This window comes from Pseudomonas sp. B424, assembly GCF_055408345.1.
Map to the genome: position 1 here is coordinate 57,672 of NZ_JBUZTL010000015.1, position 57,671 is coordinate 115,342.

Genomic DNA, 57,671 nt, shown 5'->3' on the forward strand with positions numbered 1-57,671 from the left:
AGCACTCTGGCTGCGGCACTGGCGCTGCCCGCCAGGGCGATGTTTTGCGCAAGGTCGAACAAATGCTCCAGCGCAGCGGCCCGGTCGTCGCGTTGCCAGGCTTCAATACCCTCATACACGTCAACGCCCAATTGAATCACACTGGTTAGCAGCAAGATCTCGCCCAACACAGGTACGAACCCCAGTGCCAGCGCCATCACGCTCAACCCCAGGTTCAGAAATGATGCCTGCCGGGCCAATCGACTTTTTGAATCTTCGTCCTGGGTAGGCACTATCAACAGCCGGGCATCGTCCTTTATTTGTGCCAGTTGCAGTCGCCAGGCCACGTCGAACGGGTCCTCGGACTGGAGGATATGCCTGGACTCCGACATCAGGGCCGGCTCGTTGATGATCGGCGACCGCCGCAATAACAGAGAGTCCCATGCCATGTTTTTTGCATCCGTGCGGCGCATAAATTCGGCACGGTAGCGCAGGGGCACCAACTGGAAAAAGTAGCGGGTAAATACAGCGTCTTTTAACCAGACGCGCAGCGTTGCTTTAAATAAATCAAAGCTCTCGAAGTGGTGGAATGCTTTATGGGGGCTACGCGGAAAATACAGGACACACGACTGCGCCTGGTTCACGGGTTTGTTTTCAGGCCACAAGATAATAACCCCTGGCACTTCAAAACCCATGATATGGAAGGTGCTATGGACACTCTGCATACCTGCCAACCGTGCGGTTGAGGCCGATAACAGATTGACGATGAACCCATAGTTCGTCGAATTAATTTCCTGTTTCAGATAGGCCATGTGCAAGGCCACCTCAAACTCATGCCGCAAGTTTTGGCTAAACACACGTTTCAACTGATAGGCTTTGGATCGGGCATCCTCAGGCGCCAAATTATCATCGGCCGGTTCGAATACATTATTAAGGTGCCATTGGTATTGTTCGCCCAGATTAAAATCCCGGCATATTTGTGCAAAACGTTCGGGTTTGAGTTCGGGCTGTTCAACCCGCTGCGTGCCATTGACCGAATAAATAGCCGTGCCGCGATCGAACCCTCCGGCTGCCGTCTCGGCGGCTTCAAAGTTCTGCAGGGCCGCCTGAAGCAAGCTGTGGTGCGTAATGCTGGATACCAGATCAAGTTCCAGGGTTTCTGGGGTCAGGATATCGGGGACTACCAGCTGGACCAATGTATCCGCCAGGGTGACCTGTTGCTGGGCAAAGAACAGCAGCAAGTTGCTCAACAGGCGAACGTGTTTAAGCCCATGGGTCCTGGGGTTCACCTCGGACCACCCATGGAAGGTCAACGCTGTTTTCAGCAAGGGCTCGGCAAACACCTCCACCGGTTTAAGCTGGGCTAAAACAGCTGTCACTGCTCGCTGAGTATCGTGGCTGCGTTTAAAACTACTGCGTAGCGCCTCGCGCACCGTTGGCGGTGCAACTATGAACCAGGGTGCCAGATGCTCTGACAGCAGGACTTCATGTAGATTTACAACCCGTGTATTAGCCAGTTCACTGGCGCGGTCGACAACGGTTTGTTCCGGGCCTGATAAATCAGGCGTTATTGTAGGGGGCATGGCTCAAGCCTGGTGTTTCGTTCGAGGCTTTAGCTTATAGATAACCGTGAGGATTGATCCGCTAATTACTTGATCAATTAACAAGCGACGCATTTGAATATGAAGTTTGAATGCTACATAACTACCGCACTTAAACTTGGTCTTAGAGGCCACTGCAGCACTGTTGCAATCACTCGATCACAACAGTGCCTGCGGCTTTACCAAAAGCGTGACTGGGTCAAACGCTCCCACAGTGAATCAATAACACCGGCCGCCGAGGTGCTGGCCGCCAGCCCCACACGCTCTTGCAAACTCTTGCGCTGTGCGTAGTGCAAGTGATAGAGCTGGGCATCCTTGGCCCGCTCGGACAAGTACTCATCGCTGGTTTTAAGTTCATCGACCAGTTGTTTTTCGACAGCAGCCACACCCAGCCAGACTTCACCGGTGGCCACTTCATCAATCGCCAGTTGCGGGCGGTACTTGGCCACGAAGTTTTTGAACAGCTGATGGGTAATGTCCAGATCCTGCTGAAACTTCTCACGGCCCTTTTCGGTGTTTTCACCAAAAACCGTCAGCGTGCGCTTGTACTCGCCTGCGGTCAGGACTTCATAGTCGATATCGTGTTTTTTCAGCAGTCGGTTAACGTTGGGCAACTGCGCCACAACGCCGATGGAGCCCAAGATCGCAAAGGGCGCGCTGATAATCTTCTGCCCGATACACGCCATCATGTACCCGCCACTGGCCGCGACCTTGTCGATGCAGATGGTCAGCGGAATGCCCGCCTGACGAATCCGCGCCAGTTGCGACGAGGCCAGGCCGTAGCTGTGGACCATCCCGCCGCCGCTTTCAAGGCGCAGCACCACTTCGTCTGCCGGCTTTGCCAGGGCCAGCAACGCGGTGATTTCGTGACGCAGGCTTTCAGTGGCAGAGGCTTTGATGTCACCTACAAAGTCCAGGACAAAGACCCGCGGCTTGTCATCCGGTTGTTTTTTCAGTTTTTTGTCGGTTTTAGCGGTCTGCTTGTGCAGGGCCTTGAGCTGACTTTTGGACAACAGCGTCTGCTCCAGACGCTCGCGCAGGCCCTTGTAAAAGTCATTGAGTTTGATGACCTGCAATTGCCCGGTAGCACGACGCCCTTTGCCACGCAATGCGGCGAGGGTCACCAGGACCACCACAATGGCGATCACCAGGGTCACGGTTTTAGCCAAAAAACTGGCGTACTCGGCAAGAAATTCCACAGCCTCTCCTTAAAACGTCTGCAACCCTCGGGTCAGGGCTGCGCAATGACGTCCAGCATACCGGCGCCAACCGGGGCCTGCCACCCGGGAAGCACCTTGCCTTTGGACGTCAGAAGGAATTCAAACAAGCGTATGTTTTTTCATTGACAGCCACTTGCCATCCTCCTAACCTCGCCTGACTTTGAAAGCACCGGGATGACGCGCACGTGGGCAGCATCTATTTAATCAGACATGGCCAGGCCTCCTTCGGAGCAGACGACTACGACGTACTGTCGCCGCTGGGCGTCAGGCAGGCACAAGTCGTGGGTCAGCATCTGGTTGATCTGGACCTGCGCTTTGATCGCTGCGTGTCGGGCGAATTGTTGCGTCAGCAAGACACCGCGCGCCATGCCCTGGAGCAGTTTCGCGCTGTCGGGCTGCCCGTGCCGGCCCTGGAAACAGACGCTGCGTTCGACGAGTTCGATGCGTTCGCCGTACTGGGTGCCCTGTTGCCGGGCCTGCTGCCGGACGAACCCGACGCCATTGCCGCCATGCACAATGCGGCCCACAACCCGGCGGAGTTCCAGCGCATCTTTGAGCTGATCATCGCCCGCTGGCTCAGTGGCACCTATGACACCCCGCAGCTGGAAACCTGGCTGGGTTTTGTCGAACGGGTCCAGGCGGGTCTTAACCGCCTGCTCGACCTGGCGCGCAACCAGCAGACGATCGCCGTGTTCACCTCCGGCGGCACCATCACTGCCCTGCTCCACATCCTGACCCAGATTCCAGCCAGCGATGCCTTCAAGCTGACCTGGCACATTGCTAACACCTCGCTCAGCCTGCTCAAGTTCCAAGGCCGCGAGGTCACCCTGGCTTCCTTCAACAGTCATGCGCATTTGCAACTGTTGAAGACGCCGTCACTCATCACTTATCGTTGAGCGTCGGCAACCGCGGCCTCCGGGTCGCCGTAACCCACCACAAAAGGATCGAACCATGACTTCTGTAGCTGATGCCGTTCAAGCAATGAAAGCCAAATTCAACCCAGCCGCTGCTGCTGGCCTGGACCTGGTTTTCGGTTTCCGCATTGATGACGACAAAAACTTCTCGCTGATCGTCAAAGACAGCACCTGCGAACTGAAGGAAGGCGAAAACCCGGACGCTCAAGTGACTCTGGTCATGGACGGCGAAACCCTGGAAGGCATCGTCAGCGGCGAAACCGACGGCATGCAAGCATTCATGGGCGGCAAACTGCGCGCTGAAGGCGACATGATGCTGGCCATGAAGCTCAGCGAACTGTTCCCGGCTTAAGCCACACGCTTCACAAAAAAACCGGAGCCCACGCACTCCGGTTTTTTTTCGTCTGTGCTTCACTCAAAGGCTATCAAGCGCGCTGATTACCCGCTAACACCCCTACCTATTAAGGCCCTGCTTGCCTTGTCGGCAATGCGTCAGCCCATTAGATTGGCGAATGTTGTCAGGCCTAAAATATAAGCAGAAGAGATAGACATGGCGCTTACCGACTCGTCCACCCGCATCCGCTCTGGCGAAGAACTCGACGCCGGCCACATTGATCCCTGGCTCAAGGCCCATATTGCCGGGCTCACCGGGCAGCCCGCGATCAGCCAGTTCCCCGGCGGCGCGTCGAACCTTACCTACCTCATCGAATACCCCGGCGTTGAGCTGGTTCTGCGCCGCCCGCCGTTTGGCCACAAGGCCAAGTCGGCCCACGACATGGGCCGCGAGTTCCGCATCCTCAATCAACTCAAGGATGCCTTCCCCTACTGCCCGAAAGCCTATGCCCACTGCACCGATGAGTCCGTGATCGGCAGCGAGTTTTATGTGATGGAGAGGCTCAAGGGCATCATCCTGCGCGCCGACCTGCCGCCAGAACTTGGCCTCACGCCCGACCACACGCGCACCTTGTGCCAAAGCTTCATCGACAAGCTGGTGGAACTGCACAAGGTTGATTACACCGCCTGTGGCCTGAGCGATCTGGGCAAACCCGAAGGCTATGTGCAACGCCAGATTGGCGGCTGGTGCGAGCGCTACGAAAAAGCCCTGACCCCGGATGCACCGCGCTGGGAAGCGGTCAAGGACTGGCTAAAAGCCAATATGCCCGCTGACCACCCCTCGCCTGCCATCGTTCACAACGACTACCGCTTCGACAACGTGATCCTCGCCCCGCACAACCCGATGCAGATCATCGGCGTGCTGGACTGGGAGCTGACCACCCTGGGCGACCCGCTTATGGATCTGGGCAACACACTCGCCTACTGGATTGAAGCCGACGACCCGGCCCCGGTGCAGTTGATGCGCCGCCAGCCAAGCCATGCGCCCGGCATGCTGACCCGTCGCGAATTCGTCGACTACTACGCCGAACGTTCAGGGACTCAGATAGATAATTACGACTTTTACTACACTTATGGCCTGTTCCGTCTGGCCGGTATCGTTCAGCAAATCTACTACCGCTACTACCACGGCCAGACCCAGGACCAACGCTTTGCTCAATTTGTGCAGATGAACGCCTTGCTTGAGCAGATGAGTCTCAAGGTCATCGCCCCCAAAACTCGCACTCGCTAAGGAATCCGCATGCCCAGGACTCAACTGTTCGACCTCGATGGCAGAATCGCCTTTGTTTCCGGTGCCAGCCGCGGTATCGGCGAGGCCATCGCCAGACTGTTGGCCCAGCAAGGCGCCCATGTGATTGTGTCCAGCCGCAAGCTCGAAGGCTGCCAGCCGGTGGCCGATGCGATCATCGCCGAAGGCGGCCAGGCCACCGCCATCGCCTGCCATATCGGCGAATTGGAGCAGATCACCCAGACCTTCGCGCGGATTCGCCAGGACTTCGGGCGCCTCGACATTCTGGTCAACAACGCCGCGACCAACCCGCAGTTCTGCAATGTGCTGGACACCGACCCGGGGGCCTTCCAGAAAACCGTCGACGTGAATATTCGCGGTTATTTCTTTATGTCGGTTGAGGCCGGCAAGCTGATGCGAGAACACGGGGGTGGCAGCATCATCAACGTGGCCTCGATCAACGGCGTATCGCCCGGCGTGTTCCAGGGCGTGTACTCCATGACCAAAGCCGCGGTGATCAACATGACCAAGGTGTTTGCCAAGGAATGTGCCGCCTTCGGCATCCGCTGCAACGCCCTGTTGCCGGGGCTGACCGACACCAGATTCGCCTCGGCCCTGGTCAGCAACGACGCCATCCTCAAGACCGCGCTGCAACAGATCCCGCTCAAGCGCGTGGCCGCCCCCGGCGAGATGGCCGGTGCCGTGCTGTATCTGGCCAGCGATGCGTCGAGCTACACCACCGGTGTATCGCTGAATGTGGATGGCGGGTTCTTGTCATAGCCTGAGGCGCCCCTCACCCCGGCCCTCTCCCGGAGGGACAGCGTTGGGGTGAGGAGTCCCGGGCACAAACAAATATTAAGTTCCACTCATTGCAATTACAGAATATTTATTCCATAAAGAGCCCTTCTGAAAACAATAATTCAAAGGGTTCAGGCTATGCGTCGTCTTGGAATTGGTTTGATTGGCACCGGGTTTATGGGCCGGGCCCATGCACTGGCGTTTCGTAACGTCAGCGCAGCGTTTGAACTGCCGGTGCAGTTGCACCTCGCCGCGCTGGCCGACGCCGACGCCGAGCGCGCTCAGCATTGCGCCAGCGCCTGGGGTTTTGAGCGCGCCCATGGCGACTGGCAACAGCTGATTGCCGACCCCGGGGTCGATCTGATCGCCATCACCACCCCCAACCACTTGCACTTCCCCATGGCCATGGCCGCCATCGCGGCGGGCAAAGCCGTGTACTGCGAAAAACCACTGGCCGTGAGCCTTGAACAAGCCGATGAAATGCGCCTGGCGGCCAAGGCGGCGGGAGTGGTTACGCGGGTGGGCTACAACTACCAGCACAACCCGATGCTGGTACTGGCGCGCGAGATGATTGAACGCGGCGAACTGGGCCGCCTGATCAGCTTTCAGGGGGAATTCAGCGAAGACTTCATGGCCGATCCGGCCTTGCCCTGGTCATGGCGCTGCGAACCGAGCCACGCCGGTGGCGCGCTGGCGGACCTGGGCAGTCACCTGCTGGCGATGGCACGGTATCTGGTGGGCGACATTGAAGCGGTGTGTGCAGACAGCCAGACCGTCCACCCGCAACGCCCGGCCAGCCACAACAACAGCGAGCAGCGCAGCATCCTGGTGGATGACCAGACCCACGCCCTGCTGCGGTTCAGCAATGGCGCGCGCGGCACCTTCAGCAGCAGCTGGCTCAAGCACGGCTACAAAAACCACCTGAGTTTTGAAATCAGCGGCACCCTGGGCACCCTGAAATTCGATCAGGAGCGCCTCAATGAGCTGCAACTGTGCAAGCGCGGTCAGGGGGGATTCGAGCGACTGCTGGCCGGGCCGGCGTTGCCCGGGTATGCCGCGTTCAGCCCGGCGGCAGGCCATCAGCTGGGATACAACGAACTCAAGACCCTGGAAGTGCACGCCGTGATCCAGGCCTGCGCCGGCCAACCCGCACCCGGCCCCGACTTTGAAGAAGCCTGGCAAGTAGAGCGCCTGGCTGCCGCCATCCGCGTGGCAGCCCAGGAGCAGCGTTGGGTCGTGCTTTAAAGCTCTCACCCGCAGTGCATAGGCATCTAGTCCTGTAGATACTCTGTACCCGGTCAAGCACTAGCGAAGTGTTTCTCGCTAAACAGCTCGCCGGGTGGTTTTGCGTCAGCTTCTCAGCCTGACGCGGTATCGTTCTACTCGTTCGGTGCTACGAGATCACATGATCACTAAGAAGGCTCTCCCACCCTTTAACCCAGCTCATTAACACCATAAATAGAGGTGTATTTGTATGAAATACCCCTCGATTCAAATAGAAAATGGATCAACAGCATAAGACCTGTCTGACTTATCATGCCCACTGCCGTAGGTAATAGTCGCTATCGCCACTTAGAAATTTAAATGTGCGGACCACTACCATGAATCGGAACAGACCGCTTACACTAAAATACCTCCCGACTAAAACAACGCCTGAACATGAGGCGCTTGAAGCCTTATGGGCAAGATGCCTTAATACAATAACCGACATGAAATTCGAATACTTTTCATATCACTTCCAACTCCCAACACCCTTTACCAACCCCAAAAATTATATTTATGAAAACTACCCATTTGAGAATACTCTCTGCACAGCCAAAAAAACCTCCTCTGTAACCGTCGGAAAACTCAAGATAAAACCAGACCACTCAACAGTTTTACCCCGTGAAAAAGAGCACACAAACATACAACCTGAAAACGCATCCGACTCACTATTTTTTATTGCCTACTCACGCCCTAAGCCAGAAGGAGCTACAGAACGATTAATACTGGCAAGAAGGCATTTAAAAATAAACCATAACGAGTCAAAAACACTGAAAAAAATCCTAAAAATACTCGCCAATAACATCCATGACAAATTACTTGAGCTGAACAAAATCCCCTCCCGCACAGCTACCCTTTCACGCAGAGAACAAGAAGTATTACGCTGGGGCGCCGACGGTAAAACATCGGAAGAAACTGCAAAGATTCTGGGGATTTCTCTGGACACGATAAATTATCACTATAAAACAATCAAAGACAAAACACACACAACCAACAAAGCTCAAGCTATCGCTCACGCAATAATAAAAGGCCACATATAAACAATAAACGACCCGTGTTTAATCAGCTGACTGCACCTCAACAAGACTCTCAGGATGAGATCAATTTAATCCAAGAGTATTGAAAAATTTTCGGCTCATCGAAGTGAACCCTTCGCCTGTAACTGCCTAGCCCCTCACCCGAACAATAAGTGCATACATCGACCATATTAATGTGCTCGCTTTCCAGCCCGACGAATTCAAGCAGATATTTGCAGTACAGCGGAAGATTAAGCCAAGCCGTTGCATGAGCGCAACAGGATGGCTCTGAAGTTGCCAATTGAGTGACTGTCCAAGGGGGCTGACTCCCACGCCACACATGCCCATGCACTAACTCTATATGACTAATTAATGACTGACTGACTTCATAACAACAAGGCTGTATTGCGGGCCCTATCCCAACGTGCAAATATTCAAGTGATATACCCGATTGCCGGAACGTATTAAAAGCGTTTTCTATTATTCCGCCAACCAACCCTTTCCATCCGCCATGAATAGCCGCAACAAACTCATCACGGCTCGACCCAACGAGAATAGGCAGGCAATCCGCCGTCACGACAGCTATGGGTCGGGTCGTACGAGTAAAAACCGCATCTGCGCAAATGATCCCTGCTGGTTGGCCCGCATCTGCTTGTACGACATCAGTTCCGTGTTGCTGAGCACAATAGAAAAGATCCTGAGGCAAATCAGCTTTCCCTGCCACTCCAAAAGAGTGGGCAATATTGGGAATAAGGCATAAATTTTCAGACACGAACCCTGCCATAAACACCCCCCATCAAGATTTACCCACAACACCACACCTTTCTAGAAACAACTCAACGACCTCACGACACGCGGCGTTCAATACAGTGACTGGTTTTTCCGGCGTGCTCATATTTTTATTCAGCACGCACTTCACATCTGAGCAGGCGTTACGAAATGTATTTTTCTACGAAGCACTCATCGTAGCAGCTGTTACTCTGGCCTTCATAATATCAACGCACCATAAAAAGAATTAAGTTACTGCCGGCAAGTGCTAACAAGCACGCAAATTCCACGCCTTTCACGAACAGCACAGCTGCCTTGCCGACGATGCAAGTATCTCGATTTCACAGACCAACCAGCGCCAGCAAACCGACTCCCACAATGAGCCCTCCCTACTGCTTGCAAATCGCCCGCAAACACCTATCAGCCTCTTGCACCATCTCGTCGATCAGCGCCTGGCAGGTCTTCAACTCGCCGATCGCTGCCGCCACCTGCCCGCACGGCAAGATCCCTTCATCCGGCACGCCATCCACCATGGAGCGCTGCAACAGCACCGGCTGGTTGGCGGCCATGACCGTTTGCGACAAGGCGCCCGGGTCTTCCTTCACCGACTGGGCAAACACGCTGAGCATATGCCCCAGGCTCATGCCGGTCTGTTGCTTCCACTGCCAGGCGCTGCCCAGGGCAATGCGCAAACGGCCAAAGGCACTGGCCTTTTCCAGACGATTGATAAACGCGTTTTCAATCATCCGGTGGCGCATGCCGTCCACCGCCGTGGTCACGCGGATTTTTTGCGGATCGGCGACTTTTACGTAGCGTTCCAGCGTCGCAATGGGCGTGGGCGACTCCCTGGTCATCAAGAACCGCGTGCCCATGGCAATCCCTGCCGCCCCCGTGGCCAACGCCCCCGCCAGACCACGCCCGGTGGAATAACCACCCGCCGCAATCACCGGCACCCGTACCGCATCCAGCACCTGCGGCAGCAAGATGGTGCTCGGCACACCACCGGTGTGCCCGCCCCCTTCGCCGCCCTGGATGGTAATCATGTCCGCGCCCAGCTCCACGGCCTTGAGCGCATGCTTGAGTGCGCCCACGGTGGGGATGCACAGCACGCCGGCCTTTTTGAAGCGCTCGATGGTCTGGCGATCCGGCCCGCGACCATAACTGACCGCACGCAAGCGGTACTCGATGGCCAGGTCCACGCACTGCGCGGCGTTCTCCTGGAACATATGGAAGTTGAGGCCAAAATTGCTGCCACCGGTGGCCTCGATCACCCGCTGGATCTCGGCTTCCAGCTGATCTTCCGCAATGGTCGCCCCGGCCAGAAACCCGAAGGCTCCGGCCCGGGTGCTGGCGATCACCAGATTGGCATCCGCCACCCAGCCCATCGCGGTTTGCACGATGGGGTAACGACAACCCAGCGCATCGGTCAACGCCGTCTGCAGGTACTCAGTCATCGACGCTCACCCGCAGCTGTCTTGTTCGCTTCAATCATCGCCTTGGCGTCGTAGCCGCCGAGCTTGTCGCCCGACAGCAACTCGTTATGGCTATGGGCAAAGTGGTGCCAGGCAAACACCGCGTCCATGGCTGTACGTTTGCCCTGCAGGTCTTCGACGTGGTTGATCGCCTGCTTGGTCAGCGCCAGCCCCATGCGCGGCTGTTTGGCGATGGCCGCTGCCAGCGCATAGGTGCCGGCCTCCAGTGCTTCGCGGGCAAACAGGCGGTTGACCATGCCCATTTGATAGGCGCGCTCGGCGCTCATCCGGTCGCCGGTAAACAGGAACTCCTTGGCAATGCGCGGGTTCAGCTCATAGGGATGGGCAAAATACTCCACCCCCGGAATCCCCATGCGCACCACCGGGTCCTGGAAAAACGCATCGTCGCTGGCCACGATCAAATCGCAGACCCACGCCAGCATCAGCCCACCGGCAATGCACGCGCCCTGCACCATGGCAATGGTCGGCTTGGGCAGTTCGCGCCAGCGCCGGCACATGCCCAGATACACCTCCTGTTCGCGGGCATACAGGTACTCGCCGCCCGGCTTGTTGGTGTGGTCCCACCACAGGCTCGCCCGGTCGAACGACTTGTTGATGTCGCGCCCCGGGGTGCCGATGTCATGCCCCGCCGAGAAGTGTTTGCCGTTGCCGCGCAACACGATGACCTTCACCGCGTCGTCATTCACGGCCCGGCGAAACCCGTCGTCCAGGGCATAGGTCATCTGCGAGTTTTGCGCATTATTGACGGTGGGCCGGTTCATGGTCAGCGTGGCAATGCCGTCGACCACCTCATACAGCACCGGTTCTTCGGTTTCATACACAGCGGTATCAGCCCGCTGCACAAATTCGCTGTCACTGCTCATGACGATTCCTTGCCTTAGGCCTGACGAATGCCGGGCGGGTTGCCCTTGAGCGCAGCTGCGCGATAGTCATGGGGGTCGAGCCGGCGGATCACAGCCAGTTGCTCCGGCGTCGGCGCCACGGTCTGCTTGAGGTCGGCAGCCTTGAGCAACGGGAAGCCGGTTTTTTCCTGCACCTCTTCAAAGCTCACGCCAGGGTGCAGGGAGCGCACCTGTACCGCCCGGGCCGGGCCGCCGAAGTCCATCACGCACAGGTCGGTGACGATCAGGCGAATGTCCATCAGGTCCCGGCGCATGCCCTCTTCCCAGCGTTCATCCTTGAAGCCGACGCCCGACACCATGTCCACTTCGCCCGACACGAACGCCCGGGTGTTATGGCTTGGCACGAAGAACGAGTTGATATGGTTGATGCTGTTGCCCGGCAAGCCACGCACCCCGAGCATCGCCACTTTGGGCTTTTGATAGTCGCCAATGCACGACAGGTTGGTCTGGCCCCAACGGTCGATCTGGGTTGGCCCGATCATCGCGTGACGGCGCCCGCCCCATACACACTCAAAGACCCGCTCGAACGACAGATAGCCCGAGTAACGCGGCACAAAGTCGCCACGGGGCCCCAACGGGATCGGTTCTTCCACCAGAAACGCTTCGCTGTCGGTCATCAACAGCTCAGGGCTGTGGGTCAGTTTGGCCAGGCTCGCGCCCAGACGCGGGATCACGCCCAGGCCCGAAGCAATCACTTCGCCGTTGTCGCGCCAGGCTTCGCAGGAGGCCACGATCAACAGTTCAGCCAGGGTAAATTCGCACGTAGCAGTCATATTCATACTCCTTAAAACACGGGCAGCGCCAAGGCGCTCAGTCGATCGACACCGCCATTGCTGGCTTGATAGGCGCTCTCGCCCGGGGTCACAAACTCCGCCATGTAGCCTGCCCAGCCGCCTTCTTCGGCAGCACTGGCGCTGTAGCGTTTGAGATGGCTCATGTCCCAGCCGTAATCGGACGGGCACGACGTCGGGTGCGCACCGAACGGTGCATGCACCACGCCGCTGACCAGGTAACGCTCGAAGGTGTTGAAGCGGGCCTGGGTGGCGTCCAGGCTCAAACGCTCCTCGATGCGCTCACAGGACACAAAGCACTGTTTGGCGGCCCGTGCGAACAGATGGTCGAAATACGGATCGGGGCCGGTAACCAGGGTATTGCCCAGACGGTCCGCCACGTTGACGTGCAAAAACGCCATGTCCAGATTCAGTGCGGGCATGGCCAGCAGCACCTCGCCATCGTCATAGGGCGACTGCACCTGCTTGATCGCCGGGTTAAGACGGCTGACATCCGTGGCCAGACCGCAACGGGTCGGCAAAAACGGCAGGCGCATACCCGCTGCACGCAGGCCCCATTGCAGCATGCCTTCGTCCAGTTCCATCAGCTCCAGCTCACCGGCCTCGCGAGCCTTGCGGAAGTAGGCTTCCAGCGGGATCGCATCGAGGGTGGCAAAGCCGAATACCAGTTTCCTGACCTTGCCGGCAGCGCAGAGCATGCCCACTTCCGGGCCACCGTAGGCGACCACGGTCAGGTCCTTGACGTCCGAGCGCAGGATCTCGCGCACAATCGCCATGGGCTTGCGCCGTGGCCCCCAGCCACCGAAGCCGATGGTCATGCCGTCACGCAGTTGGCCGACCACGTCTGCCGCTGTCATTTGCTTGTTCATGTAGTGCTCCTTACTGCTGGACCAGAGTTACTGGCCAACTGAAAAATCGTGACCCCACAGACTCACCCGGGTGAATTCAAAAGCGCTGTGGTCTTGCCAGTCCACCAGCAAGCCGCCATAGCCGTACTCCAGGTCAAAGCCCGAAGGAGTTTTCATATAAAAAGAGGTCATGCGGTCGTTCAGGTGCTGGCCGAGGGTGGCGGACAACGGCACGTTGTGCGCCGTACGCCGGTCATGGGCGCGGCCGACTTCGGTCATCGACTCGACCTCCACCATCACGTGCACACAGCCTGACGGCACGGGGTATTCGGCCAGTGCCAGGCTGTGGTGACGGCTGTTTTTGCAATGCAAAAAGTGGATGCGCACCGGCGGTGCCGACGGGTCCGGGCGGAAGTTGAAAATGTCCGACAGTTCAAAGCCGAGGACGTCCTTGGCAAACGCCAGGGTGGCATCGAAATTCGGCGCAGGCAGCACGGTGTGCCCCAGGCCCATATCACCGGTGACAAAGCCCGGCACCCCTTGCGGCGATACGAAGGGCTGACAATCGGAGCGGTGGCCCCAGCTCAGTTCGTGGCGGTTGCCCGAAGGATCAGTGACGTGCAGCAGTGCTTGCACACCGCGCTGGTCACATTGTTCGGGGGTACCCGGGCGCCAGGTCACATCGGCCTGGTCCAGCACTTCGATGGCGGCATTGAATGCCTTCTCGCTGGCCAGTTCCCAACCCGAGGCCAGGTAGCGCGACTCCCCCCCAGGCACGATCAGCATGCGAAACGGACGCTCATCCATCTTCACGTACAAGCCGCCGGCGGGTGCTTCGCTGACCATCATCCCGAGCACGTCCTGGGCATAACGCTGCCACTGGACGGGGTCGGCAGACTCTGCAACGAAGTAGCTCAAACCACGAATGTCGATCATGTGCCTGCTCCTCAATGCCTGTATTTATTGGCTCGGGGCAGTATGGGAAGGATGCTGGCGGGGCTCATCGTCCGTTGAGACTAAAGCTTGCAACTGAAGATCTGTATGGTTCCCCTGTGGGAGCGGGCTTGCTCGCGATGCGATCTACGCGGCCTGACAGGCAACCGCGGTGATGCCATCGCGAGCAAGCCCGCTCCCACATTTGAACAAGGGATCACATGTACAAAATCACCAGCTCATTGATCACCGAAGGCCGCTCGCTGCCCAGCACATGGGTGTTGAGATCCAGCGTCAGCTGCATACCGCTCTTGACCCGCTCCACACGCTTGACCCGCGCCCGCGCATGGATCGTCGAACCCGCAGGTACCGGCGCCGGGAAGCGCAGGCGGTCCGAACCGTAGTTGACCATGTTGCTGAAGCCGGTGATCTCGTACCCCAGGTTCAGCTTCATCCGCGATTGCAGGATCTGCACCAGGGCACCATGGGCGATGGTGCCGCCAAACGGGCTTTGCTTGCGCGCACGTTCAGGGTCGGTGTGGATCCAGTAGTCATCACCCGACAGCTGGGCAAAGGTGTCGATCAAGGCCTGATCCACCACCACCTGATTGCTCCACGGGCTGAAGTCTTCACTGACCAGTGACTGCAATGCCGCCTCGTCGTCCAGCGCGATCTGGCGCACGGCCACTGCTTCTTGTACAACCGGCTGCTCGACAGTCCGCAGCGCCTTCAAGGCCACAGGATCCTTGTCCATCCCGGTGAAGCGCAGCAATCGCGCGCCCTTGCCATCGACCTCGGCAAACACCGGTTGCAGGCGCATGCCGATGGTCACTTCGGACTCGTCCAGGCCCACCAGGTTGCTGTTGATCCGCACGCCCTGATCCAGTTCGATCACCGCCAGCATCTGCGGCATTTCATCGGCGAAGTCCGGCAGGGTCGCGATGCGGGTCACGGTAAAGCTGTACAACGTCGCCCCGCCGCTGACTTCACGCCAGGTCAGCGCATGGGCAAAACACGCCGGGCAGTGCCGGCGCGGGTAAAACACCCAGTGGCTGCACTGGTCGCATTGCTGAATCAGCAGGCGCTCAGCCTTCAGGCCTTCCCAGAACGGTGCAGAAATCTCGGTCGGCACCGGCATTGGTTTGTTATTCGACATCGCAATCATGCTCCCTGAAGAATCAATGCACCCTGCTCACTCATCACCCCACCGGTGCCTGAGACGTACACCGTGTCGCACTGCTTGAGCTGACGTTCACCGGCTTCACCGGCGATTTGCGTCACGGCCTCGATCACCTGGCTCATGCCGCCAGCCGAACCGGCCTGGCCAAAGCTGAGCTGGCCGCCGTGGGTGTTCATGGGGAAATCTCCGCGCCAGGTCAGGTCGTGCTCGCGCACAAAGTTCATGCCCTCGCCCTTGGCGCAAAAACCGGCGTCTTCCAGGGTCAGCAAGGCGGTGATGGTGTAGCAGTCGTAAATTTGCGCTGCGTCCACATCTGCCGGCTTGAGCCCGGCCATGTCGAAGGCGCGGCGTGAAGCCGGACCGATCGGGGTATGCAGCATGTCGGCGGCATAGGACGGCGACTTGAACGCCAGGTGCTCGCCGAAACCTGTGATGTATGACGGCCGTTTACGGGCACGGGCGGCCACTTCCCTGGACGCGATGATCATCGCGGCGCCACCGGCCACGGGCATGACGATTTCCAGCACGTGCAGCGGGTCGGCCACTTTTTTGCTGGCCAGCACTTGCTCGATGGTCAGCGGTTGCCCGTAAAACATGGCTTGCGGGTTGTACTGCGCATTGGTGCGCTGGTCGACTGCAATTTTGGCCAGCGCCCGTGGATCGTAGCCGTATTGCGCCGCATAGCGCTGGGCAATCATTGCGTAGCCGGTGTTCTGGCCCATGTGCCCGTAGGGCAGGTCAAACTCGGCTTCCGGTGCGCCGAACGCGGTGCTGTGGCCACCGAAGCGCATGGCCCGGGCCATCCAGCTGGCATCTTCGTCCGGGCCCATGGGCGCCATGCGCGCAGGCAACACGCACAGGACCGCCTGGCACAAACCCAGTTCGATGGCAGCGGCAGCGCGCCAGACCATGCCGACCGAGGTACAGCCGCCAAGGTCGACGACTTCGGCAAAGTTGAGGCGCAAGCCCAGGTATTCGGCGGCCATGGCCGGCACGAACACCGAAGCTTCATGAAATTGCGGGCCATTGATCACCAGCCCGTCGAGGTCGGATGCCTGCAAACCGGCATCGCGTAACGCCTGGGCAGCCAGGTCGGCAACTTGCTCCAGATGGAACATGCGCGGGGCCGTGGCGTATTTCTCCGGCTTGTACTGAGCGCTGCCAACAATGGCCGCGTGACCTTTAAGACCCATGGTTATCTCTCTTTAGAAGTGCAAATCAGGCCGTTTTGTGGGGGCGGCGGTGCGACGATTCGACTTGCTCGCGATGGCACCGACGCGGTTCTGCTGCAAAACCTCAGTGCCTGTATCGCGAGCAAGCCCGCCCCCACACAGGGGACGGGCAAGTCGTTAGAAGGTGTATTTCATCGAGAACGTGGCGTAGTCACGGTCTGCCAGCGGACGGTAGATCGGGTCAGGCGAGCCCAGGTACCCGATGTACTTGAGCGACACTTCCAGGTTGCTCAAGTACTTGAAGGTCGTGCCCGCACTCAGGCGGCGATCTCCAGCCACCCCGGCGATGGTCCCGGACATCGGGGCCGCACCGCTGAACACGTTCGAGAAGGTGAACGGAACCTCAAGGTCCCAGCCCTGGAACACACCCGGGTAACTGAACGAGGCGCCCACGGTGTACGCACTCGCCGAGCGGGTGCGCCAGGCCGTAGCGGTCTTGTAGGTGTAGTCATTGGACGGCTGCACCGACGGCGCCAGCGACGGCAACAGGCCTACACCTTCAAGGTTCGGGGCTGCCGACGTATCGTCCGCATGGTCCGCACGCACGGTGACGATTTCACCGGTCAATGTGGTCTGGCTGGCCCAAGGGCGGTCACCCAGAATGCGCATTGCCGACAACTGGAACTGCTGACCCTTGCCCTTGGCAGGCACCGGGCCCAGTCCGGTATTGACCATCACCGGGGCGCCGTCGCGATAGGACCACTCCGCACCCAGCTGGTATTCACCCAGCTTGGTGGTGGCACTGACGCCGGTCAGTTTGATGTCTTCGAAGTACTTGACCCGATAACCGTTGGCCTTGTAAGCCAGACCACCCGGGCCACCTGGTGCCGGGTCCCAGCCAACCAAGGCGGTGGCCGGGTTTTTATCGTGATAGACCACATGGAACAGCGACAACTCGATGTCAGTGACCGGACGCCAGCGGATTTGCGCACCCCACTGACCGCTGTCACGTGGCTCATCGGTACCCAGATAAGGCACCTTGTTGGCCCCCATGTACAAAAACTCGCGGCCCGGCCCGATCACGTCCGAGGTCGACAGGAAGCTGCCCACCGGCGGCAGTTCGGTGCCCTTCCACTCGTACTGCACGTAGCCGCCCAGGGTGATTTCAGGGTTGATCCGGTACGACGCCGAGAACTGACCGACCGGCAGCAATACTTCCTTGACCTCAACCCCGGGCTGCGCGGCCTTTACCGCATCGGACGGGTTCTGTACGCCGTTGACGCCCGGGTAGTAAAGGCTCTCGCCCCACGACTCGATATGGCGCCCGGCCTTGACGTCGAGCATGGTGTCGTTCTCGAAGCGCCAGCCGCCGAACACGTAGGCGTCAAGCAACCTGGTGCGGCCACCGCTGTAGTAACGCGTGTCGCTGGTGAACTCGTCATTGCTGCCGTACTTGTTGACGGTGGCCGGTGAGTCGTTGTCATTCTTGCGGTGGTACACGTCGTCATAGAAGGTACTGGCCCGTACGACCGCGCCGTAGTTGTCCTTGCGCAAGATCATCTCGCCCAGCGCGCCCACCCGGTTGGTGGTGAGGCTGTGCTGCTCGAAGTTGCGGTTCGGATCATCGGCGTTAACCCCCATCAGCCTGTTGCTGGGGCTGGCCAGACGCGTGCCGATGCCGTAACTGGTGGTGACCGACCAATCAATGGTGGTGCCGTCTTCAAACTCGATGGTGTCCCCTGCCCACAACGGGCTGGATACCAGTGCAACCGCGATCGCCAGGCCACTGACCTGGTAGCCGTGCGGGCGCTGCCCAAGACATTTATTGTTATTTTTATTGATCACTCTGCCTCTCCTGATTGACGACTCGATGGCCGCCTCGATGGGTTCAAGCGTCATTGCGTTCTGCATACCGCGCCTATAGCCACTGCTTAAATCAACTCAAGCGGGTCGAACTTCACGACTCCTGTCGGGGCTGCCCGATAACGATGCAGCCCTCCTTGTTCCTCACGAACGAGCGCCCCCTCGGCCATAAGGTAATTGGCGTGAGCCAACGTCTCCCCAAGCGCCATCAGTTCGTCAAAACGACCTGACAGTTTTTTAAACAACACCGCCATCATCTGCAGCGCCGTGCGCGGTTCCTCGCAGGCCTGGAGCAACTGCTGCAAATGGTTCAGGTGGTGGTCACGCAACTGATCCAGTCGCCGATGCAGATTGAAAAACGGCCGTTCATGGGCCGGCAGCACCAGCACGCTGTCGGGGATCACGCGCAGCCGTTCGATAGAGTCCAGCCAGTCACGCAACGGATTGGCTTCGGGTTCGGTGACATACACCGCAATGGTGGACGTGATGCGCGGCAACACCTGGTCGCCCGAGATCAGCAAACCGTCGTCCGGGGCATACAGGCACGCGTGCTCCGGTGAGTGCCCGTTGCCCATCACCACTTGCCAGCGGCGCCCGCCGATAGTCAGCTCGCTGCCATGACTTAAACGGGTAAACCCGGCAGCCAGTTGCGGGCGAAAGTGTTCGCCCTGGATCAGCGGCAACAATGCGGTGGCGCGCTCGGCACTGAACCCGGCCTTTTGATAGAAATCCAGAAATGCCCAGTCCGGCGCAACGGCCTGCGGCGGGCCGTGGTGCAGCGCCTCGAACTCGCCCAGGGTCATCAACACCGGGCACCGAAAACGCTCGGCCAGCCAGCCGACCACACCCGTGTGGTCGCTGTGAAAATGGGTGCAGATCACCGCCTTGAGGGGCAAGCCTGCCAGAACCTCGACAAACACTTGCTCCCACACCGCGCGGCATTGCTCGCTGTTCAAACCGGTATCGACCGCCACCCAGCCATCGCCGTGTCGCAGCAGATACAGGTTGATGTGATCGAGCCCGAACGGCAGCGGCATGCGCAGCCACAACACACCCTCGGCCACTTGCTGTACCTGGCCGTTGGCCGGGGCCAGCGGCCAGGGGTAGCGCAAGCCGTCACGCCATTGGTGGCCCTGGGCGTCGAATTCACTCATGGCCGCTGCCTGTAAAGGGCGGCAGGCCGGCACGGGCCAATACCTGCAACGAGTAAGGCTGATAGGTGCGGGTGCTTTCATCGCGCACAAAGAGCGGGTCTGCAAACAACCCCGGGGCGTAGCCCTGGCGCTGCAAATCCACCTTGCGCAACTTGAAGGTGCTGGTCAGGTCCGCCGCCGCCGATACACGCACAAACACCGGCGCCGCATAACGAGGCAAACGCGCTTCGGTCAGTTCATAGAACGCCTGCGGATCAAAGCTGTGCCCGGCCTGCATCAAAATCGCAGCCATGCCGGCACGGCCTTCATGTTCCGGCACCTGCACGCCGTACACGTTGATCAGCTCAAGGCCGGGCATGTCGCTGAGGGTGTCCGCCACTTCCAGGGTCGAGACGTTTTCGCTTTTCCAGCGGAAGGTATCGCCAATGCGGTCTACGAAGTAGAAATAGCCGTCGTCGTCGTAGCGCAGCAGATCGCCCGAACTCCAGTAAGCATCCCCGGTTTGAAACACGTTGCGCCGGATCTTGCTCTCGCTGGCAGCCTCGCTGGTGTAACCCTCGAAGCGCCCGCCGCCAATCAGCGGGTGATCCACGATAAAGCCCATGGCCTCGCCCATTTCACCGGGCTGGCACAGCTGATAAAAACCGTTCTCGTCCCTTGGGTGGCTGTCGCTTTCGACGTCGTAACGCACCAGTCGCAGGTTGGTGCGGCTCCAGTCCGGCACCCGGCCACAAGAGCCCACGTAATTGTCGACGTTGATCAGGTTGGCGTTGGCTTCGGTGGCGCCCCAGCCTTCAAACACCTGGATCGGGCCGAAGCGTTCCAGCCAGCGCTGCCATGACTCGGGCGTCAGACCCGCACCGAGCATGTACCGCAGGCTGTGTTCGCGCTCACCGGCCACCACGGGCTGGTTGAGCAGATAACGGCAAATTTCGCCGATGTACTGGAACACGGTGATCTGGTTGCGGCGCACGTCGGGCCAAAACTCACGCACGCTGAACTTGCGCCGCACCACAATGCTCGCGCCCACCCGCAAGGCGGTCGACGTCACCGAAGTGGCGGCCGCGCCGTGGTACAACGGCAGGCAGCAATAAAACACGTCATCACAGGTGGCGCCCAGGGTGACTTCCATCACGTCCCCCGAGGACATCCAGCGCATATGGCTGTAGCGCGCAGCCTTGGGCAAGCCGGTGGTGCCCGAGGTAAAAATCAGCAGGGTGGTGCTTTGCGCCGTCACGTCGGCACGCACTTCACGGGGGAAGACCGTGCCCGGGGCACAGGCAATCTGCTCCCCAAAGTGGATATCGACACTGGCCGGCAACTCACCGGCAAAGGGGTTTTGCTTATCCTCGACCAGCCACAGAGGCACATCCGGCAGGCCCTCAGTGCTGAGCAGGTTGGCCAGGCACTCCTCGCCGACCACCACCGCTTTGGCCGCTGTGGATTGCAGTGCGTGCACCAGAGCCTTGCCGTTGACCTGGGTGTTGATAAACGCCACCACCGCGCCAAGCTTGACCAGGCCAAACCAGCAGAAGAAAAACTGCGGACGGTTCTCCATGGCAATCGCGCACACATGGCCCGCACGCAAGCCCTTTTCGTAAAACACGTGGGCCATGCGATCGGCCTGGGCATTGACCTGGGCGTAGCTGAAGCGCTGGTCGCCATCGATCAAGAACGTGTGCTCGGGAAAAGCCTGGGCCTGCGCCTCAAGACGGTCGGCCAGGGTGTACAGGTCTGCCGGTTTGATTTGGGCACTGGCCGCAGAGCGCAAGTCCAGCAGCGCCTGGGTTTGCTCCCGCGGCACCGGCTGCTGCCTTGGCGCCGTTGCAGTACTGATCCGGGACATATCGTTCATTGCACCACCGCCTCGCCCAGCGGGTAATCGCTGTAGCCTTCCGGGCCCGGGGAGTACAGGGTCTTGCGGTCGAAACGGGCCAGGGGCAAGCCTTTGCGCAGGCGCTCTACCAGGTCCGGGTTGGCGATAAAGTGCCGCGCAAACGACACGGCCTCGCCCTGCCCGGCCTGCAGCGCCGCTTCTGCCGACTCACCGTCAAACCCGTCATTGAGGATCAGGCCGTTGCTGCAATGGCGCTGGGCCAGGGCAAAAGCGTCCAGTTCGGCCAGGGGCGAGCGCATGATATGCACGTAAGCCAGCCCCATGGGTTCGGCGGCCTTGCACAGCGCCACTGCGGTGGCCAGCGGGTCTGCGTCATCGATGTCATTGAACGGGTTGCCCGGGCACAGGCGCAGCGCCACGCGCCCGGCACCGATGGCCGCGGCCATGGCCGCCAGCACCTGCGCCGGGAAGCGCACGCGGTTCTCGACGCTGCCGCCGTACTGGTCGTCACGCAGATTGCTGCCCGAGGCCATGAACTGCATCGGCAAATAGCCGCTGGTGCAGTGCAACTCAACCCCGTCGAACCCGGCTTCGCGGGCATTCAACGCGGCCTGGCGATACTCCTCGATGACCTGCTCGATCTCTTGCAAGGACAGGGCCCGGGGTTCATCGGTGTCCACCATGCCGGCGGTGTCTGTGAACAGCTGGGTACGTGCGCGCAGGGCCGACGGTGCGACCGTCGCCGCCCCTGCCGGCTTGTTGTGAGCGCTGGAAGCACGGCCGACGTGCATCAGTTGCAGCACGATCAAACCGCCTTCGGCGTGGACCGCATCGGTCACAGCCTTCCAGGCTGCGATCTGCTCGGCGTTGTAAATCGCCGGGGTACGGCAATAGCCCAGGCCACTGGCTGAAGGCGCAGTGCCTTCGGCCACGATCAGCCCGGCCGACGCACGCTGACGGTAGTACTCGACCATTTCGCCAGTCGGTACCCCGTGCTGGTCGGCGCGGCTGCGGGTCATGGGTGCCATGACGATGCGGTTGGCCAGCTCAAGGTCGCCCAGGCGCACAGGTTCAAACAAAATACTCATAGGGGTGGCTCCTTAGCGCACACGAATTTTCGGTGCGCCAGCCCCACGGCGCAGGGTGGCAAGAAAGTGTTCGACCGGGGCCGCTGTGGCCACTTGGGGCAGTTGGTCCTTGTCCGGGCGATTGGCCCAGAACTCGGTCCAGGACGGGAACAGATCGTGGAAGGTACCGGCGTAGGGTTCACGTCCCGGCCAGCGCATTTTTTGCGTGCCGATCGGTGGCTTGTTGAGGTCACTGGCGTACCAGTAGCACGGCAGGCGACGACGGAAATACCAGCGCCCCTCCATCCGCTCGTAGTCATCCCAATAGAGCATTTGCATGGTGACCCACTCGGGGCCCGTCTCGTGCTCGTTCTTGGAATACACCACGCCCACGGCATGGTCAGGGTCGGTGAACTCGATCAGGTGCTGGCCCAGATGGTGGGAGGTGCCGTGAAACTGGTCGCGCAGGGTGTCATCGACCCAGGCTTTAAGGTGCGCACGCCCGGTTTTTTCGCGGCCGACGCGGATGTCTTCGGCAAACAGATTGACGTGGGCATCCAGGTCGCGCATGTCCAGCGACAAGGAGTATTTGCCGGCCAACTGGCGAATTTCTTCAATCGACTCCAGCCGATCGAGACGGGCAAGCAAGGCGTTCTGTTCCATAAAAGTGTCCTTATTCCAAAACCGTGTACAGCTCGCTGCTGCGCCCGCCATCGACTGGCAAACAGGCACCGGTGATATACGAGGCTTCGTCGCTGGCCAGAAACAGAATGGCGTTGGCCACTTCGATCGGTTGGCCAACGCGCTTGAGCGGGATCAGTTTTTCGGTGTTGGTGCGGGTTTTGTCGTCGGTGAGCATGCCGGCCGTAGCGGGCGTCTCAACCACACCCGGGCTGACCACGTTGCAGCGAATGTTGTGGCTTGCGCCTTCGCTGGCAGCGGCGCGGCTGAAGTTGATGACGGCGGCCTTGGCAGCGGAATAACCGGCCATCCACGGCGTGCCGAACTGACCGCAGATCGAAGCCAGGTTGATGATCGAACCGCTGCCCTGAGCGCGCATCAGGCCCATGGCCGTACGCGTCCCCCAAAAGGTACCGTCTACGGTGGTCGCAAAGTTGGAGTGCCAGTCAGCCGTCGAGGTGCTGTCAATCGCGCCCCAGCTGTAGGCCATGGCATTGTTGACCAGAATATCCAGCCGGCCGTTGCGTTTGGCCGCTGCATCGATGGCGCCGACATAGGCGGCCTCATTGCTGACATCGGCCACCTCGCATTCGGCGCGGCCACCGGCATCACGGATCTGTGCGGCCACGGCCTGAAGCGGTTCGATGCGACGACCGCAGAGCACCACCAGTGCGCCCTCCTCGGCAAACCGCAGCGCTGTAGCCGCGCCAATGCCCGAGCCTGCACCGGTGATAAATGCAACCTTGCCTTGTAAACGAGTACCCATGACCTGCTCTCCCATTGCTATGCCCGGTGTTTAGATAAACGCCATGCCGCCGTTGACCGCGAGGTTTTGGCCGGTGATGAAAGCCGCGTCATCACTGGCCAGGAAGGCCGCGACGCGAGCGATTTCATCGGTTTCACCCATGCGGCCCAGAGGGATGGCCTTGAGCATGCTTTGCATCCAGTCTTCCGGGATGTCAGCCATCATTGGGGTGTTGGTCGGGCCGGGAACGATGGTGTTGACACGAATGCCGTTGCCGGCCAGTTCGCGAGCCATGCTGCGGGTCAAGCCCATCACGCCGGCCTTGGCCGCGCAGTAATGGCTAGGACCTTCACCGGTCAGGGCGGACGTGCTGGAAATATTGATCACCACGCCGGGGGTGGCTGCCTGAAGCATCAGCTTTACCGCTTCACGACTGCAGAAGAACGTACCGGTAAGGTTGACGCCGATGACTCGCTGCCAGTTCTCGTCTGGTGTTTGCGCGAAGGCATCGATAGAACCGATGCCGGCGTTATTGACCAGAATATCGAGGCTGCCAAAGTGCGCATGCACGGCGGCCATCGCGGTGGCCACCGAGTCGCTGTCGGCCACGTTGCAGGAGACGGCCAGTGCCTGGTCGCCCAACCCTTCAATGCTTTGGCGTGCGGCCTCAAGGTTGATATCGGCCGCGACAACCTTGGCTCCCTGCTCGGCGAAATGACGCACGATCGCGCGCCCCATGCCTTGCCCTGCACCGGTTACAAACGCCACTTTATTCAGCAACTTCATATCGTTCTCCCACCTGCCCGACTCCGGCCCGCCCGTAAGCCCCGGGCGGTGTATGGGAGCAATCATTGACTGGTGGAAAAAGCTGAACATCGTCCGATGGGACTAAGCCGTAGAACGCGGTGAGGCATCGGATGGATAGTTCAGCCTTCTGTGAGGGGCATTCGCGTCGCTTGATTAATCCCGTGGCTACAGCAAAAGCAAAGGTTAAGGCTTGAAACTGCACAACCCCATGTGGGAGCGGGCTTGCTCGCGATGCAAGCGGCGCGGTATTTGAGTTGAATCGCGCCGATGCCATCGCGAGCAAGCCCGCTCCCACAGATGAGATGTGCGAGTCTCCAAGACCTCGCCGCCAACCAGGCCGGCCGGTCAGCCGCCTCGGCGGGCATTGCTCTTGATCTACCGGCCCCTTCGGGAGGCCGAGTGGAGGTTCTGCGCAGTGGGTCTCCCGGCATGGATGCCGGGAGAGCCGTGCTGGGCCAAGGATGGCCCGTCACGGCGTGCCCACGGAGCGGGGCCGGAGCGAGGGGCACCTGAGCGCAGCGAGGGCCGTACGCCGGGGCAAGCCTTTTTGGGTACTTTTTCGGCGTTTGGAAAAAGTGCCTCGCCGTAAGGGCGAAACCCGTAGAACGCCGTGGCGCATCGAATGGATATGTACCCGGGGTGAATAACTGCAACACCAAGTACATATCCGCCACACACGCCCAACTGGAATGGGGGCATTCGCGTTGTTGGTACATTCCCCTGGCTACAGCAAAAGCAAAGGTTAAGGCTTGAAACTGCACAACCCCATGTGGGAGCGGGCTTGCTCGCGATGCAAGCGGCGCGGTATTTGAGTTGAATCGCGCCGATGCCATCGCGAGCAAGCCCGCTCCCACAGATGAGATGTGCGAGTCTCGCAGACCTCGCCGCCAAACAGGCCGGCCGGTCGGCCGCCTCGGCGGGCATTGCTCTTGATCTACCTGCCCCTTCGGGAGGCCGAGTGGAGGTTCTGCGCAGTGGGTCTTCCGGCATGGATGCCGGGAGAGCCGTGTTGGGCCAAGGATGGCCCGTCACGGCGTGCCCACGGAGCGGGACCGGAACGAGGGACACCTGAGCGCAGCGAAGGCCGTACGCCGGGGCAAGCCTTTTTGGGTACTTTTTCGGCGTTTGGAAAAAGTGCCTCGCCGTAAGGGCGAAACCCGTAGAACGCCGTGGCGCATCGAATGGATATGTACCCGGGGTGAATAACTGCAACACCAAGTACATATCCGTAATACACGCCCAACTGGAATGGGGGCATTCGCGTTGTTTGTACATTCCCCTGGCTACAGCAAAAGCAAAGGTTAAGGCTTGAAACTGCACAACCCCATGTGGGAGCGGGCTTGCTCGCGATGCAAGCGGCGCGGTATTTGAGTTGAATCGCGCCGATGCCATCGCGAGCAAGCCCGCTCCCACAGAGGAGATGTGCGAGTCTCGCAGACCTCGCCGCCAAACAGGCCGGCCGGTCGGCCGCCTCGGCGGGCATTGCTCTTGATCTACCGGCCCCTTCGGGAGGCCGGAGCAAGGGCGAAACCCGAAAACGCCCTGGCACATCGAATGGATATGCCCCCGGCAAAAACGCAGGCACATCACAATCGCATGCAGCCTTCGCATCTCGTCCACGGCTGGAGAACAGCCACAGGGCGCATACCGGAGCCACTGGTCTGAATGGACGATGTACACCACGCCCGCCCTGTGGAATAACTCATCCACTAGAACAAAAACCGGGAGAGCCCGTCGTGTCCATACCCTTGCGCCCCACCTGGCGAACTCATTACGCATTAGGCGTTTTGGCTGCCATCTATATCTTCAACTACATCGACCGGCTGCTGATGGCCATTTTGATCGAGCCGGTAAAAGCCGAGTTCGGCATTTCCGATACCGGTATCGGGCTGCTTTCGGGCGTGACCTTTGCAGTCTTCTACACCATTTTCGGCTTTCCGCTGGGGCGCCTGTCTGACCGTATCGGCCGTAAAAAAGTCATCGCGTTCAGCTGTATCGCCTGGAGCGTGATGACCATTTTCTGCGGTTTTGCCGCCAGCTTCACGATGCTGGTGATCGCCCGCATCGGGGTGGCCATCGGCGAAGCCGGCGGCACCGCGCCGTCCATGGCCATGGTCTCGGACCTGTACCCGCCGGAGCGCCGCTCAACCGCTCTGTCGGTCCTGATGCTCGGCTCAAGCCTGGGAGCGATTTTCGGGCTGGGCCTGGGCGGCTGGATCGCTCAGCATTACGGCTGGCGTTTCGCATTTATCGTGATCGGCGCACCGGGGATCTTCCTCGGGCTGCTCTTGCTGCTCACCGTGCGCGCACCCAAACCCGCCATGCTGGTCAACGCCAATCAAGTGGCGCAAGCCCACTGGGCCGTCACGGTTCGGGAGCTGTTCCAGACCCCGTCCTTCCTCTGGATTGTGCTCACCGGCGGCTCTGCCGCCATTGCCGGTTATGCCATCGGTACCTGGAGCCCGAGCTTTCTGATCCGCTCCCACGGCTTGAGCCTGCAGGACGCCGGGCTGCTGGCCGGGGTCGCAGGCGGCGCCGGGGCCACGTTCGGCACCCTGACCTGCGGCATTTTGTGTGACCGCCTGGCGCGCCGTGACAAGGGCTGGCAAATCGGTGTGCCGCTGCTGGGCACCCTGATCAGCATCCCGTTCGCGCTGGCGTACTTCCTGTGGCCGGTGGGCACCGCGTTCCATGTGGGCAGCACGCCCGTGCCGACCGCCTTCCTGTTCTACGGTGTGTTCAGCTTCTTCGGCACCTGGTGGGCAACGCCTTGCCTGGGCGCCATTTCCCATCTGTTCCCGTCCACCCGACTGGCCCAGGCCACCGCGATTTTCGTGATGTCCATGACCCTGCTCGGCGTGGGTGTCGGCCCGCTGCTGATCGGCATGCTCAGTGACGGCTTCGCCCACACCCTGGGCAACGAAGGCCTGCGCTATGCCCTGGCCTCCTGCGTCTCGCTGCTGGTACTGGCTTCGGTCTTTCTGGCCATGGCATTGCCGCGCTATCGCAACCACCTGATGAACAAGACCACGCCCCCGGCATCGCTGGTTGACGCGGCCACTGCCTGACTTTTGGAGATTGAGTGATGACCGAACAAGACCTTCCCCTGCCCATCGGCCACTTTGTGACACTGGACAGCGGCCTGCGCCTGCACTTTCTCGATGAAGGCAGCGGCCCGGTCGTGTTGTGGCTGCACGGCAGCGGTCCGGGCGCCAGCGGCTACAGCAACTTCAAAGGCAACTACCCGCAGTTTGTTGCCGCCGGGTTTCGCAACCTGGTGGTGGATTTGCCGGGCTTCGGCCGCTCCGACAAGCCAGAGGATGCCCAGTACAACCTGGACTTCTTTGTCAGCGCCATGTCGGGGTTTCTCAAGGCTGTCGGGGTCAAGCGTGCAACTTTGCTCGGCAACTCCCTGGGCGGCGCCATTGCCCTGGGCCTGGCGCTGGCCGAACCCGAGCGCGTCGAAAAACTGATCCTGATGGCCCCCGGCGGCGTTGAAGACCGCGAAACCTACTTCAAGATGGTCGGCATTCAACGCATGGTCGAGCTGTACAACGCCGGGCCCCTGGGCATCGAGCAAATGCGCCGGATCATGAGCCTGCAACTGTTCGACAGCTCGCAGCTGGAAGACAGCCTGCTCGCCGAGCGTGTCGCCGTGGCCGTGCACCAGCCGCGCAACCTGTTCACCACCATGATGGTGCCGAACATGACCGAGCGCCTCGAAGAGCTGCAAGCACCCATCCTGGGTTTCTGGGGCAGCGACGACAATTTCAACCCGGCCAGTGGCGCGCTTAAAGTATTGAACCACGCCCCGAACGCGCGATTTATCATGCTCAATCGCTGCGGGCACTGGGTGCAGGTTGAGCACCGCGAACTCTTCAACAAGGCGTGCCTGGAATTTTTGCGCAGCTGAATGCAGCGCCCTGTACACGCATGACCAACGGCTGCCTGCGGGCGGCCGTATCCCCTTCCAAACACCCGCTCGGGCTGAAATAACAATGACAAAATTCCCTCAGTTGCTGGCACCCGGTCGCATTGGCTCCATGGAGCTGCGCAACCGCATCATCATGGCGCCCATGGGCTCCAACTTCGCCGAAGCCGATGGCCATTGTGGCGAACGGATTCAAGCCTATTACGAGGCCCGCGCCCGTGGCGGTGCCGGGCTGTTGATCATGGGCGTGTGCTCGGTGGCGTTTCCGGCCGGGACGGCCGAGCCGTTCCAGGTCGGGGTGTCGAGCGATGACTTTATCCCGGGGCTGAGCCGCCTCGCCGAACGTGTCCACCAGCACGGCGCCAAAATAGCCATGCAGTTGCAACACGCCGGCAAGACCTCGGTGCGCGACATGGCCGAAGGTCGGCAACTGTGGGTGCCATCGGTTCCGCCCGTGCTGCAAAGCGACATGATGGCCGCGCTGACCCCCGAAGAGCTGGCCAACTTTGTCAGCTCCATGAAGCGCCGCGCCGAAGGCTCACCGGTCCGCGTGATGGACAGCGACGACATCACACAGATGATCGACTGGTTCGCCTGTGCCGCCGAACGTGCCCAACGCGCCGGTTTCGACGGTGTAGAGTTGCACGCGGCCCATGGCTACATCATTGCCGGCTTCCTCTCGGGCTATTACAACCAGCGCGCAGACGAGTACGGCGGCTCCCTGGAAAACCGTGCCCGGCTGCTGCTGGAGATCATTGCGGCGGTACGTGCCAGGGTCGGCAACGAATTTGCCCTGTGGCTGCGCCTGGACGCAGAAGAACTGCACACCCCCGGCGGTATCAACCTGGAAGACGCCAAGGCCGTGGCCCGCATGGCCGAAGCGGCCGGGGTGGATGCCGTCAGCGTGTCCGCCAGTGCCCGTATCACCAACGGCGCGGTGTTTACCGAGGCCCCCCTGGTGCACCAGCCAAGCGGGTTTATCGAGTGGACCAGTGCAATCAAACGCAGCGTGCAAGTGCCCGTGATCGCCGTGGGGCGCATCGAGCCGGATGCCGGCGAAGCCGCCCTCAAGCGCGGCGACTGCGACTTTATCGCCATGGCCCGCAAACTGCTGGCCGACCCCGAGCTGCCGAACAAACTGCTCAACGATCAGGAGTCCAGCATCCGCCCGTGCATTTACTGCTACGTGTGCGTCAGCCAGATCTTCGTCAACGAACGGGTGAAGTGCGCGGTCAACCCCATGACCGGCCATGAATTCGAATACGTGATTGGCCCGACGGCCAGCCCCAGGCATCTGGTGGTGGTCGGTGCCGGGCCTGCCGGGATGGAGGCGGCACGGGTTGCTGCCTTGCGCGGGCATCGCGTGACACTGCTGGAGCGCAGCGACCGCCTGGGCGGCACGCTGTTTTTTGCCGGCCTGGCCTACGCCGAAAACGCCCGCCTGCTGGACAACCTCAAGGTTCAGGTGCAGCAGTCATCCATTGATATCCGCTTGAACACCCCGGCCAGCCCCGCCCTGCTCCGTGATCTGGCTGCCGATCAGGTGCTGGTGGCCGTGGGCGCCGAACGTGCGGCACCCGCGATCCCCGGGGCTGACCAGGACCATGTGTGGAGCGGCGACGAACTGCGACGCCTGATGACCGGCGACCGCGCCGATGAAATCGCCCGGCGCAAACTGTCCTTCACCCAGCGCGCCCTGATGAAAGCCGGCAGCCTGACGGGCATCACCGACAGCCGTGAAGCCATGGAAAAACTGTCCCGGGTATGGATGCCTCTGGGCAAGCGCGTGACCATCATCGGCGGCGGGCTGGTGGGCCTGGAACTGGCCGAGTTCCTGATCGCTCGCGGACGGCAGGTGTGCGTGCTGGAAAGCGGCACCCACCTTGGCCGGGAACTGGCCATCGTGCGGCGCTGGCGGGTGCTGCATGAGATTCGCGTGCACGGCGGCCAGTTGATCACCGGCGCCACCGTGACCGCCATTGACGGCCATTGCGTGCGTTATCAGCTGGCCGATGGGCAAACCGCAGAGAGCCAGGCCGACTCGGTGGTACTGGCCATCGGCGCCCAACCCAATACCGACCTGCTGGACGAACTGACCCGCGCCGGGTTGAGCGCCACCAGCATTGGCGACTGCCAGAGCATCGGCTACATCGAAGGCGCCATCAGTGCAGGGCACAAGGCCGGGCGCGAGGCCTGAAAAAACTTGCGCCGCGCCGCGCTTCTGCGGGAGCGAGCCTGCTCGCGAAAGCCGTAACCCTGCGGCGTTCTTGAGACCTTCGCGAGCAGGCTCGCTCCCACCGTTGAAGGCACAGGGACCTTCTGGCTTGTTCGTCCTTTTCTGCGAAGGTGAGGCTGGCAAAGGCGGTCTTGATTCACCGCCGCTGAAAAGGGCATTCGGGTGGCGGACACGGGTTGGCTTATCTATATTCCACCCACACAAGGAGCGACCCGTGACTACAGACAACCGCCACAACAAAATCGACAACATCGAATTCAACGTCCACGACATTGACCGCAGCAAAGCGTTCTATGGCGCAGTCTTTGGCTGGACCTTCACGGACTATGGCCCGGCCTACAGCGAATTCAGCGATGGCCGCCTGAACGGCGGCTTCACCACCGGCGAGGCGGTACGCCCCGGCGGCCCGTTGATCATCCTGTACGCCGGGGACCTGGCGCAGACGCAACAGGCGATCATCGCCGCAGGCGGGCAGATCACCCGCCCTGAATTCAGCTTCCCGGGCGGCAGCCGCTTCCACTTCACGGACCTGGACGGTTACGAACTGGCGGTCTGGACCCAGGCATAACGACTCACTTTTGCCGTCGAATACCTGCGCATCGCCTTCGAGGAACTGGATGAAGACGGTGGCCAGGCCAGTTTTCTGACCGCATTGCGCCACGTAGTTGAGGCGCGAGGCGGTATGGCACAGATTGCCGAAAAAGCCGGGTTGTCCCGTGAAAGCCTGTACCGCGCCCTCTCCCCCAAAGGCAACCCGACGCTGCGTACCATGCGCCAGGTGGTACATGCCACCGGAATCACGTTTGCCTCTCTGACCTGAACCCATAAAAAACCCCGTCGGTGCAAACCGACGGGGTTTTTGCTTTCACTTGATGCTTGCCGCTTATCTGCCCTTCGCCCGCGCCGCATCGGCGGTGTACTGGTCAGGGGTGAATTTGCCTTCGTTGAGGATCGGGCCTTTCTTCGCTTCGTTGGTCATGCCGTAGCCGGTGTACTGCCCCGAGTTCAAGTCCATGAAGAACTGCGAACCGGCCTGCCAGCCGCTCATGTCCGGGTGGTAGTAGTAGTTGATCATGGCGTGTTTCCACAACTGCCCACGGGCGTCGTAGTTGTCGGCCATCACCGAGTTCCAGGTGTCTTCATCGACAAACAGCACGCGCTTGCCGTACACGTGGCGGTAGCCTTCCTTCAGGTCCGCTTCCACCACCCACACGCGACGCAGTTCATAGCGCATCAGGTCAGGATTGGGGTGGTTGGGGGTCAGCATGTCGGCGTATTTGACAGTGCCGGCGTTGGCTTTGTAGGCGTTGGCCGGGCTGTAGATTTCACGCTTGCCGATCAGTTTCCAGTTAAAACGCTCCGGCGAGCCGTTGAACAAACGGTCTTCGTCGACGGTCATGGTGCCGTTGGTGCCGATCATCGGCTGGTCATAACCGTAGCCCGGCAACAAACGTACGCGGCGGGTGGACGGGCTGTAGCTCCAGGCCTGACGCGGGTTGGTCTGGAAGTCGTAGGGTTCGTGGGAGATGCTGATCACGCCGTTGTCACGCGCCGGTTTAAGGGTCGTGTTGTTACCCATCGCCTGAATCTTGTCTTCAGTTTTAGGCTCCACCGTCGGCGAGTTGGCCTGCGACAAGCCCCGTGCATAAGCACGGCCCCAGCCAATGCTGCCGTTGGGCAACACGGAGGCCAGGTCACTGGTTTTTTCTTCAGTCCAGGCTCGCGCCGGAAGCTGGTGGTTCCACAACACTTCCATGCCGCTTTTCGGGATCGGGAACGGGACCTGGCCCAACCCTTCAACACCCATGCCATCGTTGACCAGCTTGGCGTTCAGGGCATTGCTCATGGCGCGGCGGCACACGTAGTCCGGGTAGCGGAAATCACGGTGGCCGGGGTAGATGTTCATCTTGTAGGTGGTCGGATAACGCTTGAGCAGCGCTTTCTGGCCTTCGGTGAGTTTGTCTTCGTACTGGGCCATGTTTTGCGCCGTGATCACCAGGATCGGCTTCTCGGCAGCATAGGGGTCAACCGGTTGGTCACCCGAGAATTTAACGTGGTTCCAGCCCGGCACTTCGCCCAGGTACTTGCCGGTATACGGCGGGATGGTACCCGCTGCGTTACCCGCCTGCTCTGCCCCGACACAGGTCAGCTCTTTGCCCAGCTTGGCCGCTTCTGCGGGCGAAACCTGGGCCGATGCGCTACCGATGGCGACCACATTGACGGCCATGGCGGCTGCGAGCATTACGCCTGTTCTTGTTATTTTCATGTATTGCCTCCTACGCGAATAAGGCTTGCTGAGGGGTATGCGTCCATTCTTCGCCATCTACAGGCGAGTACATCGTCCACAAAGACTAGAGGGGGCTCGAACAGCCCCCTCAGGCCGTTACCAACAACTCTTTGAGCAGGCTTTTGAGCATTTTTCCCGAGGCATTGCGGGCAAACGGCGTGTGCTGGACATGGATCTGCGCCGGCACTTTGAAACTGGCCAGACGCTGCCCGATAAAGCTGCGCACCGCTTCGCTGCCCGGGGTCGAAGCCGGGTCGCCACGCACCACCAGAAACACCACCTCGCCCAGCACATCGTCAGGTACGGCAAAGGCCGCTGCTTCAATTACGCCGGGCATTTCACAGGCGCAGGACTCCACCTCGGCCGCGGAGATTTTCTCGCCACCGCGATTGATCAGGTCCTTGGCGCGATCCGTGATGTAGAGAAAGCCTTCGTCGTCCAGCAAGCCGATATCGCCGGTGTCGAGCCAACCATCCTGCAAGGTCTGGGCGCTGGCTTCAGGCAGGTTCCAGTAGGCGCTCATCAGGGTGGGAGAACGCAACCAGATCAGCCCGCTGACCCCGCAGGGCAATGGCCGGTCCGGGCTGTCGCCGATGCGCACGTCAACAATCGGCAAGGGCCAGCCGGCCGATGCCGGTTTGTAAACAAACTGATCACCGCCAATCGCCGCACAGATCCCGTTGCTTTCGGTCAGGCCATAGCCGCTGCCACCGACCGCTTCGGGTTTGCGCTGTGTGAGGTGAGCCAGCAGGCTGCTGGACGGTGCCGCGCCCCCAAGCCCCAGACCAAACAGGCTGACGGTGTCGGCGCTGCCAAAACGTGGCGAGGTCAGCAGTTGCTGCATCATCACCGGCGCGCCATTGAATTGGGTGCACTGTTCATCGCGGATCAGGTCGAAGGCTTTTTCCACGTCCCACTTGTACATCAGCAGCAAGCGCCGGCCACTGCGCAAGGCCAGTAAAAACTGTGCATGCAGACCGCTGACATGGAACAGCGGCACCGCCATCAACGTCGTCGGGGCATAGCCGCTGTTGATCACCACGCTGATGCGTTCGGGCGAACTGAGCGCGCAAAAGGCGCCCTGGAATTCCAGCGCGACCAGCGCCTGGCACACCGCGCCATGGGTCGACAACACGCCCTTGGCCAGGCTGGTGGTGCCCGAGGTGTAGAGGATCATGGCCGGGTCACTGGCACTGACTTTCTGCACGGGAGTGCTGATTGACGGTGCGGCCAGCAGGTCTTCCAGACGCCGGCAATGCTCCTCCAGCGGCGCGCCTGCGCTCATGCCCACCACAATGGTCGCCAGCCCCTGCTCGCGCAGGTCGTTGACCAGCAGTTGCAAGCGCGGCTCGTCGCACAGCAGCAAACTCGCCCCGCTGTCCTGCAAACCATGGAACAGCTCGTCACGCAGGCCCCAGCTGTTGAGGGGCACGCACACCGCACCGCAGCGCTGAATAGCGGCAAACGCCACCAGCCAGGCGGGCTGGTTGCGCATGGCAATCGCTACCCGATCACCCTTGCGCAGGCCAAAGCGTTCAACCATTTGCCCGGCCAGGCGATCCACCTGATCGAAAAACTGGCTGAACGTTAGGCGTTGCTGCTCCCACACCAGAAATTCGCGGTCAGCGTGTACCCGGCCACTGTCTATTGCAGCCCACACACTCGGGGCGGTATGGCGAAAATACTTCGCCCCGCCACCTTCCGGTGTCAGCACTTCAAAGGGCGAGCCGGCACCAACCAACTGCTGCCATGCGCTCTGCCATTGCTCAAGTTTCATCTTGTTATTCTCCGGACTCGAACAGTTCGCTACAGGCTCAAGCGTGCGCCAGCTCCAGGGCTCCATAGCGCTCGCAGTGGTAATCGGCATCACCCAGGCAAGCCTGGGCCACCCGGATACGCTTGAGGAACAACCCCACATCCAGCTCGTCAGTGACACCAATGCCGCCGTGCATTTGCACTGCTTCATTGACCACCTTGAGCGCCATCTGGCCCGCCTTCCACTTCGCCAGACTGGCCAGGCGCTGACGCTCGACCTCGCTCAGGCCTGTGTCGTCCAGCCCGGCCAGCCCGGCCATCACGGCGCTGCGCGCCAGGGCCAGTTCCACATACAACTGGGCCGCGCGGTGTTGCAGCGACTGGAAGGTGCCAATGGCCACATCAAACTGGACACGGGTCTTGAGGTAGTCGAGGGTCATTTCGAAGAGTTTTTCGGCCATGCCCAGCATCTCGGCCGCCAGGCACACGCGCCCGCGATCCAGGGCGATATTCAGTGCCGGCCCGGCCGACCCGGCAGTGCCGAGCAAGGCATCGGCGCCGACCTGTACCTGCTCCAGATGCAGACGCGCATGGTTGCGCGAATCGATAAGCGGCAACGGGGTGACGGTCAGGCCCGGCGCACCGGCCGGCACCAGAAACAGGCTGATGCCCGCCCCGGATGACAGCGTGGCGTCCGTGTGCGCCGCCACCAGAAAACCGTCGGCACCCACCCCGTCAATGACGAAATACTTGTCACCGCTCAGGCTGTAGCCATCGCCCTCGGGCACGGCGTGCAAGGTCACCTGTGCCGGGTTGTGCCGTGGTCGTTCGTCCAGGGCCAGCGCCAGGCGGCGCTCGCCACTGATGGCCGCCGACAGCCAGCGATCCTGCTGCTGCGCATTGCCTTGCAGGTGCAGCAAAGAGCCGCTGAGCACCACGCTGGAGAGCAGCGGTGAGGCGCTGAGGTTGCAGCCGATGGACTCAAAAATCGGGCCCAGGCCCATGCAGCCGAAGTCCAGCCCGCCGAGGTTTTCGGGGAACGGAATCGCGCTCCAGCCCAACGCCACGGCGTCTTGCCACAGCCGGGTGTCAAAGCCGTTGGCCTGGGGTTCATCGCGCAAGGCACGCTGGTGGGCCACCGGGCTGCGCGCCGCCAGAAACTCGCGGGCACTGTCGGCCAGCATCCGTTGATCTTCGTTATAGAGCAGGTTCATGGTGGGTTTCCTTACTTCACGTCAGGCAGGCCGAGGACCCGCTTGGCGATCACGTTGAGCTGGATTTCTGAGGCGCCGCCAGAGATCGTCAGGGCAAAACTGTTTAACCAGCCGCGGGTGATGGCCTGCTCCTGGGGGCTGAAAGCGCCCTTGTCCCAGCCCAGCGCGTGATACCCCATGACGTCCAGCAGCACTTCGAACTTGTCGCGTTCCTGTTCGGTGTGCACCAGTTTCATGATCGACATCAGCCCGCTGACGTCTTGCCCGGCGCGGGCTTCTTTGCCCATGCGTTGCACGGTCAGGTTGTAGCTGTGTTCGTTCATTGCACTGGCGACGGCCCGCGCCACCAGTGCTTGCTCGCCCTGCCCCACAGGCTCGGGCAGGTACTGGCTGACCAGCGGCAACAGGTGGAAGTGGGTCGGCAGGCTGAATTCGCCGAATTTGGACATAGCCTTGCGTTCGTGCTGCAACAGGCGCTTGGCCAGGTTCCAGCCACCGTGCAGCGGGCCAATCAGCTGGCTTTTAGGCACTTTGACGCTATCGAAAAACACCTGACAGAAGGCGGATTTACCGCTGATCAGATCAATCGGCGCCACGCTGACACCGGGGCTTTTCATGTCCAGCACGATCAGGCTGATACCCGCGTGCTTGCCGGCTTTTGGGTCGGTGCGCACCAGGGCGTACATCCAGTCCGACTTGTCGCCGTAAGAGGTCCAGATCTTGCTCCCGTCGACCACAAAATGATCGCCAGCATCCCGGGCCGTGGTTTTCAGGCTGGCCAGATCAGACCCCGCATTGGGCTCGGAGAAACCCTGGCACCAGCGCACTTCACCGCGTGTCATCGGAGTCAGCAGGTTTTTCTTCTGCTCTTCGGTACCGAACTCCAGCAGCACCGGGCCCAGCATCCAGATGCCCAGGTTGATTTGCGGCGGGCGGCACTTGAGGCGGCGCAGTTCGCTTTCCAGCACGGCGTTGTATTCGGCGCTCAGGCCGGCGCCGCCGTATTCGGCTGGCCAGTCCGGGCAGAACCAGCCTTTGTCGCGCATGCGCTCAAACCACAGCCGGGCGTCTGCATTGGGAAACTCGACATCGTTCGCGCCCCACACCAACTCGCCTTCAGGGATGGCCTTGCGCTGCGACGGCGGGCAATTGGCTTCAAGCCAAGCGCGGGTTTGCTCTCTGAACTGGTCAATCGCGTTCATGTTATTTCACCTGTAAATGAAGATCCCCGTAGCAGCTGCCGAGCTCCGCGAGGCTGCGTCCGGGGACGAAGTCCTCGTCAACCCTGCACACTCGATGTATCTGAAACACCGTGTTGAATGGTTTTGCGGCCGCTTCGCAGCCGAACGCGGCCTCGTTTTACTCGTCTGCTGCTACGTAAAACCTCATGCGGTCGATGGTTAGCGCTGGGTACGCGGCATGCCCAAGCCGAACTGGGCAATCAACTCGCGCTGGATTTCGTTGGTGCCGCCACCAAAGGTCAGGGTCACCGAGGCGCGGACTTCGTACTCCAGATCCCCTTGCAGCAACGACGCCGCCGAACCGCCACGCACCAGGCCATTGGCCCCGACGATGTTGCTCAACACCCGCAAAATCTCGATCGCCGATTCCGAGCCGTACACTTTGGTGGTCGAGGCCAGCGCCACATCCATGCGCTCACGCTCAAGGTCGGCCGCAATGCGCAGGTTGATCAGGCGCATGGCTTCAAGCCGCGCGTAGCACTGCGCCAGACCGGCGCGTACCCAGGCTTTGTCAGTAGCGCGAACGCCGTTTTCATCCGCCGCCCTGGCCCACGCCAGCACCCGGCCAAACAGACCGACGACCTTGTCCGACCAGGCGCCCAGGCCCAGACGTTCGTGGTTCAGTTGCGCAGTGATCAACTTCCAGCCGCCATGCAACTCGCCCACCAGCATCTCTGCCGGCACTCGCACGTTGTCGTAATAAGTAGCCGCGGTCGGGTTGCTGGTGGTCGGGATCACCGTGGTCGAGAAACCTGGCGCCCGGGTGTCGAGAATCAGGATCGACACACCCTTGTGCCGTGGTCGCTCCGGGTCGGTGCGCGCAGCCAGCCAGATGTAATCGGCCGACTCGGCGCCCGAGGTCCAGAGCTTGCTGCCATTGACCACAAACCCGTCCCCTTCGAGGCGGGCCGTGGTTTTGAGCACCGCCAGGTCACTGCCGGCATCCTGCTCGGAATAGCCGATGGCGAAGATGATTTCGCCCGCAGCAATGCCCGGCAAGAATTTGGCCTTTTGCAGTTCGGTACCGTGGGCCATCAGCGCAGGCCCAACGGTACTGATGGTCACAAACGGCAGCGGTGCCCCGGCAATGTTGGCTTCTTCGAAGAAGATGAATTGCTCGGTGGGGCCGTAGCCCTGACCGCCGTGTTCCTTGGGCCAGCCCACCGCCAGCCAGCCGTCGCGGCCCATCTGGCGGATGGTGTCGCGGTACAGTTCGCCGCCCTCTTTGCCCCGCAATTGCTCACGCAGCTGCGGGGTCATCAGGTTTTGGAAGTAGTCCCGCACCTTGAGGCGCAGGGCGTGCTGTTCGGGCGTGAGGTCGACGAACATGTCAGGCTGCTCCCAGAATCAGGCCGCTGGTAGGCACACCGGTACCGGCAGTCACCAGCACGTTTTCCACGTTCTCGACCTGGTTGACCGCGCTGCCGCGTACCTGGCGTACGGCTTCAGCCACACCATTCATGCCGTGGATATAGGCCTCGCCCAACTGCCCGCCGTGGGTATTGATCGGGAACTTGCCGCCGCGTGCATGGTGCCCGGCGCGGATGAACTCCTTGGCTTCGCCTCGTTCGCACAGGCCGAATTCTTCGAGTTGCGGCAGCACAAACGGGGTGAAGTGGTCGTAAATCACGGCGGTTTGCAGCGCCTCGGGGCCCAGGCCCGACTGGCGATACAGCTCTTTGGCAACCACACCCATTTCCGGCAGGCCGGTGATGTCGTCACGGTAGAACGAGGTCATGATCTGCTGGCCCGAGGTGATCCCCTGGGAGCCGGCCTTGATCATCACCGGCTTCTGGCGCAGGTCCTTGGCGCGCTCGGCCGAGGTAATCACCATCGCCACCGCACCATCGGATTCCTGACAGCAATCGAGCAAGTGCAGCGGCTCGCAGATCCAGCGCGAAGCCTGGTGTTCTTCCAGGGTGATCGGCTTGCCGTAGAAGAACGCCGCCGGGTTGGTGGCGGCAAAATCACGCACGGCCACTGCCACGCGACCGAAGTCTTCAGAAGTGGCGCCATAGGTGTGCATGTAGCGCTGGGCAAACATGCCAACCCATGAGGCCGGGGTGTGCAGGCCGTGGGGCATGTACCAGCCGTAGTTGACGTTCTCGAAGATCGGGGTCGAGGCAAAGCCGTAACTGCCGCTGCCGAAGCGATACCACGAGCGCTCGTTCATGGCGCGGTACACCACCACCACTTTGGCCACACCGGTCGCCACGGCCATGGCCGCGTGCATGATCGGTGCACAGGCTGCGCCACCACCGTGGGGCACCTGGGAGAAGAATTTGACGTCCTTGCAACCCAGCAAGCGGGCGATTTCGTATTCCGGGACTTTATCCACCGAATACGAGCTGAAACCCTCAACCTCGGACGGGTCGATACCGGCGTCTTTCAACGCCGCCAGCGTGGCTTCCAGCGCCAGGCGCAGTTCGGTACGGCCGGAGTTCTTGGAGAATTCGGTCGCGCCCAGGCCAACAATGGCCGCGCTGCCGGAAAGTGACGATTGCGTCATGTGTGCTGTCTCCCGCTATCAGGGCAGAACCAGCGCGACCGTACCGGTCACGTGGTTGCCCATGGAATTTTTGCCGCTGAGGGTGATTTCCACCGTGCGGGTGGCGGCGTCCTGGCCAGTAACCGCGCCATTGAAGGTCATGCAGTCGCCGGGGTAATTCGGCGCGCCGAGCTTGATCTTCAACGAGGCAAAACGTGCCTCGGGGCCGGCCCAGTTTTCGACATAACGCTGCACCAGCCCGTTGGTGGTGAGGATGTTCATGAAAATGTGCGGCGAGCCCAGTGCCTGGGCCGCGTTCAGGTCATGGTGGCCGGGGAAATAGTCGCGGGTGGCGATAGCGCCGCCGGTGACCAGGCCCACGGTGATCGGGATCGCCAGCTCCGGCAGGGTTTCGCCGGGGCGCACGTCGTCAAAGCGCTTGGTGTTCTGCAAGGTCATATTTCCATCCCAGCTTGTCGTTATGGCTCAGCCAGTCGCCGAGGCGTTCCAGGCTTGCTGCCGATCCACCCAGGGCACAGCCCAAAGCGCGGCTCCAGTAGAGAAAGCGATGCATCGGGTACGTCAGGTCGACGCCGATACCGCCGTGTACGTGCTGGGCGTTGTGCCCGATCAGGTGCCCCGCTTCACAGGCCTGCCAGGCCGTGGCCAGGGCTTCGCTCGGTGCAGGCAAGCCGGCGTCCAGGCGGTAGCACAACTGCCACAGGCAGCTGCGCAAGGCTTCGAGGGCGATATGGGCGTTGGCCATGCTCATCTGCACGGCCTGGAAGCTGCCGATGCTGCGTTCGAACTGGCGACGCTCAGTGACGTACTCCACGGTGCGACGGATTTGCTCGGTACTGACCCCCAGCTGCAGCGCTGCCAGCGAGGCGATGGCGCGTGGCTCCAGCCAGCTGAGGACAGATGCCGGGAGCAGTTGTTCAGGGGTGATGTGCAGCGCGGTGATGCGTAAATCTGCAATCGCTTCGCCGTGGGTCATGCGGCCCGGCACGTGCTCGATCGCCTGGTTTGCCAGTTCGACCAGAGCCAGACGGGGCTGCCCCTCGGCCGTCACCAGCAGCAAGGCCGCCTGTGACTGCTCGGCCAGGGCCAGAGCAGCAACCCGGCCATCGACGCGCCACCCACCGTCAGCCGCGACGGCGTGCAACTCAATGCCCTGGGCGTTGTTCTGGCCGCTCAGGTCCAGGCTGAGCATTGCCCTGCCGGCTGCGGCTTCTACCGCCCACGCCTTCAAGGACGGATCGGCAAACTGCGCCAGGGTGGCGGCCGCCAGTTGATGGCGCCACAACGGTACCTGGCCCAGCGCCCGGCCTTGAGCCTCCAGCACCCGCATCAACTCGGTCATGCCCAGCCCGCTGCCGCCCTGGGCTTCAGGGATGGCCAGGGCTTGCAGGCCGGTTTCCACGCACAGTTGCCACAGCGGTTCCATAAAGGCCTGTTCGCTGGTATCGAACTGGCGCAAGCGGTCATCGGTGCAATAGTCGGCAAACACACTGCCGGCCATTTCAGCGATAGCGACCTGGTCTTCGGTAAATTCGAAATCCATGCTGGCTTCCTTATGCGATCACAGGCCGGAACATCGGCAATGTCAGCTCGCCGTCGAAGGTCTGGAACTCCAGCTGCAATGGCTGGCCAATGTTCAGTTCTTCACGCTTGACGCCCACCAACCCTGCCACCAGACGCACGCCCTCCTCCAGCTCGATCAGGCCGATCGGGTTGGGATGGTCGAACGGCGCGACTTCGGGGTAATGCATGATCACGAACGAATACAGGCTGGCGCGGCCGCTGGCCTGCACGCTGTCCCAATCGAACGAGTGGCACTCGATACACACCGGCGCCGGTGGATGGCGCAGGGTCTGGCATTGGGTGCAGCGCTGGATCAGCAGCTTGCCGGCATCGCAGCCTTCCCAGAAAAACCGTGTGTCGTCGCTCATGCCCGGCTTGGGACGCTTGACCGCCGGGGCAGCCTCGACCTTGGCCGGTGCCGCTTCGGCGCTGTGGTTTTTGGCCGGGCGGAACTTGAAAACACGGAACAGCAACTCGCCCACGGCTTCGTCGCCACTTTTGTGCTCAACGAAATAGCTCATCACCAGGGTGACGAAAAACCCGGTGCCCAGACCGGTGGTTTTTTCGTCGCCCACCGAATCCAGGCGGGTGGTGTAGTAGAGCTTTTCACCGGGCCGCAGGTTGCGGTTGAAGGTCAGCTCGGAGTTGACCGCGACCACGGACGGGTAGCCGTAAGACTCGATCAGCTTGAGCACTTCATACGGGTTTTCGGTGGTCGAGCCCGGTGCGTAGTTGTTCAGATGGAAGCCTTCCATGCACCACACCTGCAACATCGCAGGCGGCGCCACCAGCCCGTCTTGCGCGCTGTTGGCGGCAAAAGCCGCATCGGTATAGAGCGGGTTGTCGACGCCCATGATCTCGCACCATTGGCGGATCATCGGGGCGTTGACTTCGTCCCAGGCGTAGACGCGACCATATTCACGCCCCACCAGGGCGCGCACGTCGGTTAGCAATTGAGAATCAGCCAAGTTCGTCTCCTGCGTGTTGAGAGCGGCAACCCACTGGTCGCCGCTGAAGGTCGATCAGTGCGCCGCGCTCTGCGCTGCACCCAAAAATGCCGGACGTTCGCCGCCGCCGTGCAACAGCAGGTTGCAGCCGCTGGCATAGCCCGCCATGGGCGAGGCGATAAACAGACAGGCGTTGCCGATATCCTCCGGCAGCGCCATGCGCCCTGCGGGAATGCCGGCGCTGACCGCGGCGACGCCGTTCTCGTCGCCGTAATGCAGATGGGATTGCTCGGTGCGTACCAGTCCCGGGCTGACCGCGACGACGCGCACCTTGGGTGCCCATTCCACGGCCAGCGACTGCACCAGGGCCAGGACCCCGGCCTTGGCCGCGCCATAGGCGGCGGTCCCGGGGGATGCACGCAAGGCGCTGATGCTGCCGATAAACACAATGCAACCGCCCTCGGCCTGTTGCTGCATCAGGGCGTTGGCCTGTTGCGCGACATTCAGAGGGGCGATGAGGTTGAGGCGGATAATGCCTTCGTGAAAACGTGGCGAAGCGCTTCCGGCATCGGCCGAAGGGCTGCCGCCCGCATTGTTGATCACCACATCGAGGCGACCGAAGTCGGCGCGAATACCGTCGAACAAGGCTTTGAGCGAATCCAGGTCGCGCACGTCGCAGGCCATGAAAATCGCCTGCGCCGAACCCGCCCGGGGCAACACCTCAGGCGCTGCCCTGCCGCACACAATCACCTGCGCACCGGCCTCCAGAAAGCTTTTGGCAATGCCTGCGCCGATGCCTTTGGTGCCGCCGGTGACCAGCACCACCTTACCGCTGTAGTCCAGCCCTGAGAGTTGGCCCATGACGTGCTCCTTTTCTACTGATGGAGCCACTCTAGGGACAATTCGGGGGCTGCTCGTCGTCTGAACGGACGATGAAGCCCGACCGGGTGAACGCAACAATCCAGCGCACGCTGTGGTCACAGCCCCTGTTAATGAGGAACCCCATGTCAGACCCATCTGCCGCGCCGGTATTGCTTGAATTCCCGGCCCAGGGCGTGGCCCTGCTGCGCCTTAACCGCCCCCAGGCCACCAACGCCTTGAGCCTTGAGCTGCAGGCGCTGTTATCGCGCTACTTCAGCGAACTGGCGGACAACCCGCAGGTTCGCTGCATCCTGCTGACCGGCGGCGACAAAGTGTTTGCCGCAGGCGGCGATATCAACAGCATGGCGGGCGTAGGCCCGATTGATATTTACCAGCGCCATACCGAACGGGTCTGGGCGCCGATTCAGCATTGCCCGAAACCGGTGATTGCCGCCGTGTGCGGCTATGCCTATGGCGGTGGCTGCGAGCTGGCGATGCTGGCCGACATTATTGTGGCCGGGCACGGGGCGAAGTTTTGCCAGCCGGAGATCCGCATCGGCATCATGCCGGGCATTGGCGGCACCCAGCGCCTGGTGCGCGCCGTGGGCAAGGCCAAGGCCATGCGCATGGCCCTGACCGGGCAGCCGATCACCGCGCAAGAAGCGTGGATTTCGGGGCTGGTCAGCGACCTGGTGGACGATGACCAGGTGCTCGAACATGCGCTGAAAATGGCCACCCTGATTGCCGCCATGCCGCCACTGGCGGCTGAACAAATCAAGGAAGTGATACTGGCCGGGGTGGATGCGCCGCTGGAGACGGGGCTGGCCCTGGAGCGCAAGGCCAATGCACTGCTGTTTGCCTCAAAGGATCAGAAGGAAGGGATGCAGGCGTTTATCGAGAAGCGTACGGCGCGGTTTGAAGGGAACTGAGAGGTCGCTGTGGGAGCGCCGCGGGTGTTCAGAAAAACCGCGTCGCCTGCATCGCGAGCAAGCCCGCTCCCACAGTAGATCTGCGGCGTTTCTCACATAATTTGCAACGTCTGCACCTGCCTCGCCGCTTTCCCTTGCGGGAAGTTTCCGAGAGAATCCCCACCGCCTTGCGGCGCTGAAAATGCGTGGATAGTCTCGGCCGGTCACTGAGCTCAGTGACCGGTTTTGACAGACCGCCAAGTTAGGTATTGCCAGCGCTTGTTATGGCAGCTGCGTGCGGGGCACTTTCGAGTGCACCGGGCTTTGCATACCTACCCCGGTCTGTGACCCGCACGTAGCTGCCACCCTTTCCGTATGACAGCGGGCAGTGGCAGTTTCCAACAGACTGTTCACAGGTATGCGCCCATGAAAAAATAGTCCCCGACCCGCCCCTCGCAACCCTCGAAACCACCACCCGTCAGGGCACTGCCCTGTTCAGCATCAACCCCGGTATCAACGCCCACACCGCATTGCGACAAGTTTCACTGTTGCTCAAGGGGGCAGAAACCAACGCCGACGATATCCGCCCCCACCTCACCGACTTTGACGCCGAGCAGTTTTGGCCCGTGATTCACGGCGTCGAGATGGCACGCGGGGTGGTTGATGCGTTGCTGGCAGGCGCGCCCCCGCAGGCTTGATACAAACCCGTGGGAGCGGGCTTGCTCGCGATAGCAGCGAATCGGCATGACTGATACACCGAGTTGTCTGAATCGCGAGCAAGCCCGCTCCCACAGTAGATCTGCGGTGTTTCTCACATAATTTGCAACGTCTGCACCTGCCTCACCGACTTTGCCGCCGAGCAGTTTTGGCCCGTGATTCACGGCGTCGAGATGGCACGCGGGGTGGTTGATGCGTTGCTGGCAGGCGCGCCCTCGCAGGCTTGATACAAACCCGTGGGAGCGAGCCTGCTCGCGATAGCAGCGAATCGGCATGACTGATACACCGAGTTGTCTGAATCGCGAGCAAGCTCGCTCCCACAGTTATATGGGTTTTGGCCTAAGCCCCCATCTGCCCCCGCAACTCGTTCTTCGCCACCTTGTTCGACGCATTCACCGGCAACGCCTGATAAAACCGCACCATCCTCGGCACTTTGTAGTTGGCCATGTGCTCGCGTGCCCACAGGATCAATCCGGCTTCATCCAGTTCATGCTCGTGACGCAAGACCACGCACGCACACCCCACCTCCCCCATGCGCTCATCCGGCACGCCAATCACCGCCACCTGGGCAATCGCCGGGTGCTCGATCAGCCCGGCTTCGATCTCTGCCGGGTAGCAGTTGAAGCCACCGACGATAAACATGTCTTTCAAGCGATCGGTGATGCGCAAGTTACCCGCCGCATCCAGCTCGCCAATGTCGCCCGTGTGCAGCCAGCCTTCGCTGTCGATGGTTTCGGCCGTGGCTTTGGGGTCTTCGAAATAGCCCTGCATCACGTGAAATCCGCGCAGGCAGATCTCCCCCGTGCTCCCCGCCGGTAAAGGCCGGTTGTGCGGATCGCGGATGCTCACTTCAGTACCCGGGATCGCCCGGCCGCTGGTACCGGCGATGGTGTGCGCCGCATCCGCCGGGTCACAAATGGTCGCCAGCCCGCCGCATTCGGTCAGGCCATAAGCGGTGGTGACCACCGAAAAACCCAGCTCGCGGCGCATGCGTTCGATCAGGATCGGCGGGATGGTGGCCGCGCCCGTCACCGCAATGCGCAGGCTCGACAGGTCGGTTTCGGCCAGTTTGGGATGGGCCAGCATCGACAGGTACAAGGTCGGCGGCCCCGGCAGCACGTTGATGCGCTCGGCGGCGATGCGCTGGAACACCGCTTCGGCGTCAAACACCGGGTGCGGCAGGATCGTGGCTCCGGCCAGCAGGCAGGTCAGCCAGCCCGCCTTGTAACCGAAGGCATGAAAAAACGGGTTGATCACCAGGTAACGGTCACCGGCCTGCAGGCCGATCACCTTCACGTACTCGCTAAAGGCGCGGATGTTTTGCCCGTGGCCGCTCATCACACCCTTTGGCTTGCCGGTGGTACCGGAGGTAAACAGCAAGTCGCTCAGGTCATCGGCGCCCACGCCGTTCGCCCGCAACAGCGCTGCCGATTCGCTGACAGCCGCGCCCAGGGCCACAAAACCGTCCCAGTGCAGACCGTGGGGGCTGCCCGCTGCCGTCTCGCCCAGCAAGACCTGACACTCAAGGTTCGCCGGGCAATACGGAGCCAGCAACGCCAGATAGTCGGTACCCAAAAAGACCGGTTGCACGAACAAAAGGCGCGCACCGCTGCGCTGCAGGATGTCGGCCGCTTCGCTGCCTTTCATGCGGGTGTTGATCGGCACCATCACCGCCCCGGCACAATGGATGCCCAGTGCGGCAATAATCCAGTCGCGGCCATTGGGCGCCCAGATTGCCACCCGGTCACCCTTGCCGATGCCCCGGGCCATCAGGCTGCGGGTCACGGCCAGGGCCAGGCGTGGCAGTTCGCTGTAGTCGGTGCACTCGCCATGTTCTTCAATGGCGGTACGTCCGGCATGTTGCTGTGCTGCGTTGAACAGCATTTGCGGGATCGAACGCGGCAGGCTCTGTTGCTGGCTGGAAGTCATCGCACACTCGTCAGGCTGATTATTCAGGAAAGCACACGCGCAGCTGCGAGCTGTTGGGCACCGATTGGCACGCCAGCACCCAGCCGTCGTTCAGTTCTTGTTGGTCAAGGGCATCGTTGCGCAACATCTCGACGCTGCCACGTTCAACCGTGCACATGCAGGTCGCGCAGGAACCCACCAGGCAGGAGCTCGGGGGCTTCAGGCCGGCACGCAGCATGGCATTGAGCAGGGTTTCGCCTTCGGCACAGGGCACTTCGAACTCCTCGCCGTCAAGGCGCACCGACAGCTGGCTGCCGACGATATCGGTATTGACTGGCGCCGGGGCGGCCACGCTGCCTTCTTCGGGCAACGAGACAAAACGCTCGACGTGGATACGCCCGTGCTCCATACCGATGTCGTGCAAGGCGCTGACGGCGGCGTCCATAAACGGGCCGGGACCACAGATAAACGCCTGGGCATGGACAAAGGGCCTGGCCATTTGCGCCAGTTGCGCCACGGCCGGAATACCCTGTACCGAGTCCAGCCAGTGGATCACCTGCAGGCGTTGCGGGTAGGCGCTGGCGAGGGCCTTGAGCTCGCCGGCAAAAATCACCGAAGCCTCATCGCGGTTGGCGTAGATCAGCAGGATCCGGCCGGTACCGGCAATCAGGGCCGAGCGCAGGATCGACAGCACCGGAGTCACCCCGCTACCGCCACCAAACAGCACGAAGTCATCGTCAAAATGCCGTGGCACAAACACCCCGGCCGGGGCCAGCACCTCAAGCTGATCGCCTTCACGCAATTGCTGGCACAGCCAGTTGGATGCACGGCCATCGCGCACCTGCTTGATGGTGACGCGCAACGGCTCGTCTTGCAGCGGTGTGCTGGACAACGAATAACAACGCGGCAACCAGCTGCCCTCAAAGGGCACGCGCAGGGTCAAGAACTGCCCGGGCTTATAGGCAAACTGTTCACGCAAGGCCGGGGGCACGTCGAATACCAGGGATCTGGAGTCCGGTGTTTCAGCCACGATCTGCGCGACGCGCAGGGAGAAATAGGAAGGTTGGCTCATATCAAATACTCATCACAAACTGGCCGCTGTCGATCCGCAGCTCGATACCGCTGATGGCCCGCGACTCGTCACTGGCCAAAAACAGCACACTGGCGGCGACATCTTCGGGTAAACACATGCGCCCCATGGGGTCGGCGTCTATGGTCAGGCTCCAGGGGTCCAGCCCGGCCGGCAAACTGGCGGTGGTCATGGGGGTGAGGATGCCGTCCGGGTGCAGGGAGTTGCAGCGGATGCGGTACTTGCGCCGACGGCACAGCACCGCCACCGTGCGCGACAACGCGGCAACCGCCCCTTTGGAGGCGCTGTACGCGACGTAGTCATCACGCCCGGCAATCCCGGCAATGGAGGACATGTTGATGATGGAGCCGCCCTTGCCCTCTTTCATCAGGCTGATGGCGGCCCGACAGCCCAAAAATACGCTGTCCGAGTTGATTCGCTGCACCCGCTGCCAGTCAGCGTAATCGGTGTTTTCAATATCGCCCTTGAGCAGAATGCCGGCATTGTTGAACAGGATATCCAGGCGCCCATGACGCTGACGGATAGTGTCGATCACCCGCGTCCAATCGGCTTCGCTGCTTGCATCGTGCTCAATGAACTGCGCCCCGGGGCCGATTTCTTCGGCCAGGGCCAACCCGGCAGCAACATCGATATCGCTGATCACCACGCTGGCACCTTCACGGGCCAGCAGCAGAACAGAGGCCTTGCCTACACCACTGGCACCGCCGGTGATCAATGCAACCTTGCCTTCGACTCGTGCGCTCATAAGGTCACCCCTGTGGCTTCTGTGGGAGCGAGCCTGCTCGCGAAGGCATCAACCTGATCTGACCGATGTACTGCATCGCCTGCATCGCGAGCAGGCTCGCTCCCACAACAGGCCGACAAGCCAGCCCGACGCCCCGAAAACACGCAGTCAGCCAGTGACAAGCCGCTGATGTACAGGTGTGATGCCACGCCAATCGCCGTGCGCCCGGCACTGAACAGGCCGGCAATCGGCTGACCCTGTTCATTGAGGACCGCGCCGTTGCTTTCATCGACTTTAAGCCCGCCCAGGGTCAGCGCCCCCAATGGGAAGATCGGGTTGCCGACGCTGATGTCGCAGGCATAAAACGGCCCGTTATCCAGCACCTGACGGCTGCCTTCAGACTTGCCAAAAGCATCCGGCGCTTCGCCCCTGGCCCCGGCGTTGTAGGCACGCAGCGCGCCACTCAATTCACCGGCCTGCATCCCGCAGGCGTTGGCCAACCGGTCAGGGTTTTCACCCTTGCGCACTTTGAGCAGCATCAGTGCCAGTGCAGGCAGCGCCTGGAACCACCAATAGCCGCCAAACAGCGCCTGACGTATCGCCTGTTTGCGCAAGCGCGCATCCAGCACCAGCCAGGCCTGGCCGCCCTGCTCTTCGCACAGCGGCTGGCCGAGGGTGGCGCCGTAGACTTCTTCATTGCAAAAGCGCTGACCGTTGCTATTGACCACAATCCCCTTGGGCCAGCAGTGCGGCGGGTTGATAAAGCGCCATGCCGACACCCGGCTCAGGCGCTCGCTTTGGGCGCCTACCGATTGCCCCAGCAGCAGGCCGCTGCCATCGCAGCCGGTGGCACCGACCTTGAAATTGCGGCGGAAGTTGGGCGCATGGTCGCGGATCAGTTGGCGGTTAAAGATAAAACCGCCGGTGCTCAGGATGACCCCGCGTCGGGCCCGGATCAGCACCGGTTGCCCATGGTCACGCTCAAGCTGGCTGACCTTTTGCCGCAGACGGTCACAGTAACCGGGGGCAAAGTTTTGCAGGCGCTCGGCCCGTGCCGCCAGCCGTGCGTGCTGAAGCGCCTGGGGGCTGCCCGCCGGCAGGCTCCAGAACTCGGCACCGATCACCCGCCCGCTGGCGTCCACCACCAGTCGCCGCGCGGCAGACTGCAGCAAGGGTTGAACCCCGGCGCGCAGACAAGCGTTCTTGAGGTGGCCGTAAAGCACGGCGCCGCACTGGCCCTTGCCCACGGTGCGATGCCCGCGTGGCGCTGGCGGTTCAGCACCGGCATGGGACGGCACCAGTTCGTTGCCGGAGTAATACAGAAAATAGCCATCGGACGGGTATGAGGTCTTGCCTCCCGGCGGCAGGCTGTGGCCGTAGCTTGCCCCGTGACCTTCGAGCCAGCTGAGGTTGGCGATGCTGTCGTCACAGAACTTTTGCAGGGTGTGGTCACTGACCACACCCTGGGTTTCATGCTTGAGATAATCAAACATCGCCTGGGGGCTGTCGCTGAAACCGGCCGCCTGCTGGTGCCGGGTACCGCCACCGGCATACACCACCCCGCCACTTTTGGCACTGGCCCCGCCGCCGGTGAAGCGGTCGGCAACGATCACGCTGGCGCCCTGGCTGCGAGCTTCCAGCGCAGCACAGGCACCGGCCGCGCCCCAGCCGATCACCAGCACGTCGCAGGTGTCGTGCCAGCCCCGGCTACCCAGCCGATCCGCCTGCAACGGGGGGGAAATCTTGCTGTTGCTGCTGACGTATCGGGCTCGACTCATGACAGGGCCCGTACCTTGGCGTTGGCCGTCACCGACACACCGCTGGCGATATGGTTGGCCGCAATGTAGCCGAAGGTCATCGCCGGGCCCAGAGTGCCGCCGGCACCGGGGTAACTGATCCCCATCACCGAGGCCGAACAGTTGCCAATGGCATACAGCCCGGAGATCGGCTGGCCGTCTTCGCGCACGACCTGGGCGTGCTGGTTGGTCAGCAGGCCACCTTTGGTGCCAATGTCCCCGGCATCCAGGCGCATGGCGTAATACGGGCCTTTGCGCAGCGGTGCCAGGCACGGGTTGGGCTTGATATTGCTGTCGCCGTAGTAACGGTCAAACACGTTGCCGCCGCGATCGAAGTCCAGGTCCACGCCGGTTTGGGCGTAGCCGTTGATCTTTTGTACGGTGCTGTTCAACCCGTTGGCATCGACGCCGATTTGCATGGCCAGCGCCTCCAGGCTGTCGGCCTTCCAGTACACGGTGTTGAGCCATTCCTTGCGCAGACGGCTGTCGGGCACCACCTGGGCCGGCATCAGCGGCCCCATGGCGTAGGTGTAACGAAAGTGGCCATCGAAGATCACCCAGGACGGCACCGAGCGGCCGCCGGTTTTCTGGTTGTCCTGGTACATGGCGTCGACAAACTCCAGGTACGGCGCCGCTTCATTGACGAACCGGTCCCCCAGGCTGTTGACCACGATGGCCCCCGGGAACGCCCGTTCGGCAAAGACGCCACGGGGTTTCTCTTCGCCGGGGACGGCAATGGTCGGCGCCCACCAGGCCCAGTCCATCAGGGCCGTGGCGGCGCCGATAGCGAGCCCGGCTTCAAGCGCAGCCCCGGTGTTGTTGCCCGGCGGCGTGGCGCTCCAGCTGGCACGGGTGGGTTGCGGCAGGTATTTCTCGCGCAGGGTCTGGTTTTGCTCAAAACCGCCCGAGCCAAATATCACGGCGCGGCGGGCCTTGAGTTCCAGGGTTTTGCCACCGGTCTGCACCTTGATGCCGCACACCCGGTCGCCGTCCAGCAACACGTCCTTGAAGTCGGTGTTGAGCCACAGCGGCACGTTGCGATCCATCAGGGAACGGCGCAGGGACGCCACCAGCGAACTGCCCAGGGCAGCGCGGCGGTCGTATTTGCTTTTGCGCCGCCATTTGAAGTCAAGCTTGTAGCGCGCCATCAATTTGAAAATCAGCCATTGCCAGCCAAAGCTGCGGGCCATGGCTTTATGGGCATCCCGCGCAGTCCAGGCGATGCGCCCCATCAGCAGGGTCGAGGGCGAAGGCTTGCGCAGGTTGGGCAGTTCTTCAGCCAGCAGGCTGGTGTCGAACAGCTCGGGGTCCAGGGTACGACCGCCGGGCAAGGCGCCGGGCAGTTGCGGGTAGTAATCAGGGTATTTGTCCGCCACTGCATAGCGCACGCGGCTGTTGCCAGTGAGCTTTTTGATCATCGGTGCGGCGTGGTCCAGATACGCCTGCAGGCGGACCGGGTCGCCGTGTTCACCGGTGGCGGCCTTGAGGTATTGCATCGACAGTTCTGGGCTGTCCTGCCCGCCTATCGCGGCAAAATAATGGTTGTTCGGGATCCAGATACCGCCGCCTGAAATCGCCGAAGTGCCGCCGTATTTATCGCTTTTTTCGACAATCAGAACCGACAGGCCCTGATCAGCCGCAAACAGGGCCGAGGTCATGGCGCCGGCACCGGAGCCGACAACAATTACGTCATAGCTGGACTGAGACTGATCGTGAGCCGTCATTATTCTTATGCCTTGCGCTGAGGTCAGAGGTTTATTGCGGGATCAGGGAATTGCCCCGATCAAACAAAGGGGTCCGCGTTGGGCAGGCCCAGTTGCACAAGCCCGTAGCTGCGACGGTAAGCCGCCTCGTTATTGGCGATATGCCCGCGTGCCTGGTGCAGATCACGGAAGAAACGCGCCACCGGGTTGGTGTTGTACAAGCCCGACGCCGCCATGCAGCGCAGCAGGTCACTGACCCGGTCGGCACACACATTGGTGACGTGGGACGACTGGTAGCGGTACAGCAAGCGGGTTTCCACGTCCGGGTATTCGCCGTCTGCGGCCAGCGCCAGCAGGTGCCCGTAGTTACGCATCAGCACCAGCTTGAGCGAGTCGACGGTGATGATCGCTTCGGCAACGGCGGCTTGTGCGGCCGGGTCTTCCGCGGTTTTGGCGCCGTGCTTGCCGATGTGTTTTGCCGCGTTGTCGCGGAACTCGTTGATGGCGCCTTGCAGGGCACCCAGGGCCGAGGTCGATACGGCGCGGGCAAACACCTGGGCAAACGGAATGGAGTACATCGGGTTGGTGTTGGTCAGGCGCCCCGGTGTGGCTTCGATGCTGTAGTTGTTGGTGCGCTGTACCCGATGGGCCGGGACAAACACGTCTTCGACCACGATGTCGTGGCTGCCGCTGCCGCGCAGGCCCAGCACGTCCCAGTTCTGCTCAATGCGGTAGTCGCTGGCAGGGATCAGGAAAGTGCCGTGTTCGGTCGGGCCGGTTTCGTCCTGGGGCACGATGCCGCCAAGCAGGCACCACTGGGCATGCTGGCTGCCGCTGGAGAACCCCCAGCGCCCGCTGACCTGATAACCGCCCTTGACCGGTGTCACCTTGGCCACCGGCATATAGGTCGAGGCCACCAGCACGGAGCTGTCTTCGCCCCACACATCACGCTGGGCTTCAACCGGGTAGCGCGCCAGTTGCCATGGGTGCACGCCCATCACGCCAAAGACCCAGGCGGTGGACATGCAGCCTTCGGCCAGGGTCATCTGGATTTCAAAAAAGGTGCGCAGGTCGACTTCATGCCCGCCCCAGATCTTGGGTTGCAGAGCGCGGAACAAGCCGGCTTCCTGCATATCACGAACGGTTTCATCGGGCAGTTTGCAATCTTTGTCCGCCTGGGCTGAACGGCTTTTGAGCGCAGGTATCAGGTTGCGCGCGCGTTGCAGCAGCTCAAGCTCTATCGGACTTTTCTCTCGTATCTGATCCATCCGTGTGTTCTCCGTCAGTCTCGCGCTGCGCGAATGCGCGGGCGGTGTATGACGAATAATCCGGCCTGGCACGCTGTGGATCATCGTCAAAGCGGACTAGACACGGGGCATCACACGGAACTTGTGTGCGGGCCGGGATAACTTCGCGAGCAGGCTCGCTCCCACAATGACCCTATAAGCCCCGGGTTATGAGGGCGACACGGTGTCTGTGGGAGCTGGCTTGCCTGCGATGCAAACGCTGAGGTGGGCTTGGGTATCAGGCTTAGAGCACTGGCAGCCTGGCGAACGGCCGATCCTGCTCAATCTGCGCACTCAAGCGCAGCAGCACGTCCTCGCCGCCCAAAGGCCCGGTAAACATCATGCCAATCGGCAAGCCGCTGTCGCTCATGCCCACCGGCAGGGAAATGGCCGGCTGGCCGCTGACGTTGGCCAGCACGGTAAAGGCGGCACTGCCCATGGCGTTATGGGCGTAACTGTCCCAGGGCTGGTTGAGGCTCAGCAGGCCAAGGTCAGGGGTAAGGTTGGCGGTGACCGGCGACAGGATTACGTCATAGGTATCGAACTGCTGCTCCATATAGCCGCCGATGGTTTCAAACGACTGGCGCGCCCGGTACAAGCCCTCCCCGGTGACTTTCTGGGCGCGGTCCAGCACCACCTGGGTGATGCGCTCGTAATCGTCCGCCGTGGCGGCACGACCCAGCACCTGCTCACGGTCATGGACCATGGTCAGCAGCGCGTCACCAATCACCGAGCCATGGGCACCGAACAACTGGCGCGGGTCGACATTCAGGCGCACTTCTTCGACGTTGTGCCCCAGCGCCTCCAGACGCTTGGCCGTGTCGTCCAGCACCTTGGCCACGGCAGGGTCCAGCGGCGAACCGGTCAGCGAGTCGCGCACCAGGCCGACACGCAAACGACCGGGGGCGGTGCGCAGTTCTTCTACATACGGGCGCACCAGGGGCTTTGCCCAATACGGGCTGCCGGCCTCATGGCCCTGACCGGCATCCATGAACAAGGCCATGTCGCGCACATTACGTGACACCACGTTGGCCACGCTGGCACCAAACCAGCCTTCATATTTGCCCGGACCGCTGGGGGTGCGGTAGCGGGTCGGCTTGAGCCCGACCAGGCCGCAATAGGACGCCGGTATGCGGATCGAACCACCGCCGTCAGTGGCATGGGCCACCGGCACAATACCTGCCGCCACCGCAGAGGCTGCGCCCCCGGACGAGCCGCCTGCGCTTTTGGCCAGGTTCCACGGGTTGCGGGTCTGCCCCCACAGGAGGGATTCGGTGGTGGTGGTCAAACCGAATTCCGGGCAGGTGGTTTTGCCGAACGGCACCGCCCCGGCGGCCTGGTAACGCGTGATCAGGGTACTGGTGTGCGGGGCCGGCGGGGCGTTCTTGTACAGGCGGCAACCGTTGGAAGTCGAGGTGCCTTCCAGGTAGGTGTTGAGGTCCTTGATCAGGATCGGCACCCCGGCAAGCGTGCCCGTAGCGGGCGTGCCGCTGGCACGACGGGCCTTGAGCAGCGCAGTGGCGTACTCGTCATGGCGCATGTTGACGGCATTGACCCTGGGGTTGACCGCATCGCAACGGGCCATGGCCGCCGCCAGCAGGTTTTCGGGGCTGATTTCACCTTTTTGCACGGCATTGGCCATGTCCCAGGCGTCCATTTGCAGATACTCCCCAGAGGATAAACCGCTGGAGCCTGCCGCATTGGCAAAGCGCCCGAGCAGGCCTGCGCCCACAGCCAGAGCACCGGCCTTGAGTACGTGCCGGCGCTGCCAGCCGGTGGATTCTTCAGGTGTTTGAGCAGGGTTATGCAAGGTCAATCTCCAGAACAGATCTTGTTGTTTTAGGCGCCAGGGTCCTGTGGGAGCGGGCTTGCTCGCGATACTGTCGACGCGGTCCGTCTTATTGACCGCATTGATGCAATCGCGAGCAAGCCCGTTCCCACACTGCACGCTGCGTTTTTCAGTCGGCAGTGACCATCGACTGCATCGTGGGCAAAAAGTGCTCGCCATAGGGCGGCAACAAGCCCCATTCGCGGCGCGGATCATGGGCCGGGGCCTTGTACACGCTGCGCATATGGCTGAATTCGAGGAAGCCTTCGCGGCCATGGTAATGCCCCATGCCGGAGGCCCCTACCCCGCCGAATGGCGCGTCATGCAGGGCCGCGTGCATCATCACGTCGTTGATGCTCACGCCACCGGAAATGGTGTTTTGCAGCACATGGCGCTGCTCTTCTTCGCTCTGGCCAAAGTAGTACAGGGCCAGCGGCCGTTCGCGGGAATGGATGTCGCTCAGCGCCCGGTCAAGATGCTCATAGGGCAGCACCACCAGCGCCGGGCCGAAGATTTCCTCGTGCATGATCTGGCTGTCGCGGGGCGGGTTGATCACCACTTGCAGCGCACGGCGACGGGTATGGGCATCGGCCTCGACCGCCTGCGGGAAGCATTCAATCCGGGCACCGCGCTCCCGGGCATCCTGCACATAGCCGTCGATACGCTGCGCATGCCGGGCATTGACCACTGCCACCACGTCCGGGTTGTCGTCCGTCGTGGGCAGCAATTCGCTGTAGGCCGCCCCCAGCAGGCCAATAAAGTCTTCCAGCATCGCGCGCGGCACGTAGACCACGTCCGGGTTGATGCAGATTTGCCCGCCGTTGTTGGCTTTGGCCACCGCAATACTGAAGGCGGCCTTGGCCAGGTCGGCGCTGGAGGAAATGATCACCGGTGACTTGCCCCCCAGTTCCAGGGTCAGGGGCACCAGGTTTTCAGCCGCATTGCGCATGACCGAACGCGCCACGGCGGTGCTGCCGGTAAACACCAGATGATCGAAGGGTTGCGAGGTAAACACCTGGGCCAGTTCGGCGTCGCCGGTCACTACGCCGATTTCCAGCGGGTCGAACAGCTCGGTAAAAGCCTGGGCCAGCACCTGCGCGGTACGCGGCACCACTTCCGACGGCTTGAGAATGGCCCGGTTGCCCGCGGCCAGTACGCAAGCCAGAGGGCTGAGCAAGGTAAACAGCGGCGCATTCCAGGTACCCAGAATGCCGATGGACCCTTTGGGCTGATGCATCACCCAGGCCTTGGCGCCCAGCTGGTCATAGGGCGCAAACACTTGCCGCGGCTCGTCCTCAACCCAGTGGGCAAGATGGTCGCGCGCATACTTGAGCGATGCCAGCGACCCCAGTACGTCGTTCATCAATGAAAAGCCCTGGGGCCTGCCGCCAAAATCCGCATCCATGGCTTCTACCAGCGGCTGCTGATAGCGCACCAGCAGCTCTATCACCCGTTGAATACGGTCCCGGCGCTGCCCTGCAGTGACGAGCCCGGCCTGGGTAAAGGCTTTTTTTTGCGCCGCCAACAGGCTGGACAGCTGTTCTGGAGAAGTGCTGCTGAACGTCATGGATGAGTCCTCTGATACACCGATTCAATGAGCCGACGCTAGGGTCTGTTGACGTTTGGTTGTGAGCTGCGTCGCTGGGTCAAATTTTGCCAGGCAAGGCGCAGGGCGGCGCTGCTCGCAGCTTATTTGGAACAACCAAACCACGCTGCTCGTGCCTTGCCCTGCACCACATAGGCTATCGGCGCGGCCACAACCAAACGTCAACAGACCCTAGCGAATAGCGCCCCGGTTTGCCTCGTCCAATCGGACGATAATCGGCTGTATTCGTTAGTCCATTAAGACGATGTAGCGCCCCGCAGCGGGGGGAATACTGCCAGCACGAAAATTCAATCCATGGGGTTCGTCATGGCAATGCAAAGCAGTTTCGATCCGCAGGCATTCCGTACCGCGCTGGGCACCTTCACCACCGGGGTGACGATCATCACCACCCAGGCAGAAGACGGTTCGCCCATCGGCATTACGGCCAACAGTTTCAACTCGGTATCACTCAACCCGCCGCTGGTGCTGTGGAGCCTGGCCAAGTCCGCCCGCAGCCTGCCGGTGTTCAGTTCCGGCAAGCACTGGAACGTGCATGTGCTGTCCACCGAGCAGGAGCCGCTGTCCGGCCGCTTTGCGATGCAGGGCGAAAACAAGTTTGCCGAGATCGAACTCGACAACGGCATCAGCGAAGCGCCGCTGTTGCAGGACTGCACCGCCCGCTTTCAGTGCCGCACCGCCTTTCAGTATGAAGGGGGCGACCATGTGATCTTTGTCGGCGAGGTGCTTGCCTTTGATCACAGCGACCGCGCACCGCTGGCCTTCCAGAGCGGCCAGTACGCCCTGGCAACCCGCAAACCACGCAGTGAACTGCGCCTGGCGACCACCCCGCCACCGCCTGAATGCAGCTACACCGAAGACTTGCTCGGGTACCTGCTGGGCCGCGCCCACTACCAGTTGCTCGATGCCTT

General features: G+C 61.5%; 49 protein-coding genes (2 of these 49 cut by a window edge). 13 read left to right on the top strand and 36 right to left on the bottom strand.

Annotation, left to right across the window (positions count from 1 at the left end):
* Both ACZRMS_RS17220 and sohB read right to left on the bottom strand, forming a co-directional pair.
* On the bottom strand, window positions 1–1,562 hold the beginning of the coding sequence (locus tag ACZRMS_RS17220; RefSeq protein ID WP_463996251.1) for an NEL-type E3 ubiquitin ligase domain-containing protein. It extends 3,529 nt beyond the left edge of the window; the window shows 1,562 of its 5,091 coding nt (coding positions 1–1,562); the start codon lies at window positions 1,560–1,562; its stop codon lies off the left edge, out of view.
* 197 nt (window positions 1,563–1,759) lie between these two features.
* Window positions 1,760–2,779 carry a protease SohB gene (gene sohB, locus ACZRMS_RS17225; protein ID WP_463996252.1) on the bottom strand — a complete coding sequence of 340 codons (1,020 nt, stop codon included), beginning with the start codon at window positions 2,777–2,779 and terminating at the stop codon, window positions 1,760–1,762.
* Window positions 2,780–2,985: 206 nt separating this feature from the next.
* Here sohB and ACZRMS_RS17230 point away from each other — a divergent pair, with 206 nt between their 5' ends.
* The 6 genes from ACZRMS_RS17230 to ACZRMS_RS17255 all read left to right on the top strand — a co-directional run bounded on the left by ACZRMS_RS17230 (window position 2,986) and on the right by ACZRMS_RS17255 (window position 8,436).
* Window positions 2,986–3,696, top strand: coding sequence for a histidine phosphatase family protein (locus ACZRMS_RS17230; protein WP_463996253.1), 711 nt, complete (start codon window positions 2,986–2,988; stop codon window positions 3,694–3,696).
* 55 nt (window positions 3,697–3,751) lie between these two features.
* On the top strand, window positions 3,752–4,066 hold the full coding sequence (locus ACZRMS_RS17235) for an SCP2 sterol-binding domain-containing protein (protein ID WP_048358034.1): 315 nt from the start codon (window positions 3,752–3,754) through the stop codon (window positions 4,064–4,066).
* 198 nt (window positions 4,067–4,264) lie between these two features.
* The gene (locus ACZRMS_RS17240; RefSeq protein ID WP_463996254.1) at window positions 4,265–5,338 is read left to right on the top strand and encodes a phosphotransferase family protein; all 1,074 of its coding nucleotides are present in this window, start codon (window positions 4,265–4,267) and stop codon (window positions 5,336–5,338) included.
* A 9-nt stretch (window positions 5,339–5,347) separates the two neighbouring features.
* The gene (locus ACZRMS_RS17245; protein WP_463996255.1) at window positions 5,348–6,115 is read left to right on the top strand and encodes an SDR family oxidoreductase; all 768 of its coding nucleotides are present in this window, start codon (window positions 5,348–5,350) and stop codon (window positions 6,113–6,115) included.
* Window positions 6,116–6,271: 156 nt separating this feature from the next.
* Window positions 6,272–7,378 carry a Gfo/Idh/MocA family protein gene (locus ACZRMS_RS17250; RefSeq protein WP_463996256.1) on the top strand — a complete coding sequence of 369 codons (1,107 nt, stop codon included), beginning with the start codon at window positions 6,272–6,274 and terminating at the stop codon, window positions 7,376–7,378.
* A 356-nt stretch (window positions 7,379–7,734) separates the two neighbouring features.
* Window positions 7,735–8,436, top strand: coding sequence for a helix-turn-helix transcriptional regulator (locus ACZRMS_RS17255; RefSeq protein ID WP_463996257.1), 702 nt, complete (start codon window positions 7,735–7,737; stop codon window positions 8,434–8,436).
* Window positions 8,437–8,485: 49 nt separating this feature from the next.
* Here ACZRMS_RS17255 and ACZRMS_RS17260 read toward each other — a convergent pair whose 3' ends face one another.
* From ACZRMS_RS17260 to ACZRMS_RS17330, 15 genes are all read right to left on the bottom strand, one after another.
* Entirely contained in the window at window positions 8,486–9,196 is a 711-nt protein-coding gene (locus tag ACZRMS_RS17260) for a purine nucleoside phosphorylase YfiH/LACC1 family protein (RefSeq protein ID WP_463996258.1), read from the bottom strand.
* Window positions 9,197–9,569: 373 nt separating this feature from the next.
* Complete coding sequence (locus tag ACZRMS_RS17265; protein WP_463996259.1) at window positions 9,570–10,634, bottom strand: NAD(P)H-dependent flavin oxidoreductase; 1,065 nt, start codon at window positions 10,632–10,634, stop codon at window positions 9,570–9,572.
* The gene (locus ACZRMS_RS17270; RefSeq protein ID WP_463996260.1) at window positions 10,631–11,536 is read right to left on the bottom strand and encodes an enoyl-CoA hydratase; all 906 of its coding nucleotides are present in this window, start codon (window positions 11,534–11,536) and stop codon (window positions 10,631–10,633) included. Before ACZRMS_RS17270 ends, ACZRMS_RS17265 begins: the two co-directional genes overlap by 4 nt.
* Before the next feature lie 14 nt (window positions 11,537–11,550).
* Window positions 11,551–12,348, bottom strand: coding sequence for a CoA-transferase subunit beta (locus ACZRMS_RS17275; RefSeq protein ID WP_463996261.1), 798 nt, complete (start codon window positions 12,346–12,348; stop codon window positions 11,551–11,553).
* A gap of 11 nt (window positions 12,349–12,359) precedes the next feature.
* Window positions 12,360–13,235, bottom strand: coding sequence for a CoA transferase subunit A (locus ACZRMS_RS17280; RefSeq protein ID WP_463996262.1), 876 nt, complete (start codon window positions 13,233–13,235; stop codon window positions 12,360–12,362).
* Window positions 13,236–13,262: 27 nt separating this feature from the next.
* Complete coding sequence (locus tag ACZRMS_RS17285) at window positions 13,263–14,150, bottom strand: VOC family protein (RefSeq protein ID WP_463996263.1); 888 nt, start codon at window positions 14,148–14,150, stop codon at window positions 13,263–13,265.
* Between the two features lie 214 nt (window positions 14,151–14,364).
* Window positions 14,365–15,303 carry a bifunctional OB-fold nucleic acid binding domain-containing protein/MaoC family dehydratase gene (locus tag ACZRMS_RS17290; protein WP_463996264.1) on the bottom strand — a complete coding sequence of 313 codons (939 nt, stop codon included), beginning with the start codon at window positions 15,301–15,303 and terminating at the stop codon, window positions 14,365–14,367.
* Between the two features lie 5 nt (window positions 15,304–15,308).
* Window positions 15,309–16,520: a thiolase family protein gene (locus tag ACZRMS_RS17295; RefSeq protein ID WP_463996265.1), complete on the bottom strand. Its 1,212-nt coding sequence runs from the start codon at window positions 16,518–16,520 to the stop codon at window positions 15,309–15,311.
* 156 nt (window positions 16,521–16,676) lie between these two features.
* A complete protein-coding gene (locus ACZRMS_RS17300) occupies window positions 16,677–18,344 on the bottom strand; it encodes a DUF1302 domain-containing protein (RefSeq protein ID WP_463996266.1) in 1,668 nt (555 codons plus the stop codon).
* Between the two features lie 86 nt (window positions 18,345–18,430).
* Window positions 18,431–19,516 (bottom strand): MBL fold metallo-hydrolase, encoded by a 1,086-nt coding sequence (locus ACZRMS_RS17305; RefSeq protein ID WP_463996267.1) that lies wholly within the window; start codon window positions 19,514–19,516, stop codon window positions 18,431–18,433.
* Window positions 19,509–21,371, bottom strand: coding sequence for a long-chain-acyl-CoA synthetase (locus ACZRMS_RS17310; RefSeq protein ID WP_463996268.1), 1,863 nt, complete (start codon window positions 21,369–21,371; stop codon window positions 19,509–19,511). Before ACZRMS_RS17310 ends, ACZRMS_RS17305 begins: the two co-directional genes overlap by 8 nt.
* On the bottom strand, window positions 21,368–22,441 hold the full coding sequence (locus tag ACZRMS_RS17315) for an alkene reductase (RefSeq protein WP_463996269.1): 1,074 nt from the start codon (window positions 22,439–22,441) through the stop codon (window positions 21,368–21,370). The genes ACZRMS_RS17310 and ACZRMS_RS17315 overlap by 4 nt, the downstream gene beginning before the upstream one ends.
* 12 nt (window positions 22,442–22,453) lie before the next feature.
* Complete coding sequence (locus ACZRMS_RS17320; RefSeq protein ID WP_463996270.1) at window positions 22,454–23,083, bottom strand: nuclear transport factor 2 family protein; 630 nt, start codon at window positions 23,081–23,083, stop codon at window positions 22,454–22,456.
* A gap of 10 nt (window positions 23,084–23,093) precedes the next feature.
* Entirely contained in the window at window positions 23,094–23,867 is a 774-nt protein-coding gene (locus tag ACZRMS_RS17325; protein ID WP_463996271.1) for an SDR family NAD(P)-dependent oxidoreductase, read from the bottom strand.
* 30 nt (window positions 23,868–23,897) lie between these two features.
* Window positions 23,898–24,632, bottom strand: a complete 735-nt coding sequence (locus ACZRMS_RS17330) for an SDR family NAD(P)-dependent oxidoreductase (RefSeq protein ID WP_463996272.1) — start codon at window positions 24,630–24,632, stop codon at window positions 23,898–23,900.
* A gap of 1,757 nt (window positions 24,633–26,389) precedes the next feature.
* On the opposite strand from ACZRMS_RS17330, the gene ACZRMS_RS17335 reads away from it, so the two are divergent.
* From ACZRMS_RS17335 to ACZRMS_RS17355, 5 genes are all read left to right on the top strand, one after another.
* Complete coding sequence (locus tag ACZRMS_RS17335) at window positions 26,390–27,721, top strand: spinster family MFS transporter (RefSeq protein WP_463996273.1); 1,332 nt, start codon at window positions 26,390–26,392, stop codon at window positions 27,719–27,721.
* A 17-nt stretch (window positions 27,722–27,738) separates the two neighbouring features.
* On the top strand, window positions 27,739–28,566 hold the full coding sequence (locus ACZRMS_RS17340) for an alpha/beta fold hydrolase (protein ID WP_463996274.1): 828 nt from the start codon (window positions 27,739–27,741) through the stop codon (window positions 28,564–28,566).
* 85 nt (window positions 28,567–28,651) lie between these two features.
* Window positions 28,652–30,781: an oxidoreductase gene (locus tag ACZRMS_RS17345; protein WP_463996275.1), complete on the top strand. Its 2,130-nt coding sequence runs from the start codon at window positions 28,652–28,654 to the stop codon at window positions 30,779–30,781.
* 253 nt (window positions 30,782–31,034) lie between these two features.
* Window positions 31,035–31,388 (top strand): VOC family protein, encoded by a 354-nt coding sequence (locus ACZRMS_RS17350; RefSeq protein WP_463996276.1) that lies wholly within the window; start codon window positions 31,035–31,037, stop codon window positions 31,386–31,388.
* Window positions 31,389–31,418: 30 nt separating this feature from the next.
* Window positions 31,419–31,640 carry an addiction module antidote protein gene (locus ACZRMS_RS17355; RefSeq protein WP_463996314.1) on the top strand — a complete coding sequence of 74 codons (222 nt, stop codon included), beginning with the start codon at window positions 31,419–31,421 and terminating at the stop codon, window positions 31,638–31,640.
* Window positions 31,641–31,703: 63 nt separating this feature from the next.
* Here ACZRMS_RS17355 and ACZRMS_RS17360 read toward each other — a convergent pair whose 3' ends face one another.
* From ACZRMS_RS17360 to ACZRMS_RS17405, 10 genes are all read right to left on the bottom strand, one after another.
* Window positions 31,704–33,086, bottom strand: coding sequence for a DUF1329 domain-containing protein (locus tag ACZRMS_RS17360; protein ID WP_463996277.1), 1,383 nt, complete (start codon window positions 33,084–33,086; stop codon window positions 31,704–31,706).
* A 109-nt stretch (window positions 33,087–33,195) separates the two neighbouring features.
* The gene (locus ACZRMS_RS17365; RefSeq protein WP_463996278.1) at window positions 33,196–34,884 is read right to left on the bottom strand and encodes a class I adenylate-forming enzyme family protein; all 1,689 of its coding nucleotides are present in this window, start codon (window positions 34,882–34,884) and stop codon (window positions 33,196–33,198) included.
* Between the two features lie 37 nt (window positions 34,885–34,921).
* A complete protein-coding gene (locus ACZRMS_RS17370) occupies window positions 34,922–36,076 on the bottom strand; it encodes an acyl-CoA dehydrogenase family protein (RefSeq protein ID WP_463996279.1) in 1,155 nt (384 codons plus the stop codon).
* A gap of 11 nt (window positions 36,077–36,087) precedes the next feature.
* The gene (locus tag ACZRMS_RS17375) at window positions 36,088–37,278 is read right to left on the bottom strand and encodes an acyl-CoA dehydrogenase family protein (protein WP_463996280.1); all 1,191 of its coding nucleotides are present in this window, start codon (window positions 37,276–37,278) and stop codon (window positions 36,088–36,090) included.
* Between the two features lie 198 nt (window positions 37,279–37,476).
* The gene (locus ACZRMS_RS17380) at window positions 37,477–38,646 is read right to left on the bottom strand and encodes an acyl-CoA dehydrogenase family protein (RefSeq protein WP_463996281.1); all 1,170 of its coding nucleotides are present in this window, start codon (window positions 38,644–38,646) and stop codon (window positions 37,477–37,479) included.
* Window position 38,647: 1 nt separating this feature from the next.
* Window positions 38,648–39,826 (bottom strand): lipid-transfer protein, encoded by a 1,179-nt coding sequence (locus ACZRMS_RS17385; protein ID WP_463996282.1) that lies wholly within the window; start codon window positions 39,824–39,826, stop codon window positions 38,648–38,650.
* Window positions 39,827–39,844: 18 nt separating this feature from the next.
* Window positions 39,845–40,264 (bottom strand): MaoC family dehydratase, encoded by a 420-nt coding sequence (locus tag ACZRMS_RS17390; RefSeq protein ID WP_463996283.1) that lies wholly within the window; start codon window positions 40,262–40,264, stop codon window positions 39,845–39,847.
* Entirely contained in the window at window positions 40,236–41,369 is a 1,134-nt protein-coding gene (locus ACZRMS_RS17395) for an acyl-CoA dehydrogenase family protein (protein ID WP_463996284.1), read from the bottom strand. Before ACZRMS_RS17395 ends, ACZRMS_RS17390 begins: the two co-directional genes overlap by 29 nt.
* A gap of 10 nt (window positions 41,370–41,379) precedes the next feature.
* Window positions 41,380–42,357, bottom strand: a complete 978-nt coding sequence (locus ACZRMS_RS17400) for a bifunctional MaoC family dehydratase N-terminal/OB-fold nucleic acid binding domain-containing protein (protein ID WP_463996285.1) — start codon at window positions 42,355–42,357, stop codon at window positions 41,380–41,382.
* 54 nt (window positions 42,358–42,411) lie between these two features.
* Window positions 42,412–43,197, bottom strand: coding sequence for an SDR family oxidoreductase (locus tag ACZRMS_RS17405; protein WP_463996286.1), 786 nt, complete (start codon window positions 43,195–43,197; stop codon window positions 42,412–42,414).
* Between the two features lie 143 nt (window positions 43,198–43,340).
* On the opposite strand from ACZRMS_RS17405, the gene ACZRMS_RS17410 reads away from it, so the two are divergent.
* Window positions 43,341–44,126 carry an enoyl-CoA hydratase gene (locus tag ACZRMS_RS17410; protein ID WP_463996287.1) on the top strand — a complete coding sequence of 262 codons (786 nt, stop codon included), beginning with the start codon at window positions 43,341–43,343 and terminating at the stop codon, window positions 44,124–44,126.
* A gap of 521 nt (window positions 44,127–44,647) precedes the next feature.
* Here the strand turns inward: ACZRMS_RS17410 and ACZRMS_RS17415 are convergent.
* From ACZRMS_RS17415 to ACZRMS_RS17455, 9 genes are all read right to left on the bottom strand, one after another.
* On the bottom strand, window positions 44,648–45,097 hold the full coding sequence (locus ACZRMS_RS17415; protein WP_463996288.1) for a hypothetical protein: 450 nt from the start codon (window positions 45,095–45,097) through the stop codon (window positions 44,648–44,650).
* Between the two features lie 64 nt (window positions 45,098–45,161).
* Window positions 45,162–46,751: a FadD3 family acyl-CoA ligase gene (locus ACZRMS_RS17420; RefSeq protein ID WP_463996289.1), complete on the bottom strand. Its 1,590-nt coding sequence runs from the start codon at window positions 46,749–46,751 to the stop codon at window positions 45,162–45,164.
* Window positions 46,752–46,770: 19 nt separating this feature from the next.
* Window positions 46,771–47,802 (bottom strand): 2Fe-2S iron-sulfur cluster-binding protein, encoded by a 1,032-nt coding sequence (locus ACZRMS_RS17425; RefSeq protein WP_463996290.1) that lies wholly within the window; start codon window positions 47,800–47,802, stop codon window positions 46,771–46,773.
* Between the two features lies 1 nt (window position 47,803).
* Complete coding sequence (locus tag ACZRMS_RS17430; RefSeq protein WP_321837163.1) at window positions 47,804–48,565, bottom strand: SDR family oxidoreductase; 762 nt, start codon at window positions 48,563–48,565, stop codon at window positions 47,804–47,806.
* Window positions 48,562–50,322 (bottom strand): FAD-binding protein, encoded by a 1,761-nt coding sequence (locus tag ACZRMS_RS17435; protein WP_463996291.1) that lies wholly within the window; start codon window positions 50,320–50,322, stop codon window positions 48,562–48,564. Before ACZRMS_RS17435 ends, ACZRMS_RS17430 begins: the two co-directional genes overlap by 4 nt.
* Window positions 50,319–52,064, bottom strand: coding sequence for an FAD-binding protein (locus ACZRMS_RS17440; RefSeq protein ID WP_463996292.1), 1,746 nt, complete (start codon window positions 52,062–52,064; stop codon window positions 50,319–50,321). Before ACZRMS_RS17440 ends, ACZRMS_RS17435 begins: the two co-directional genes overlap by 4 nt.
* Window positions 52,065–52,123: 59 nt before the next feature.
* A complete protein-coding gene (locus ACZRMS_RS17445) occupies window positions 52,124–53,311 on the bottom strand; it encodes an acyl-CoA dehydrogenase family protein (protein WP_463996293.1) in 1,188 nt (395 codons plus the stop codon).
* Between the two features lie 262 nt (window positions 53,312–53,573).
* Entirely contained in the window at window positions 53,574–55,139 is a 1,566-nt protein-coding gene (locus ACZRMS_RS17450; RefSeq protein ID WP_463996294.1) for an amidase, read from the bottom strand.
* Window positions 55,140–55,287: 148 nt separating this feature from the next.
* On the bottom strand, window positions 55,288–56,724 hold the full coding sequence (locus ACZRMS_RS17455) for a coniferyl aldehyde dehydrogenase (protein WP_463996295.1): 1,437 nt from the start codon (window positions 56,722–56,724) through the stop codon (window positions 55,288–55,290).
* Window positions 56,725–57,069: 345 nt separating this feature from the next.
* Here ACZRMS_RS17455 and ACZRMS_RS17460 point away from each other — a divergent pair, with 345 nt between their 5' ends.
* Window positions 57,070–57,671, top strand: the 5' portion of a protein-coding gene (locus ACZRMS_RS17460; RefSeq protein WP_463996296.1) for a flavin reductase. Its footprint extends 379 nt past the window's final position; only the first 602 of its 981 coding nucleotides appear in the window; the start codon lies at window positions 57,070–57,072; its stop codon lies off the right edge, out of view.

Coding starts and splice junctions, on each gene's coding strand:
- ACZRMS_RS17235 (WP_048358034.1), top strand. CDS start 3,752: ATGACTTCTGTAGCTGATGCCGTTCAAGCAATGAAAGCCAAATTCAAC.
- ACZRMS_RS17240 (WP_463996254.1), top strand. CDS start 4,265: ATGGCGCTTACCGACTCGTCCACCCGCATCCGCTCTGGCGAAGAACTC.
- ACZRMS_RS17245 (WP_463996255.1), top strand. CDS start 5,348: ATGCCCAGGACTCAACTGTTCGACCTCGATGGCAGAATCGCCTTTGTT.
- ACZRMS_RS17250 (WP_463996256.1), top strand. CDS start 6,272: ATGCGTCGTCTTGGAATTGGTTTGATTGGCACCGGGTTTATGGGCCGG.
- ACZRMS_RS17255 (WP_463996257.1), top strand. CDS start 7,735: ATGAATCGGAACAGACCGCTTACACTAAAATACCTCCCGACTAAAACA.
- ACZRMS_RS17260 (WP_463996258.1), bottom strand. CDS start 9,196: ATGGCAGGGTTCGTGTCTGAAAATTTATGCCTTATTCCCAATATTGCC.
- ACZRMS_RS17265 (WP_463996259.1), bottom strand. CDS start 10,634: ATGACTGAGTACCTGCAGACGGCGTTGACCGATGCGCTGGGTTGTCGT.
- ACZRMS_RS17270 (WP_463996260.1), bottom strand. CDS start 11,536: ATGAGCAGTGACAGCGAATTTGTGCAGCGGGCTGATACCGCTGTGTAT.
- ACZRMS_RS17275 (WP_463996261.1), bottom strand. CDS start 12,348: ATGACTGCTACGTGCGAATTTACCCTGGCTGAACTGTTGATCGTGGCC.
- ACZRMS_RS17280 (WP_463996262.1), bottom strand. CDS start 13,235: ATGAACAAGCAAATGACAGCGGCAGACGTGGTCGGCCAACTGCGTGAC.
- ACZRMS_RS17285 (WP_463996263.1), bottom strand. CDS start 14,150: ATGATCGACATTCGTGGTTTGAGCTACTTCGTTGCAGAGTCTGCCGAC.
- ACZRMS_RS17290 (WP_463996264.1), bottom strand. CDS start 15,303: ATGTCGAATAACAAACCAATGCCGGTGCCGACCGAGATTTCTGCACCG.
- ACZRMS_RS17295 (WP_463996265.1), bottom strand. CDS start 16,520: ATGGGTCTTAAAGGTCACGCGGCCATTGTTGGCAGCGCTCAGTACAAG.
- ACZRMS_RS17305 (WP_463996267.1), bottom strand. CDS start 19,516: ATGAGTGAATTCGACGCCCAGGGCCACCAATGGCGTGACGGCTTGCGC.
- ACZRMS_RS17310 (WP_463996268.1), bottom strand. CDS start 21,371: ATGAACGATATGTCCCGGATCAGTACTGCAACGGCGCCAAGGCAGCAG.
- ACZRMS_RS17315 (WP_463996269.1), bottom strand. CDS start 22,441: ATGAGTATTTTGTTTGAACCTGTGCGCCTGGGCGACCTTGAGCTGGCC.
- ACZRMS_RS17320 (WP_463996270.1), bottom strand. CDS start 23,083: ATGGAACAGAACGCCTTGCTTGCCCGTCTCGATCGGCTGGAGTCGATT.
- ACZRMS_RS17325 (WP_463996271.1), bottom strand. CDS start 23,867: ATGGGTACTCGTTTACAAGGCAAGGTTGCATTTATCACCGGTGCAGGC.
- ACZRMS_RS17330 (WP_463996272.1), bottom strand. CDS start 24,632: ATGAAGTTGCTGAATAAAGTGGCGTTTGTAACCGGTGCAGGGCAAGGC.
- ACZRMS_RS17340 (WP_463996274.1), top strand. CDS start 27,739: ATGACCGAACAAGACCTTCCCCTGCCCATCGGCCACTTTGTGACACTG.
- ACZRMS_RS17345 (WP_463996275.1), top strand. CDS start 28,652: ATGACAAAATTCCCTCAGTTGCTGGCACCCGGTCGCATTGGCTCCATG.
- ACZRMS_RS17360 (WP_463996277.1), bottom strand. CDS start 33,086: ATGAAAATAACAAGAACAGGCGTAATGCTCGCAGCCGCCATGGCCGTC.
- ACZRMS_RS17365 (WP_463996278.1), bottom strand. CDS start 34,884: ATGAAACTTGAGCAATGGCAGAGCGCATGGCAGCAGTTGGTTGGTGCC.
- ACZRMS_RS17370 (WP_463996279.1), bottom strand. CDS start 36,076: ATGAACCTGCTCTATAACGAAGATCAACGGATGCTGGCCGACAGTGCC.
- ACZRMS_RS17375 (WP_463996280.1), bottom strand. CDS start 37,278: ATGAACGCGATTGACCAGTTCAGAGAGCAAACCCGCGCTTGGCTTGAA.
- ACZRMS_RS17380 (WP_463996281.1), bottom strand. CDS start 38,646: ATGTTCGTCGACCTCACGCCCGAACAGCACGCCCTGCGCCTCAAGGTG.
- ACZRMS_RS17385 (WP_463996282.1), bottom strand. CDS start 39,826: ATGACGCAATCGTCACTTTCCGGCAGCGCGGCCATTGTTGGCCTGGGC.
- ACZRMS_RS17390 (WP_463996283.1), bottom strand. CDS start 40,264: ATGACCTTGCAGAACACCAAGCGCTTTGACGACGTGCGCCCCGGCGAA.
- ACZRMS_RS17395 (WP_463996284.1), bottom strand. CDS start 41,369: ATGGATTTCGAATTTACCGAAGACCAGGTCGCTATCGCTGAAATGGCC.
- ACZRMS_RS17405 (WP_463996286.1), bottom strand. CDS start 43,197: ATGGGCCAACTCTCAGGGCTGGACTACAGCGGTAAGGTGGTGCTGGTC.
- ACZRMS_RS17410 (WP_463996287.1), top strand. CDS start 43,341: ATGTCAGACCCATCTGCCGCGCCGGTATTGCTTGAATTCCCGGCCCAG.
- ACZRMS_RS17415 (WP_463996288.1), bottom strand. CDS start 45,097: ATGCCGATTCGCTGCTATCGCGAGCAGGCTCGCTCCCACGGGTTTGTA.
- ACZRMS_RS17420 (WP_463996289.1), bottom strand. CDS start 46,751: ATGACTTCCAGCCAGCAACAGAGCCTGCCGCGTTCGATCCCGCAAATG.
- ACZRMS_RS17425 (WP_463996290.1), bottom strand. CDS start 47,802: ATGAGCCAACCTTCCTATTTCTCCCTGCGCGTCGCGCAGATCGTGGCT.
- ACZRMS_RS17430 (WP_321837163.1), bottom strand. CDS start 48,565: ATGAGCGCACGAGTCGAAGGCAAGGTTGCATTGATCACCGGCGGTGCC.
- ACZRMS_RS17435 (WP_463996291.1), bottom strand. CDS start 50,322: ATGAGTCGAGCCCGATACGTCAGCAGCAACAGCAAGATTTCCCCCCCG.
- ACZRMS_RS17440 (WP_463996292.1), bottom strand. CDS start 52,064: ATGACGGCTCACGATCAGTCTCAGTCCAGCTATGACGTAATTGTTGTC.
- ACZRMS_RS17445 (WP_463996293.1), bottom strand. CDS start 53,311: ATGGATCAGATACGAGAGAAAAGTCCGATAGAGCTTGAGCTGCTGCAA.
- ACZRMS_RS17455 (WP_463996295.1), bottom strand. CDS start 56,724: ATGACGTTCAGCAGCACTTCTCCAGAACAGCTGTCCAGCCTGTTGGCG.